60 protein-coding genes and 2 tRNA genes (1 of these 62 running past the window's edge) are annotated in these 57,306 nt (G+C 45.0%); 43 read left to right on the forward strand and 19 right to left on the reverse strand.

All coding sequences use genetic code 11. The annotated features are described in order from the left end of the window. The 19 genes from C7382_RS10045 to tssR all read left to right on the forward strand — a co-directional run. A partial coding sequence (locus C7382_RS10045) for a hypothetical protein (protein WP_165815107.1) occupies nucleotides 1-491 on the forward strand: 491 nt, incomplete at its 5' end. Next, nucleotides 478-1,362, forward strand: a complete 885-nt coding sequence (locus C7382_RS01950) for a hypothetical protein (protein WP_116678639.1) — start codon at nucleotides 478-480, stop codon at nucleotides 1,360-1,362. The genes C7382_RS10045 and C7382_RS01950, both read left to right, overlap by 14 nt. A gap of 259 nt (nucleotides 1,363-1,621) precedes the next feature. Further along, nucleotides 1,622-1,942, forward strand: coding sequence for a hypothetical protein (locus tag C7382_RS01955; RefSeq protein WP_116678640.1), 321 nt, complete (start codon nucleotides 1,622-1,624; stop codon nucleotides 1,940-1,942). A 568-nt stretch (nucleotides 1,943-2,510) separates the two neighbouring features. Then, complete coding sequence (locus C7382_RS01965; RefSeq protein WP_133241526.1) at nucleotides 2,511-3,353, forward strand: hypothetical protein; 843 nt, start codon at nucleotides 2,511-2,513, stop codon at nucleotides 3,351-3,353. A gap of 298 nt (nucleotides 3,354-3,651) precedes the next feature. Next, nucleotides 3,652-4,629 (forward strand): hypothetical protein, encoded by a 978-nt coding sequence (locus C7382_RS01970; protein ID WP_116678643.1) that lies wholly within the window; start codon nucleotides 3,652-3,654, stop codon nucleotides 4,627-4,629. A gap of 187 nt (nucleotides 4,630-4,816) precedes the next feature. Then, the gene (locus tag C7382_RS01975; RefSeq protein WP_116678771.1) at nucleotides 4,817-7,312 is read left to right on the forward strand and encodes an ATP-dependent Clp protease ATP-binding subunit; all 2,496 of its coding nucleotides are present in this window, start codon (nucleotides 4,817-4,819) and stop codon (nucleotides 7,310-7,312) included. Nucleotides 7,313-7,314: 2 nt separating this feature from the next. Next, a complete protein-coding gene (gene tssD, locus C7382_RS01980; RefSeq protein WP_116678644.1) occupies nucleotides 7,315-7,740 on the forward strand; it encodes a type VI secretion system tube protein TssD in 426 nt (141 codons plus the stop codon). A 20-nt stretch (nucleotides 7,741-7,760) separates the two neighbouring features. Then, nucleotides 7,761-8,168 carry a type VI secretion system tube protein TssD gene (gene tssD, locus C7382_RS01985; RefSeq protein ID WP_116678645.1) on the forward strand — a complete coding sequence of 136 codons (408 nt, stop codon included), beginning with the start codon at nucleotides 7,761-7,763 and terminating at the stop codon, nucleotides 8,166-8,168. 4 nt (nucleotides 8,169-8,172) lie between these two features. Then, entirely contained in the window at nucleotides 8,173-9,309 is a 1,137-nt protein-coding gene (locus C7382_RS01990; protein WP_116678646.1) for a hypothetical protein, read from the forward strand. Between the two features lie 931 nt (nucleotides 9,310-10,240). Continuing rightward, a complete protein-coding gene (locus C7382_RS02000) occupies nucleotides 10,241-10,588 on the forward strand; it encodes a hypothetical protein (protein ID WP_133241527.1) in 348 nt (115 codons plus the stop codon). Nucleotides 10,589-10,755: 167 nt separating this feature from the next. Then, nucleotides 10,756-11,199, forward strand: coding sequence for a GPW/gp25 family protein (locus tag C7382_RS02005; protein WP_116678649.1), 444 nt, complete (start codon nucleotides 10,756-10,758; stop codon nucleotides 11,197-11,199). A gap of 13 nt (nucleotides 11,200-11,212) precedes the next feature. Continuing rightward, a complete protein-coding gene (locus C7382_RS02010) occupies nucleotides 11,213-13,048 on the forward strand; it encodes a type VI secretion system baseplate subunit TssF (RefSeq protein WP_116678650.1) in 1,836 nt (611 codons plus the stop codon). A 1-nt stretch (nucleotide 13,049) separates the two neighbouring features. Further along, nucleotides 13,050-13,937, forward strand: coding sequence for a TssN family type VI secretion system protein (locus C7382_RS02015; protein ID WP_116678651.1), 888 nt, complete (start codon nucleotides 13,050-13,052; stop codon nucleotides 13,935-13,937). Further along, entirely contained in the window at nucleotides 13,927-15,060 is a 1,134-nt protein-coding gene (gene tssK / locus C7382_RS02020) for a type VI secretion system baseplate subunit TssK (protein WP_116678652.1), read from the forward strand. Before C7382_RS02015 ends, tssK begins: the two co-directional genes overlap by 11 nt. Nucleotides 15,061-15,283: 223 nt before the next feature. After that, nucleotides 15,284-16,030, forward strand: coding sequence for a type VI secretion system baseplate subunit TssG (locus C7382_RS02025; RefSeq protein ID WP_243405626.1), 747 nt, complete (start codon nucleotides 15,284-15,286; stop codon nucleotides 16,028-16,030). A 9-nt stretch (nucleotides 16,031-16,039) separates the two neighbouring features. Then, on the forward strand, nucleotides 16,040-16,546 hold the full coding sequence (locus C7382_RS02030; RefSeq protein ID WP_243405627.1) for a hypothetical protein: 507 nt from the start codon (nucleotides 16,040-16,042) through the stop codon (nucleotides 16,544-16,546). A gap of 5 nt (nucleotides 16,547-16,551) precedes the next feature. Further along, nucleotides 16,552-17,058: a type VI secretion system transmembrane protein TssO gene (locus C7382_RS02035; RefSeq protein WP_116678654.1), complete on the forward strand. Its 507-nt coding sequence runs from the start codon at nucleotides 16,552-16,554 to the stop codon at nucleotides 17,056-17,058. Nucleotides 17,059-17,060: 2 nt separating this feature from the next. Further along, the gene (locus C7382_RS02040; protein WP_116678655.1) at nucleotides 17,061-17,957 is read left to right on the forward strand and encodes a PKD domain-containing protein; all 897 of its coding nucleotides are present in this window, start codon (nucleotides 17,061-17,063) and stop codon (nucleotides 17,955-17,957) included. Further along, nucleotides 17,954-20,410: a type VI secretion system protein TssR domain-containing protein gene (gene tssR / locus C7382_RS02045; RefSeq protein WP_116678656.1), complete on the forward strand. Its 2,457-nt coding sequence runs from the start codon at nucleotides 17,954-17,956 to the stop codon at nucleotides 20,408-20,410. The genes C7382_RS02040 and tssR overlap by 4 nt, the downstream gene beginning before the upstream one ends. A 76-nt stretch (nucleotides 20,411-20,486) precedes the next feature. On the opposite strand, the gene mobC is transcribed toward tssR, so the two are convergent. The 3 genes from mobC to C7382_RS02060 are packed head-to-tail and all read right to left on the reverse strand — an operon-like array spanning nucleotide 20,487 to nucleotide 24,235. After that, entirely contained in the window at nucleotides 20,487-22,490 is a 2,004-nt protein-coding gene (gene mobC, locus C7382_RS02050; protein WP_116678657.1) for a conjugal transfer protein MobC, read from the reverse strand. A gap of 51 nt (nucleotides 22,491-22,541) precedes the next feature. Then, complete coding sequence (gene mobB / locus C7382_RS02055; RefSeq protein ID WP_116678658.1) at nucleotides 22,542-23,825, reverse strand: conjugal transfer protein MobB; 1,284 nt, start codon at nucleotides 23,823-23,825, stop codon at nucleotides 22,542-22,544. After that, nucleotides 23,822-24,235 (reverse strand): plasmid mobilization protein, encoded by a 414-nt coding sequence (locus C7382_RS02060; protein ID WP_116678659.1) that lies wholly within the window; start codon nucleotides 24,233-24,235, stop codon nucleotides 23,822-23,824. Before C7382_RS02060 ends, mobB begins: the two co-directional genes overlap by 4 nt. Nucleotides 24,236-24,774: 539 nt before the next feature. Between C7382_RS02060 and C7382_RS02065 the strand changes: the two genes are divergently transcribed. The 14 genes from C7382_RS02065 to C7382_RS02130 all read left to right on the forward strand — a co-directional run bounded on the left by C7382_RS02065 (nucleotide 24,775) and on the right by C7382_RS02130 (nucleotide 36,198). Next, nucleotides 24,775-25,578: a nucleotide-binding protein gene (locus C7382_RS02065; RefSeq protein ID WP_116678660.1), complete on the forward strand. Its 804-nt coding sequence runs from the start codon at nucleotides 24,775-24,777 to the stop codon at nucleotides 25,576-25,578. Further along, nucleotides 25,565-26,029, forward strand: a complete 465-nt coding sequence (locus tag C7382_RS02070) for a DUF3408 domain-containing protein (RefSeq protein WP_116678661.1) — start codon at nucleotides 25,565-25,567, stop codon at nucleotides 26,027-26,029. Before C7382_RS02065 ends, C7382_RS02070 begins: the two co-directional genes overlap by 14 nt. Continuing rightward, the gene (locus tag C7382_RS02075) at nucleotides 26,026-26,628 is read left to right on the forward strand and encodes a hypothetical protein (RefSeq protein ID WP_116678662.1); all 603 of its coding nucleotides are present in this window, start codon (nucleotides 26,026-26,028) and stop codon (nucleotides 26,626-26,628) included. The genes C7382_RS02070 and C7382_RS02075 overlap by 4 nt, the downstream gene beginning before the upstream one ends. Nucleotides 26,629-26,838: 210 nt before the next feature. Beyond that, complete coding sequence (locus C7382_RS02080) at nucleotides 26,839-27,141, forward strand: DUF4134 domain-containing protein (RefSeq protein ID WP_116678663.1); 303 nt, start codon at nucleotides 26,839-26,841, stop codon at nucleotides 27,139-27,141. Nucleotides 27,142-27,144: 3 nt separating this feature from the next. After that, nucleotides 27,145-27,471 carry a DUF4133 domain-containing protein gene (locus C7382_RS02085; RefSeq protein WP_116678664.1) on the forward strand — a complete coding sequence of 109 codons (327 nt, stop codon included), beginning with the start codon at nucleotides 27,145-27,147 and terminating at the stop codon, nucleotides 27,469-27,471. After that, nucleotides 27,471-29,975 (forward strand): TraG family conjugative transposon ATPase, encoded by a 2,505-nt coding sequence (locus C7382_RS02090; protein ID WP_116678773.1) that lies wholly within the window; start codon nucleotides 27,471-27,473, stop codon nucleotides 29,973-29,975. The genes C7382_RS02085 and C7382_RS02090 overlap by 1 nt, the downstream gene beginning before the upstream one ends. A gap of 163 nt (nucleotides 29,976-30,138) precedes the next feature. Beyond that, a complete protein-coding gene (locus tag C7382_RS02095; RefSeq protein ID WP_116678665.1) occupies nucleotides 30,139-30,771 on the forward strand; it encodes a DUF4141 domain-containing protein in 633 nt (210 codons plus the stop codon). A 48-nt stretch (nucleotides 30,772-30,819) separates the two neighbouring features. Beyond that, nucleotides 30,820-31,872 carry a conjugative transposon protein TraJ gene (gene traJ, locus C7382_RS02100; protein WP_116678666.1) on the forward strand — a complete coding sequence of 351 codons (1,053 nt, stop codon included), beginning with the start codon at nucleotides 30,820-30,822 and terminating at the stop codon, nucleotides 31,870-31,872. Nucleotides 31,873-31,878: 6 nt separating this feature from the next. Beyond that, nucleotides 31,879-32,502 carry a conjugative transposon protein TraK gene (traK, locus tag C7382_RS02105; RefSeq protein WP_116678667.1) on the forward strand — a complete coding sequence of 208 codons (624 nt, stop codon included), beginning with the start codon at nucleotides 31,879-31,881 and terminating at the stop codon, nucleotides 32,500-32,502. A gap of 4 nt (nucleotides 32,503-32,506) precedes the next feature. Continuing rightward, nucleotides 32,507-32,806, forward strand: a complete 300-nt coding sequence (locus C7382_RS02110; protein ID WP_116678668.1) for a hypothetical protein — start codon at nucleotides 32,507-32,509, stop codon at nucleotides 32,804-32,806. Continuing rightward, entirely contained in the window at nucleotides 32,796-34,046 is a 1,251-nt protein-coding gene (traM, locus tag C7382_RS02115; RefSeq protein WP_116678669.1) for a conjugative transposon protein TraM, read from the forward strand. Before C7382_RS02110 ends, traM begins: the two co-directional genes overlap by 11 nt. A gap of 50 nt (nucleotides 34,047-34,096) precedes the next feature. Further along, nucleotides 34,097-35,128, forward strand: coding sequence for a conjugative transposon protein TraN (traN, locus tag C7382_RS02120; protein ID WP_116678670.1), 1,032 nt, complete (start codon nucleotides 34,097-34,099; stop codon nucleotides 35,126-35,128). Beyond that, complete coding sequence (locus C7382_RS02125; protein ID WP_394342039.1) at nucleotides 35,122-35,709, forward strand: conjugal transfer protein TraO; 588 nt, start codon at nucleotides 35,122-35,124, stop codon at nucleotides 35,707-35,709. The genes traN and C7382_RS02125 overlap by 7 nt, the downstream gene beginning before the upstream one ends. Before the next feature lie 12 nt (nucleotides 35,710-35,721). Continuing rightward, nucleotides 35,722-36,198, forward strand: a complete 477-nt coding sequence (locus C7382_RS02130; protein WP_116678672.1) for a DUF3872 domain-containing protein — start codon at nucleotides 35,722-35,724, stop codon at nucleotides 36,196-36,198. 97 nt (nucleotides 36,199-36,295) lie between these two features. Here the strand turns inward: C7382_RS02130 and C7382_RS02135 are convergent, their stop codons facing one another. From C7382_RS02135 to C7382_RS02170, 7 genes are all read right to left on the reverse strand, one after another. Then, nucleotides 36,296-36,748 (reverse strand): PH domain-containing protein, encoded by a 453-nt coding sequence (locus tag C7382_RS02135; protein WP_116678673.1) that lies wholly within the window; start codon nucleotides 36,746-36,748, stop codon nucleotides 36,296-36,298. Nucleotides 36,749-36,822: 74 nt separating this feature from the next. After that, nucleotides 36,823-37,344, reverse strand: a complete 522-nt coding sequence (locus C7382_RS02140; protein ID WP_116678674.1) for an isoprenylcysteine carboxyl methyltransferase family protein — start codon at nucleotides 37,342-37,344, stop codon at nucleotides 36,823-36,825. Nucleotides 37,345-38,135: 791 nt separating this feature from the next. Continuing rightward, entirely contained in the window at nucleotides 38,136-39,410 is a 1,275-nt protein-coding gene (locus tag C7382_RS02150) for a PcfJ domain-containing protein (RefSeq protein WP_116678676.1), read from the reverse strand. 3 nt (nucleotides 39,411-39,413) lie between these two features. After that, complete coding sequence (locus C7382_RS02155; protein ID WP_116678677.1) at nucleotides 39,414-39,833, reverse strand: PcfK-like family protein; 420 nt, start codon at nucleotides 39,831-39,833, stop codon at nucleotides 39,414-39,416. A gap of 21 nt (nucleotides 39,834-39,854) precedes the next feature. Continuing rightward, on the reverse strand, nucleotides 39,855-40,154 hold the full coding sequence (locus C7382_RS02160; protein WP_116678774.1) for a hypothetical protein: 300 nt from the start codon (nucleotides 40,152-40,154) through the stop codon (nucleotides 39,855-39,857). A gap of 6 nt (nucleotides 40,155-40,160) precedes the next feature. Then, complete coding sequence (locus C7382_RS02165; RefSeq protein WP_116678678.1) at nucleotides 40,161-40,451, reverse strand: hypothetical protein; 291 nt, start codon at nucleotides 40,449-40,451, stop codon at nucleotides 40,161-40,163. A gap of 11 nt (nucleotides 40,452-40,462) precedes the next feature. After that, the gene (locus C7382_RS02170; protein ID WP_116678679.1) at nucleotides 40,463-40,681 is read right to left on the reverse strand and encodes a hypothetical protein; all 219 of its coding nucleotides are present in this window, start codon (nucleotides 40,679-40,681) and stop codon (nucleotides 40,463-40,465) included. Between the two features lie 857 nt (nucleotides 40,682-41,538). On the opposite strand from C7382_RS02170, the gene C7382_RS10050 reads away from it, so the two are divergent. Next, nucleotides 41,539-41,724 (forward strand): hypothetical protein, encoded by a 186-nt coding sequence (locus C7382_RS10050; protein ID WP_165815109.1) that lies wholly within the window; start codon nucleotides 41,539-41,541, stop codon nucleotides 41,722-41,724. A gap of 43 nt (nucleotides 41,725-41,767) precedes the next feature. Here the strand turns inward: C7382_RS10050 and C7382_RS02180 are convergent, their stop codons facing one another. The 4 genes from C7382_RS02180 to C7382_RS02195 form a co-directional block, all read right to left on the reverse strand. Continuing rightward, nucleotides 41,768-42,682, reverse strand: a complete 915-nt coding sequence (locus C7382_RS02180) for a hypothetical protein (RefSeq protein WP_116678775.1) — start codon at nucleotides 42,680-42,682, stop codon at nucleotides 41,768-41,770. A 227-nt stretch (nucleotides 42,683-42,909) separates the two neighbouring features. After that, nucleotides 42,910-43,404, reverse strand: coding sequence for a DUF1896 domain-containing protein (locus C7382_RS02185; RefSeq protein ID WP_116678681.1), 495 nt, complete (start codon nucleotides 43,402-43,404; stop codon nucleotides 42,910-42,912). A gap of 33 nt (nucleotides 43,405-43,437) precedes the next feature. Next, nucleotides 43,438-44,664: a site-specific integrase gene (locus C7382_RS02190; protein ID WP_116678682.1), complete on the reverse strand. Its 1,227-nt coding sequence runs from the start codon at nucleotides 44,662-44,664 to the stop codon at nucleotides 43,438-43,440. Nucleotides 44,665-45,021: 357 nt separating this feature from the next. Beyond that, nucleotides 45,022-45,106: transfer RNA gene (locus C7382_RS02195), tRNA-Ser, on the reverse strand. Nucleotides 45,107-45,289: 183 nt separating this feature from the next. Between C7382_RS02195 and C7382_RS02200 the strand changes: the two genes are divergently transcribed. The 3 genes from C7382_RS02200 (at nucleotide 45,290) to C7382_RS02210 (ending at nucleotide 46,367) form a co-directional block, all read left to right on the forward strand. Beyond that, nucleotides 45,290-45,373, forward strand: a tRNA-Leu gene (locus C7382_RS02200). Nucleotides 45,374-45,417: 44 nt separating this feature from the next. After that, entirely contained in the window at nucleotides 45,418-45,966 is a 549-nt protein-coding gene (locus C7382_RS02205) for an HD domain-containing protein (protein ID WP_116678776.1), read from the forward strand. 20 nt (nucleotides 45,967-45,986) lie between these two features. Further along, nucleotides 45,987-46,367, forward strand: a complete 381-nt coding sequence (locus C7382_RS02210; RefSeq protein WP_116678683.1) for a DUF3276 family protein — start codon at nucleotides 45,987-45,989, stop codon at nucleotides 46,365-46,367. 311 nt (nucleotides 46,368-46,678) lie between these two features. On the opposite strand, the gene C7382_RS02215 is transcribed toward C7382_RS02210, so the two are convergent. Continuing rightward, a complete protein-coding gene (locus tag C7382_RS02215) occupies nucleotides 46,679-47,278 on the reverse strand; it encodes an aminotransferase class IV (protein WP_116678684.1) in 600 nt (199 codons plus the stop codon). Between the two features lie 14 nt (nucleotides 47,279-47,292). Continuing rightward, on the reverse strand, nucleotides 47,293-48,267 hold the full coding sequence (locus tag C7382_RS02220; RefSeq protein WP_116678685.1) for an aminodeoxychorismate synthase component I: 975 nt from the start codon (nucleotides 48,265-48,267) through the stop codon (nucleotides 47,293-47,295). Between the two features lie 73 nt (nucleotides 48,268-48,340). Between C7382_RS02220 and C7382_RS02225 the strand changes: the two genes are divergently transcribed. The 6 genes from C7382_RS02225 (at nucleotide 48,341) to C7382_RS02250 (ending at nucleotide 55,225) form a co-directional block, all read left to right on the forward strand. Continuing rightward, nucleotides 48,341-48,955, forward strand: a complete 615-nt coding sequence (locus tag C7382_RS02225; RefSeq protein WP_116678686.1) for an anthranilate synthase component II — start codon at nucleotides 48,341-48,343, stop codon at nucleotides 48,953-48,955. Nucleotides 48,956-48,965: 10 nt separating this feature from the next. Then, the gene (locus tag C7382_RS02230) at nucleotides 48,966-49,313 is read left to right on the forward strand and encodes a PAS domain-containing protein (RefSeq protein ID WP_116678687.1); all 348 of its coding nucleotides are present in this window, start codon (nucleotides 48,966-48,968) and stop codon (nucleotides 49,311-49,313) included. Between the two features lie 569 nt (nucleotides 49,314-49,882). Further along, on the forward strand, nucleotides 49,883-53,290 hold the full coding sequence (gene ileS, locus C7382_RS02235; protein ID WP_116678688.1) for an isoleucine--tRNA ligase: 3,408 nt from the start codon (nucleotides 49,883-49,885) through the stop codon (nucleotides 53,288-53,290). A gap of 78 nt (nucleotides 53,291-53,368) precedes the next feature. Then, nucleotides 53,369-53,749 (forward strand): TraR/DksA family transcriptional regulator, encoded by a 381-nt coding sequence (locus C7382_RS02240; RefSeq protein ID WP_116678689.1) that lies wholly within the window; start codon nucleotides 53,369-53,371, stop codon nucleotides 53,747-53,749. 4 nt (nucleotides 53,750-53,753) lie between these two features. Beyond that, nucleotides 53,754-54,434 carry a lipoprotein signal peptidase gene (locus C7382_RS02245; RefSeq protein WP_116678690.1) on the forward strand — a complete coding sequence of 227 codons (681 nt, stop codon included), beginning with the start codon at nucleotides 53,754-53,756 and terminating at the stop codon, nucleotides 54,432-54,434. After that, on the forward strand, nucleotides 54,431-55,225 hold the full coding sequence (locus C7382_RS02250; RefSeq protein ID WP_116678691.1) for a DUF4296 domain-containing protein: 795 nt from the start codon (nucleotides 54,431-54,433) through the stop codon (nucleotides 55,223-55,225). The genes C7382_RS02245 and C7382_RS02250 overlap by 4 nt, the downstream gene beginning before the upstream one ends. A 29-nt stretch (nucleotides 55,226-55,254) precedes the next feature. On the opposite strand, the gene C7382_RS02255 is transcribed toward C7382_RS02250, so the two are convergent. The 3 genes in view from C7382_RS02255 to C7382_RS02265 are tightly spaced (at most 23 nt apart) and all read right to left on the reverse strand, a layout consistent with a single transcriptional unit that may run on beyond the window. Next, nucleotides 55,255-56,280, reverse strand: a complete 1,026-nt coding sequence (locus tag C7382_RS02255; protein ID WP_116678692.1) for an acyltransferase family protein — start codon at nucleotides 56,278-56,280, stop codon at nucleotides 55,255-55,257. Between the two features lie 23 nt (nucleotides 56,281-56,303). Beyond that, on the reverse strand, nucleotides 56,304-57,065 hold the full coding sequence (locus tag C7382_RS02260; protein WP_116678693.1) for a biotin--[acetyl-CoA-carboxylase] ligase: 762 nt from the start codon (nucleotides 57,063-57,065) through the stop codon (nucleotides 56,304-56,306). Continuing rightward, on the reverse strand, nucleotides 57,049-57,306 hold the 3' portion of the coding sequence (locus C7382_RS02265; protein WP_116678694.1) for an MmcQ/YjbR family DNA-binding protein. The gene runs 123 nt beyond the window's last position; the window shows 258 of its 381 coding nt (coding positions 124-381); its start codon lies off the right edge, out of view; the stop codon is at nucleotides 57,049-57,051. The genes C7382_RS02260 and C7382_RS02265 overlap by 17 nt, the downstream gene beginning before the upstream one ends.

Consider the following 57,306-nt stretch of genomic DNA (forward strand, 5'->3'; position numbering starts at 1 on the left):
GGGGTAAAAAATTACACCCCGCGGCTGAAGCAGTAATCACTGCACTGGATTTGTTGGCATATGCTGCAAATGCAGAAGTAAGATTCGACTTGATTTTTTATGGAAAGTTATCAATTGAAGGAGGAGCAACACTTAGCACACTAAAGAAAGAAGGTGCATTGAAAGCTGAAGGTCGATTTGGTTTCAAATTGGACTTAGCGGCTAGAGCAACAGGCAAAATAGAAGCTTGGTGGACAGAAGAAGTGTTAGAATATCATTTTGAGGCAAAATCGAGTGCGGAAGGCTCATTCTCGGCAGGTTTAGCTCTTGGCCTTGATGATAATAAGGGACTTTACTTTGAACCCATTGTCAAACACTCAGGGATAAAAATCACGTTAATTCTTAAAGGTAGAATTGGCTCTATAAATCGAGGGAAAAGAACAACATACGTAGTAATTAAACCGGACAAATTGAAAATTGATCATAAATATTACATAAATGAAAAAGATTGAAAAGATACTAATTCTTTTTTTGTTGATAGTTAATCAAGCATGTGTTCGAGGTGAAAATTCAAAAAAAAACGAGGAAATGGACAATAAAACATTCTATTTCATTGATTATAGTTATAATAAAAAATGTGGATTTGCCATATATATAAATGACATTCTTGTTGCGAAACAGACAGAGCCTATAAATATAGATTATGCTGTTACGCCAATAAATCCATATATTCTGAAATCAGGAATACAAAAAATAAAAATTGAATTGTTCCCTTTTGTTGTAGATCAAAAATTAGAGAGTGACATAGAGTTCAATTTAAAAGTGTTTTTTGTTAAAGATTACAATGAGGAAATTGTTGATTCTTCAGAGAATCTTGTGTTTGATTTACCTCCATTAATGATTGACGCACAGTTGTCTGAATGGAGATTTGAGAATTCATTTATTGCAGAAGTTCCATATCAGGTTACGGGCTGGAGCAATTCGCAAAACCTAAAAGAACTAAAGAATATAGAAACTCAACTCAGGAAAAAGTTTAAAGACTTAGTTTCTTTTATAGAAAACAAAGACCCGGATAAAATTTTAAAAGAGTTCGCTATAAGCATGAAAGAATCTGAGTCGTTTTACTATTTAACGAAAAATCAATTAGATAATAGTCGACAAGATTTTATCACACTGATTAGAATGCCGAATATTTTTATTGCGCCTTTAGATAACACAGTTGTAAAATATTATGCCAATGGTAAATTGGTGACATTGGAAACTTTGGATGGCAAACCTGCATTAAGGATAATACAAGAAGGAGAGGACTATAGTAATGAAGATAATTTCCCTATATTATTTCATATGCCGATTGGATCAGAAGAGCTAGAAATCATTCGTTAATTCTAAAAAAAAGAAAAGTCCATAAGTTGGCTGTGACTACGGAAATAAAGGCTAAAGCAGATCCCCTTATAGGGGCAGAAGCGACTATAGACCTGATTGCATGAGGTAAAAAATTACACCCCGCGGCTGAAGCAGTAATCACTGCACTGGATTTGTTGGCATATGCTGCAAATGCAGAAGTAAGATTCGACTTGATTTTTTATGGAAGTTATCAATTGAAGGAGGAGCAACACTTAGCACACTAAAGAAAGAAGGTGCATTGAAAGCTGAAGATCGATTTGGGTTCAAATTAGTTTTATTAGCTACAGCTACTGGGAAATTGGAGAAGTATTTCATTTCAGTTGATTTTGATTTTGAAGCAAAAGCTCAGGCTGAAGGCTATTTTTCAGCGGGTGTAAATTTAGGCATAGATAACAATAAAGGCATCTATTTTAAGCCCGTATTGAGTCATTCTGGCATAAAAGTCTCCTACACTTATTATGCTAAGGTAAATGGATATAGAAGAACGTCCAGTGACGAAGCTATAATAATAAAATCAGGGAAAGCAAATATTGACCGAAAGTATTATATAAGCAAATGAATTTTTACAAATGAATATTTGTTCATCAAGTGACTAATTTGTACATTTAATACTACTTATGGAACTTAGGATTATCATCAATAATCGCAGGAAACAGTTCACTGGCATCGGTAGAGGATGTCTCTCTGATTCCCAGGATAATATAAAGCATATGTTTCCATACCTATTCCGTAGCAGACAGTTTGAGAGCGTTACCTATGGTTTCATGGAAGAGTATTTCGAGTTAGTAAATTTGCAGTTCTCTTTCTTTTCGATCTCTATCTTTATCTGGCTCGGACATGTATTTATGCACTCCATTATTCTCATAACCGTATTAATTTCCCGGTCGCTTATTTTTATTGAAAGATGCTCTCAAATACAGATTATTTCTATACCTTTGCATGCAGCTTCTCGGTTTGCGCTTTATCGCTTAACGACTACAAAGATTATTATTTCCTGTGGTCAGAATAAATTCGAAGCTATTTTTGATTTATATTTAAACTACACAGGTGCGACATCACTTCCAAAGCTTTAGAAAATGAGTAGAGTAGCAGTCATTTTTGCATTTATATTTTTAACATATGGATGCATGAAAACGATAAAGAAAGAAACGATCAATAAAACAAGTCATATGGAACTACAAAGTCAGGCAAATGATCAAATAGACACCTTTTCCAAGCGACCTTTCTATCAACTGAAAATAAAGGCAGCCTCTGTGGGTTTTGATATAAGAATAAACGATTTTCCAGTATTGCAGTATAATAAAAAGAAAAATGTATCAACAGAAATGGAAATCCCTATTAATCCTGCCATTTTATCTTCGGGAACACAAGCGTTATCAGTTCGAGTTTTTCCTCTTTTAGACCAAACACTTATTCCCGAAAATGGAATATTTGAATTCGAGATAAACAAAAAACCAGATGCTTGGGTGTATGATGGAAAAAGAGAGACAATCTTTCAAACTGTCAAAATGAATGCCAGAAATTTGCCTTTTTGGGAATTTGAAACAGAATTCGAAGCCGAAGTTCCTTTTTCATTCACTGCATGGACGAAATCTCAAGATTTAAGCAAAATCAACAACTTAAATGAGTTGTTAGATAATGCTTATAAGAAAATTGCAAAAACCATAGAGGATAAGAATAATGAAGAATTCAGAGAGATTGTCAAGAAGACATATGAAGTCGATATTATGTTGTATGAAAAACAAAATGGGCTGAATGGCTTTCAAACAGAGCGAGAGAGAGTCTTGCCAATGAACACTTGTAATTTCGGTCTATATGGGAATAATAGATTAGTGAGATATGAAAATACAGAGTTAGAAACCTGCCTTAAAACCGAAGCTTGTTTTAATGGAAATACTAAGAAGGTGTATTCATATCCCCTTTTTTTTCATTTACCTCCAGGGGCAAATGAATTAGAGGTTATAAGATGATCGCATTCTTGAAGGAACGTGTAAACAAATGAGATTAAAGAATATGCCAATAATGCTGACAAGAAAATTGTTTTAGTGCTAATATGAGTGTTTTTATAAACGTCCACTTTAAGGCTCAACTATTGTATCAAAACTCTCAATTCTAAAAACCAACACCCTACTGTTCCGCTTCGTCCTCCACGCCCCTAAATAAAGACTATATGGTCAAATGGATCGTCGGCTCCGACGCATTTATCCATTTGCGGATAAATAAACCATGTCGTATATTTGCAAATAAACAAACCATATCATAATAAATATGAGAGCAATATTATTTATTACTTTATTCGCATTGATCACCAGTTGCGGTCATGCGCAAGTAAAGACAAAAAGCAAGAAAGAGATGGAACAGGAAAAGGCAAAAATGGAGACCCTGATCAAGGAAGATCTCACAAGAGTTAAAACCTATGCGGAAAAGCCGGCATATTACCTGCAGGTCAATAAAACGGGGTGCCGCCTGCTGATCCGGGTGAACGATATTCCGCTGGGGTATTCTTTTGTGGAGGACGAAGGAGAGTCGATGCTCTACCCAATCAATACCCGACTCTTTTCCAGCGGTCGTCATACAGTCAGTATAGAGGTTTACCCACGTACGGGCGAAGACTTGGTAGACAAGGATGCGGTGGTAAACATCAAGGTCGTCCATTACCAGGAAAAATTGGTGGGCATACCCGAAACGATCGAAGAATTAGATACCCCGGAAGACATCGGAACCTTGAAAACCCCGCTTTACCGCGACTCTCTGTGTTTCGAGGCCTCCCTTCCCTTCGATTTCAAATACATCCTGACCCAAGCCAAAGACCTCCGAAAGGTTCCTCGGCTGGAAGAGAAAGTGTTGGCACATTACAATAAGGTGCGCCAAATGATGATTGACGGACAGTATTACGAATATGAGAAGATGCGACTGCCAACCACGTGGCCCCTCACGGAGATGAGCTATTTGGGTGAGGAGGGACTACGAAAAGCTCATATAGATGAGGACTATTTGTTCCGCTTCCTTTGCAACCCGATAGACTGGATTGCCCTGCCCATAGAAAACTACGAGATGGTGATTTGTGGCAACGGAAAGTTAGTTTATCTGCGCCGGAAGATGGAGTTGGACAATGTGCTCAGAACAGAGTATTACGAAACCGAAGAAGAAAAGAAGGCATATCCTGACGAGCGAAACTATGTTTCCAGTCAATTCATTGCCCTTTATATGCCTGCCGATAGTGAAGAACTGGTAGAACTTTATTGAAAACTCTTAGGAATCTGGGCAACTGGCTACCAATAAAACCATTCCACGGTAGCCAAGAGAGGGACTGGTATTTATGAGTGGCAGGGCAAGATTTACTTCGTTTGAAATGCGCTTATGTTCAGAAATTTGTTTATCTTCGCCCCCGTAGTTGAGACTACGATTTGTATGTCACGAGATATGATAGATGATGGACTTTTTGAATCTGGATGAGTCTCTCCATACGGCGATTCGCATTTCAAAAGGAATCGCACGAGAATACGGGAATGCTGTATATACACCTTCCCATCTGTTACGTTCCCTACTTCATAAAGACGTAGGGCTTTCTGCTTTCGTGGAGTCTTTAGACAAAGATGTTGCCTTCCTTATGGAATGGGCAGATGTCCATATTGAGTCTTGTGAGAAGCTTTCCGGGGTTTCTGAAATAGAAGCGGATAAGCGAATCAGTTCCGTCTTTGAAGAAGCGGACAATGTGCGTCTGAAGTTGGGATTGTTGCAAATAAATCCGATATGTGTGCTTTGTGCATTGGCGAAGCCGGAGGTAGGATATTCTTCCGACCAGTTGAAATCTTTCCCCATTAGGGAAAAAGAGATACTGGATTTTTTCCTTTCTGGTGGGGACGTGCAGAAGCAGATACTTCAACGGATGAATGTGGAAGGTGATGCAACGGGTATGCCCCTTTCCCAAACGAACCTACTGAAATTCTGCATCGACAAAACCGCTGAAGCTCGTGAGGGCAAGTTGCATGCCATTGTTTGTCGCGATCGGGAAGTTCGCCAAATGACGGAAATTTTGGGGCGATGGACGAAACCCAATGTCATGCTCATAGGAGATTCAGGCGTTGGAAAAACAGCAATGGCAGAGGGGTTGGCATTTGGTATTGTGCGTGGAAATGTTCCCTCTTTTTTGACTGATACGACCGTATGGGAGCTGGATTGTGGAGCACTAATCGCCGGAGCTACCTACAAAGGAGAGATTGAAGACCGACTAAAGAATATCATTCAAGAATTGCGACAATCGGAACGGGTTATTTTGTTCATTGACGAGATACACGTTCTTCTTGATCCCAAACAAGGAAATTCGGGAGCTGCAAACATTTTGAAACCGGAACTTTCAAAAGGGAATTTGATTGTTATCGGGGCAACAACTATAGACGAATACCGCAAGCTTATAGAGCCTGATCATGCTTTTAGTCGTCGCTTTGAGGTGCTTAGGATTTCCGAACCGGTGACTGAGGATGCTGTACAGATGGTAACTTTTATGCTGGAAGCATATCGGGACTTTCATCAATTGGAGGTTGATGAAAAAGCATTATCGGCATCTGTACATTTAGCCAGACGCTACGTCAAAGACCGCAAACTCCCGGATTCAGCCATTGACTTATTGGATCGGACAATGTCTGCTGTAAAGATGGTGAATGAATCCTCCCAATCCGATTCTCTTTGGCTAATTGGAGAATTGGCAACTTTGGGACAAGAAAAAGAAACTTTTTCTGAAGACGCTTTGATTGAAAAACTGGTTCGTTTGCATCAATCCGTTATGAGCAGGATCAGTCCGATTATTCAAATGCAGTTGGATGGTATTTCCGAAGTAGATACCTCAATGGGAGCAGAGGAGCTTTTTGATATGTTATCCCGATTGGCAGAGCAGCTGGAAGCATTCTCTAAGGAAAAGATTCAATGCGTTACAGAGGAACATATTGCGGCGATTGTTTCCATAAAAACAGGCATTCCTATAGGGAAAATACGAGCAGAAGAAAAGGAACGCTTGCTTGGAATGGAAAATCTCTTGCGCCAAAGAGTTGTCGGACAAGACAACGCTATTCGCTCTGTTACCGATGCTATTTTGGAGTCTCGTAGTGGAATGAATAAGCCCGGACAACCAATAGGTTCGTTCTTTTTCTTGGGTCCTACCGGAACGGGGAAAACAGAATTGGCAAAGACGCTGGCAGAGGCTCTTTTCAATGACGAAAAGGCTATGATTCGTTTTGATATGTCCGAGTTTAAGGAGGAACATTCGGCAGCATTACTCTATGGTGCTCCTCCGGGATATGTCGGCTACGAAGAGGGTGGATTACTGGTTAATAAGATTCGCCAGCAACCTTATGCTGTGGTGCTCTTTGATGAGATTGAGAAGGCACATCCCTCGGTCTACGATATATTTCTTCAGATTATGGATGAGGGAAAACTTCATGACCGTTTGGGCAAGGAGGGAGACTTCTCCAATGCCATCGTCATCTTCACCTCCAATGTCGGGAGTGAGTGGATTGCGAAGGAGCTATCTGAAGGGAGACAACCGACAACCCTCCAGATGATGGAAGTGATGGGAAATCATTTTCGCCCGGAGTTTCTGGCTCGTCTTTCGGAAATTATTCCATTCGCACCCATTGGGGATTCTATCTTGTTGCAAATCTTAGAAATACAATTGCGAGGTCTTCATCAGTTACTGGACGCTCAGGATATGGTGTTGGAACTCACAGATGAAGCCAAGCACATGTTGGCATTTAAGGGTTTTACGCCTCGATATGGAGCAAGACAAGTATCGGGAGTCATCAGAAATTATCTTCGCCGCCCAATCTCTCGGATGATTCTAACCGGTGAAATAAAGAAAGGGGATACGCTGTATGGTTCTCTGGATGAAAGAGAGGAATTAATTTGGGATATACTTCCCTCTAAAACAAAGTAATAATGTTTGGATATAAAAGTTTTTTACGCATTGGCACTCTGGAAGATGCCAGTATAAAAGGACTGCTTTCAGGGGGATTAGAATTGGAGAATTGTCAGTATTCTTTCAGTCAGCCCATGGATAGCAAAGGAAAAGCTCAGGGAGAAGTAAGAGGGGGAAGTATTTGTATGACGTTCTCCAATCTCCCTCCTGACGAAATTATCGATTGGATGCTCAATCCTCGCAAGTATAAGGATGGGACAATTGTCATCTGTGGTATGAATGACGAACCATTGGAAAAGATTGTCTTCACAAAAGCTGCCTGCACAGGTCTCAATTTGAGCTATACTCGCCGAGGGAAAAGCTACGCAGGTACGAAGATAACCATTCATGCACAGAAGTTGGTTGTGGGCAGTGCTATGCTGGAAAATGAGTGGAAAAACATCTAACCTCAAGAGGAGTATACAATATGATGGCTTTGAATATATTGGATAGCGAAATGAGTGCCACATTTCATGTAATGGGGCAAACTTACGAGGTCTTTCAGTTTAACATCGGATTTGTGCAACCGACAGACGAAAAGGGCGAGCCTCAAACTGAAATCCGTGGAGGACAGCTGATGGTAACTTTGGGGCAGGCTGTGGGAGACGAAATCTACAATTGGGCGTTGAACCAGTGGATGCGACAAGATGGGGAAGTGATCTTTTCTACGGAGACGGGAAGTTCTCCTCTTAAAATATCGTTTAAGAAGGGGTATTGCGTACACTTCGAACGAGTTGTAGACAGTACCGGAGGCGGTTTGAGAACCTCTCTACTTATCTCCTCCGAAGAGGTTGCCCTGAATGGTATCACATTGAACAACGACTGGGCGGAGTAAAAATATGGCATATCTCGAATCCTATATCAGCGAAGACGATTTTACGGCACGTATGAATCGTGGAGGACTCTACGAAGGGTTCGTGGAGGGTGTGGGGTATGCCTATTTCGATACTGTAGCAGCGCCACCCCCTGTGCTCGTGGGGATGAGAAATCGATTTGACTCAACAGCATCTGTGTACGATGTGTTTCAGTGGCAAAAGGTCGATACCACAGAAGACATCTTTCGCAAAAGTCTTGGCAAAGTAGAGCCGGATATATACAATCTCTTGGTCAAGAAACTTCCCGAGGGTATGCTCCAAGTGCAAATGGGGAAAAACGACTACTTCGTCCTACCCGAGAAGCATTGTGAAATTCGTATTGATTACAAGAGGGACGATTCTGCCGTATACTTGAAAATCTATGCAAAGAATACACAGACAAACGAGTATCGAGAATCCGAGTACAACAATGTCGATCTTGGAAAGAAAATTATTACATGGACGAGTTTGGGAGTGGCCGCACGTGGTGCAAAAGCGAGTTTTGATGCTGCTCGCTGGGGTGTGGAAGTGCCTCGTGCGTGGCGTGCTGTCCCGATGGTAAGAAAAACCGAAGTTTGGACGCGTGGACTGATGAGAAATCAGCAACGCCACAAACAGGCGTATGAACTATCCAAGACGCTGAAAGCGAAAGGTGTCAAGATAAAGCCCAGTGTGGTTAGGCGAGAGTATATTCCCAAGAAGTTAGCAGCAAAGAGTCGCGGTCTAGGGATCGCATCTGGGGTGATTATTGTGGCAGATGCTTTTTATTCAAAATCATTCAAAGTATCACATGTGTACAATAGTGTTATTTTAGGTGTATCTTTTATCCCTGCTGTTGGTTGGATTGTTGGTGGTACCGCTTTCGTTGCTGATGTCCTTTCTCTGATTATATCGGGGGAAACCATCGGCGACCATTTGGATGCTTTATCTGATGAAATTTTTGAATTAGAAAATGGAGAGTTATTGGAATGGAAGAGTAAAAAACAAGAGTCTCTTGAGTTCAAACCTTCTCAAAGAATGGACTTGATGGACTTACGCACTTCTCCGTACATTATACAGCCAGACAATACTCGTGTTGTCCAACCATATATTGACCCTACGTTATTAAGGAGAAAGAAATGATAAAAATAATCGATTACATTGCATATCGGCTGTATTACATTTATTTGAGACATAAGGATCCAGATCCTCGATCTGCTGTCACGTATGTAATATCATTAGCTGTTTTTCCTGTTATTTGTTTCTTCTGTACTCTTATCTTAAGAATGTTTTTGAATGTTTCAGTCCGTAATATATGGTCAGAAAACTCTCGTTTATCTGTAACAGTTTATGTTGCTGGAATTGGAGGCTTTGTCTACTGGTGGGTAAAAAAAAAATATACCGAAAAGTATATCAAGACAACCTTGACATCAAGATATCGGAGTAGTAAGTACAACAAGCGGATAAAGGGATGGATATTAATAATTATATGCTGGCTGTGTTTTTTAGGTTTTACGATTATGACTGCAATAATTAGTTAGTAAACATACATCGACCCTACATTATTAAGGAGAAAGAAATGAGAAAAATAATTGACTATATAGTCTATCGGCTATACAATATCTATTTACATAAAGAACCTGCTCCATTGGCGAGTGTCACTGCTTTTACGACAATATTACTATCGGCTTTTTGTGTGTTTCTCGGTATCTTATTTTTGCGTGTGTGTTTTAACGTGTCTATACGTGAAATGAATTCTAATGCACCATATATTTCCGTAGGGATTTATGTTTTCAGCGTTTTCGCAATTGTTTATTGGCGAGTAAAGAGGAAGTATACAGAGGAGTACATTTCAAAAGAACTCGAACAAAAATTTAAGGGAAGTAAGTACAACAAAAGTGTACAGAGTTGGGTGTTTCTCGTCACAATTCCTATATTGTTCCTTGCTTTCATGATTATGGCGTCAATAATTGGATAGGAAAAACAATATGTACCCTTTCTATATTATATTCAAGAGGAAGAAATGAGGAAATTAATTGATTATACATTTTATAGACTATACTATGTCTATAAGATGAAAGATCCAGCTCCGTTAGCAAGTGCAAGAATGTTGGTGGTATTAGCTGTCACTGCATTAATTTATTTCACATGTACACTTGCATTAAAAGTAGTTTTTAATATATCAATCCTTGACATACACCCCAACAACCCAAAGCTACCCTTGATGACTTGTATTTTTGGAATTGGAGGTATTGTTTACTGGAGAATAACAAGAAAATATACCGAGAAATATGTATCTACAATCTTAACTCCAAAATTCCAAGGCAGTAAATACAACAAAAGGGTAAAGGGATGGATGATAATAGTAGCTTGTCTACTATGCTTTTTTGTTTTGGGGATTTCAGCCTCCGTTATAGTATGACACCCGTCTGTTTATGGGAACAATGAGTATTCAGGAAAAAGAAATGAGGAAAATAATCGATTACATCGCATATCGGCTATACAACATCTATCTCACAAAATTCTTGATCCACGAACGGAGATTCAAATGTGGATGGCAAAGAATAACCCCACCTTCGGTAATATAGTATGAGAGAAACATATTACAAAATTCCATTCGATTTTGGGACGTTGCTCGACGAAGAGCAAGGAATGCAAGAGCGATGCTCCGAAAAAGAGTCCATATATCGTCATATTGAGTTATTGATAACGACTTGCCCTGGCGAACACATTTATGATAGAGATTTTGGCTCTGAAATCTGGGATATGGACTTTGAGCGTATTGTGTCTTTAGAAACTTGGAAAACAAAATTCAAAAAGTTTCTATGTAAAGCCATCTCCGCTTATGAGAGACGGATATCGGGTTGTGACCTGAAACTCGAGGTTTCAGATGTGTTGCACGAAAATGTGTCAGATACTAATGTTAGTGTACGGAAACGAGTGGATATATACATCGAAACGACCGTTGTGTCAAGTGGAGAGCGTTTGAATCTTCACCACAGGCTCTATTTGGGGCCTCTGTCAAAACAATAAGAATGAAACCGTAATGAATAAGTATAGAGAAAGCAAAGAGGAAATTAAGGATCGGATGATCCGCACTGCCTTGGACTATTGGAACATTCGAAACATTGAGAACTTGGATCCTTTCATTCGCTTGCTGATAGAGGCAATGGCTGCTCAATTGCATCTCTTGTCTGAAGAGATCGCAGACATAGAAGTACGTACCATGCAGCGTTTGAGCGAAGTTCTTCTTCCCGAGTCTGTTTCATTGGCACGGCCATCGCATGCCATAGTCCATATTGAGACATTGCTTGAAGACATAGTAACGGATCCGTTTGAAGGTTTCTATGTCCAATCTCCTTTTGCCGGTAAAAAAGATAATATACGCTATTCGTTTTACCCTGTTTGCAAAACTCCTCTACGCATGGGTGGAGTAAAGAAGCTGATCATCGGAGGCGAAGTTTACGATGCACTTCAGGGAATGCACAAAAAGTTATTACTCCGCTCTGATCTGACTCCGGAAAATCACAATAAGGTTTTTGTGGGTTTGGACTTTGGAGATGAAGTAAAGAATCTTAGTAGTCTTTCTTTTTACATCGACTTTCCCAATATCGCTCGAAAGAACGAGTTCCTGCACTTACTTTCGTATTGTCGGTGGAGTTTCAACGAAACTCAACTGAAGATGGAAGAGGGACTTTTCTCCGCGGATAAGTATGCCTCTAACGACCTATCTTCCTTTTTCGATTCTCAAAAGCATGAAACCCGTATAGTCGAAGATGTTTTATCCCATTATAAAAAGAACTACAGAACCATTTGTGGAGATGTGCCTGTCTCCTCCGATTTGAAGAGTTCGCTTCCTCTCTCTCTGCAAAGGGGTAAAAATGTGGATAAGGAGTATTATACCGAGGTGTGCAAAGAAGATCTGTTTTGGATAGAAATAGAGTTCTCTCCGCACTTTTCTCCTGCGGTATTATCAGATATTCAGATTGGTATTAACACCATTCCCGTAATCAATAAGGAATTGCATATAGTCACAACGGATATTCGTAAAGTATTCGGAGTGATTCCGATCCCCGGTGATGAGAACGAGAGTTTTCTCGGGATCGCAGATGTCACAGACAGCAATGGCAAAACATATTTCCCCATTGGAGAATATCGCAAATCCGGAGCCGAGCACTCCTATTCGATTAGGCGAGGAGGGTGTGAAGCATTCGACGAACGAGATGCCGTAGATTACTTGCAGCGCTTGCAGGAGCTGCTGGAAGACGAAATGGGCGTTTTCTCTCCGTCTCATCTTGGTGTCAATGCTGAAAATCCCTACTTGATCAATCAGCTGATACAAAAACTGAAACAAGAATCCCATTATATCCACTCTCGGAAAGAAAAGACACATTATCTCTTTGTCGAATCATCTGAGAATCAGACGTTACTCACCATACGATATTGGACAACTTTGGGAGATTTGGCAAATGGTATAAGGATTGGACAGCCACTCAATTCTATTGAAGCCGATCGCGAGAATATGCAGCGAACCACTATGCTAACCCCATCAGCAGGGGGGCGAGGGATTCCATCCGATAGGGAGCGTACAGCTCGATTCAGACATATACTAAGCAGTCGGAACCGCATTGTTACCAATAGCGATATCAGAAGCTTTTGTTTGGCAGAGCTGACCGATAGCATTTCTGATGTACGTATAGAAAAAGGGATTATGCTGGGTAAGCACTCAAAGGAGGGATTGGTTAGGACAATCGATGTCCATTTGATTCTTCTTTCGCCTATGGATGATCACTCGAAGTTGCAAGAGATGAAGGCCAATATTTACAATCAATTGGTCGCACATTCTCCCATGACGTTTAATTACAGAATCTTTATTGATTGAGATGAATCCTATCGTTGGAAAGATATTCATAAGCTATCTACTATTCCCTATTATTGCATTTTTAATGGGTTTTGTAGTTGTATTGGTAGCGAAGAAAAACAAATTGCTACAAGACAAGAAGGCGATTTTCTATCTCCTTCTTTCCGGAATTGTCATATCCGCCTCGGGATTATTGGGCAGTTTGGAAGTCGGTTTTATGCCTTATGGCTATCTTGCTTGTCAAGTGTTGTATTTGGTTTTGGGGTTTGTCAATCTCAGATTGCTGTTTCACTTTGTCAGCGGGCTGAATAAAAAAAGGTTCGGTTTTACTTGCTTACTTTTACTGGTTCAGATTACCATAGGGTGGGCTCTCTTTTCCGTATGGTTCAATCTTACCAATGATTTTCAATATGGAATCTGGGCAGGCTCTTGTGTTTTGTCTATGTTCATTCTCCCCCTCTTTGAAGAGACCTTTAACACATATCTGAAGATCCCCGTGGAAATTTATAAGATGCGGATGTACAGTGCAAAAAACATAGAGTCCGCTCCGGCACCAATTGATACGGAAGAGTTCCTCGTTTACGAGATTGAAATCTATAAAACCCCGTATGACAGAAAACCGATCCGATTGAAAGCGAAGTCTACGATGGAAATGGTTTTTGGAGACTGGTTTGAGCTGATTATCTCAGATTACAATCAGAAAAAGTTTACAAATCCAATTGAGTATTACAACTCGGAATCCCCATATGGATGGATTTTCTACATCAAACCATCGTTTTTCAGACCGAGAAAATACATTGATCCGGATGTGTCTTTTCTGGAGAATAAGCTTCCGGAAAAACATTTGATCGTATCAAAACGAGTAAAACAGAATGTGCAACCTATAAAAGCTATCGATTATGAACAATAAAAGAGAATATTTTCCAGTGAATTGGATGCAGGGAATGAGTGTTTCCTCCTCACATTTCATTGCTACAGAAAACGCCTTGCTGGAGCATATGCTTCAGAGCGTTTCCTCTTTTCAGCAACCGTTTCAGTACGGACTTCTTCCTCAAAAAGGAGGGAATGGAATAATTGAACTAAAACTTATGGGGCATGGAGAATACACAAAAATACATCTGCTTTCTTATGCCGGGGTCACCCCCGGAGGCTATTTGATTCTTATCGATAAAAAAGAGGAAGGAGAGGGGATCAGTTGTTCTTGTCCCATGGGTGAAGAATCCTCGGAAGAAGGATGGGATATTGTTTTATCAGTGTCTCCCTATACCCGTTGTCCTTGCGGAGTTCCTGATCTTCAAGAAACACCGCCTCGATATCCATACGTTGAACCCTCTTACAAGCTGAGCCTTGTTTCTCGTAAATCGGACAATCATGAACGCGAGAACGCTTTCGGTGTGATCGTAGGACTTTTACGAAGAGAAAAAAGCGATTATTCTTTGGATAGGAATTATATTCCTCCGGCACTGACTATGTCTTCTCATCCGAATCTCTATGAATACACGAATGAGTTTACTCTGAGAGTCAGAACAATAGACGCTGCTCTGCACAAGATTATAGAAAGAGTTTTGGAACATCCCAATCGAACTTCTGTGGCCAACAGTGTACTCTTGTTTTGTAAGGAATTACTGCGAACAACATCTTCTCTGTTTTTTCATTGGAGAAACAGTTATACAGTATCTCCTTATCATATAGTGGTGTCACTTGCAAACTTTGCTTCAACGGTGCAATGCGGACTGACTTTTCTCTCCAAAAAAGATAAAGAAGAGATGCTCAAATACTTTTATGAGTGGAACGGCATAGCACCCTCGACCTTTGAACATATGTGGGAAGAGGTGACAAACAAACCATATGACCATAATAGGATTAACCAATCGATGATTTCGGTTTTCGGAGCAATTCGGACATTGGAGGAGTTATTGGTATCGTTGAGTCGTCTGGAATTCGTTGGGCAACATAAGGAGAGCATCGTTATCTCCGAAAGGCAAATTCAAGATACATCATCCAACGGACGGAATTGGATGTTGGTAGACTAAAGGAATCCCAATCATGAAGAGGTATAAATCACCCTCCGGACAGAATACACTGCCGCTTGTTAATTCGCTTTATACGAATTATAAGACCGAGGTGTATGTCTCTGGACTTATCGAGCGAGGAGTAGTTCCCATTGATCGCATCCGTATCCTGCGCAAAGGAAAATCGCACCGAGGACATGCAAAAGAGGTTGATCGAGCTTCGTGGGAACATACTCAGGATGGTTTGGAAGAACATCTGTGCATTTACGTCCACAAAAGAGATTTGTATGACTCATTACCTGAGGGGTTATTCCACAGTTTATCCATCTCGGAGCGGAAAAAAGGAAAGACCGGTATCGTCAATATGATCCGAAAGGCAAGAGAAGAAGAGTTTCATGCTCGTTTCTTTTTCAAACCCTTTGAAATGGCGATAGACAGAATGCTTGTTTCAGCACAACTCTATGAGCAATGCTTGGAAAAACGGGATATGCACAGGGAGTTTATTTGTCTGCTGGATAATGACTGGAAGATACTGCGCAATATGCCTTTGGACAAGGCGTTATTCATTCTGAACTTTCTACCCCAAAGCTACAGGGTTGTCGAAACCAGACAAATTGCTCAAATCCTGTCTGTGTTTTTGGATTGTTCCGTTTGCGTAGAGCAGGAACAGAAAATCATGACTTTTAAGGATGGAAACAGATGGCATTTGGGAGACGGACGGCTGGGGCTTTCGACTTTTATGGGTGGAACACTTACAGATAGTTTCTCTGTATTCAATGTCCGAGTAGAAGGACTTCTTCGCAGACATTGCGGACTCATCCACGAGGATAATCCGGCCCGAATCCAACTTCACAGGATTTTGGATCTGTTCCTTCCTGCAGATGCAGAGGTATGTCTGACGTTTAAGATCGCCAAGCAGGAGGGTAACTTTACTCTTTCCGATCATTCTAACGAAGTACCATTGCTTGGTTTTACAACTCTACTCTCATAGCGTAAAAAGATGAAAGCATTAAATTATAAAGATGTCGTGCGCTCCTATTGCAGATTTTCTGAATATATGGTATACTTGGTAGCTACGACATTGTTGTGTATCGGACTTTTTCTTAAGACATCATCTATTGAAATTTCTGCGATTAAGGAAAAAACTGGAGATAGCGATCGAATTTTCAATGAACAGATATCCTTTTGCGACGATTTTACGGTAATCTTTGAAACATATCGTTCGTTGGAAACAGCAATGACAACGAATCCTGAGTTCTTTATGAACAGCATTGCAACAAAGAAACTTGAAACAGGAAATAAGATTCAAACACTTCCTGATAAAGATGTTCTGACACATCAACATCTCCTCTCTCAAATGGATGGACTCCTCCGTACTCGAGATTCCATTTCCGTGATGAAGCGTACAGAGGATATAGCCAGAGCAGATTTGATTCGTTGTAATGAAGAGAACAGGAATATCACACGTAGACTGTCCTTGGGCCGTCTTAGTTATGATAAAAAATAGACTTTATGAGCAAGGCTAACCATACAAAAACGATGAACCAAAAGGAAAAGACAATCGGTTTTTTCTATGTTCTAATCCTTTTTATTGCAACTACCACATTATGTAGTTTTATTCTCTTTTTTTCTAATTCGGACTATCGTATGATAGGTGATAAAGAGACAGCCCTAAAGCAAATGGAACGCATCAAACGTTTTGAACAAGTACAACAGGATTTAATGCCTAAAGTTAAGGAGGTAGAAGAGAAGATATCAAAAATAGATCCCTCTCTTAATGCTTCTTACGAAAAGCGAGAAATTAACTATCTTTTGGGCGAAATACGCAATGTATATACTCAGAATAAGTGGGATGAACGCTACAAAGTTTTTGATCATGTAGCAACCTTCTATGAGTTTCGTCTCTCAGATAAAGAACGCTTATGGGGCGTGAAGAAAAATATAGAAAAGTTCAAGGCTGACTTGGAGCGTTGCAGAAACAATACAGAGAATAAAAAGAATAACTTAAAACAAAATTAAGTATGAATAAAATCTTTACACGGTGGATGATCATTGTAATAGCAGTTCTTATTGCCGGTGTTCTTATCGCATGGTTGTTGCGGATAAGATTTTCTGACAGGGAAATCCGTGCTTTCGTCTCTCCATCGGAAGTTGAGCTGGGAAGTGCCATTCACTTTTCGGATAGTACATACCGAGCCCAAAGGGTCTTATGGGAGTTCGGTAATGGAGATGTGTCCATGGAAAAAAGCGGGAGTTACGTTTTTCCACAGGTCGGACGTTATCAAATTCGTCTGACTGTGGATGATAAACTGGAGGCTCGTTTCATTGTGAATGTTCGAGAACCGATTAAACAGGAAGAAAGTCCCATTCGTATCATTGCCCCAACCACAGCAATTCAAAATGAACTGATAACCTTTACAGCCGAAGGTCCTTCCCAAGAATGGAGATGGGAGTTCGGAGAGAGCGGAGATGTGGACTCAAGAGAAAAAAGTCCTACTTACTCTTATCAATATCCCGGAGTTTACGAGGTTCTTTTGACCTCTGAGGATACCGAGTACCCGATTATTCACAATATCGAAATTCTCCCTGAATACACGGAAAGCGATTCTACAGACGTTCTTTCCCTCATCGCCATAGATATAAGAGAGCGGTTGCAGGATATTGTGGATGGAGGCTCCTTTAATTCCAATTATAACTATATATTGGAAAAATACCTCTGCAACAAGTCTGATGTACTTGTTCTGATCAATGGCACCAAGCAAAATGACTTCTACTCCTACTGTCACGGATTAAAGTTTATCGGTAGCCAGTCTTCCACTACTATTATCGAAGTCGTTGTGGAACCGGATAAGAAATCCGATTGTATCAAAAAGCTGTTGATTCGTCAAAGTTCACCCCAAAAGAAGGAAAACTCATGAAATCGAAGATATACCAAATCATAACCTATACGAGTATCTGTTTCTTGTTTTTGAATGCCTGTGCTCCAGTACATCGCTTGACAAGAATAAAGAAAACACCATATGAATATGTGAGGAATTATTGTTGCGGCGAAGTCGCTGTCTCTCATTCATTATACAAACGCGGCCCATGGGTCGTTTATTCAGATAGAGACAACAATACGACATACTACAATCCCGGGGGAAAAGTACCTCTCAAGAAAGCCGCTTATCTGGAACCGTTTGTCGTGATCGGGAGTAAAGGTGATTTTCTTCGCTTGGTAAAATACAGTCCGAAAGTAATCGAAAACGGTCGGATAAAGAACAGAAAGCAGGCCGAGTATTACGGCTGGATCCATCGGGACAATTTGCTCCTATCCTCTCATGCAACCACCGATATTGCCACAGGTAATAGCATTAAGATGATAACGATGATAAAGGACGGGAAAGCTCTGTCCCGTTCATCGGATTTCTTCAGCGCAGACTCTTTGATTATTTATAAGGACCCCGAGCTATTGACCCCTTGCGGAAAGATTCCATTTCAGATGCCCGTCTATCAGGTCAAGAAAAGCCGAGACAGGAGTAAAACAATGATAATGGCCTCTGAATCGATTGATCCAGATAGCACATCGACCGTGGTATCGGGCTGGGTTTCTTCCTCCTTAGTGATGCCTTTAGGTGGTCTGCTCTATATGGACTACTCATCTCTTCCAGTACATTCTTTCCTTCTTTATAATCAAAAGATGGAGGAGACTCTGATTTCCAACGATTTATTTTCCCGAATGACTCCTACCCCAGTTTCGGGCAACCCATTTTCCCTGAATCCGGTTTCCCATATCCAAATGGATGACAGTTTATCCATAATTGAAACCTCCCTCCCTATGCCGGTTATGGATAATCGGAACAACTTTATTTACAGTCTGTCCGGGAAGAAGATTTGGCAGTCGGAGTTTAAGGGTATCGAAAAGAATTTGAGGAATATGAATATTGTATTCGTATTCTCGGGACAGCGAGCTGTTTATAATCGATTCGAGCAATTGGTATCTTCTCTGCAAGGGATAAGGAGCGTATTGGAGACTCATTCGCCCTGCTATTCTTACCGTTTGGGAGCTGTCATTGGCTTTGACAAATCCAAAGGAAGTCCCAAAAAGATTGCTTTGAATGATAATATTGACAACGTCCTTGCTGAGTTGGAACATCTTTCCGACAGAAAGAATAAAATAACACCCCATAGTAGTGAGGATGCTTGGGATGCGCTCCGAACCTCTGTGGATATGTTAGCTTCTTATCGTAGGGAAAGTAATCTAATTATCCTGATCGGAGAGAATGGAAATGGACAGGAGCATATGGATGCTTCGTTAATAAATAATTTGGCGGATCTTAATTGTCGTTTTTTAGCTTACCAATTATCCTCTGATGATGGAAACAGTTACAATAACTTTGTGCTCCAAGTAGAACACCTCGTCAAACAGTCCGCGAAAAGGATTTCAGAGCACAAACGGGATATTCTTGTTCATTCGGAACAGTTGAGAGAGACCAATCAATATATTGAGCAGTCCGATAACATTTACAGACTCGATTATCCTCAAGCGAGCATGACTCAAGGCTGGATCGTATTCCCGAGAAAAAGAGAAGACCTTCCTGCCGATTTGCTGATTTCCTCTGCAGATTCTCTTATAAGGGAAATTCGAATGGATAACAAAAGCATTCTTTCTCATCTTCGGACTGCATTTTTTGAATCAGGGACTGGAAGAACACGACTTGATTCTCTGTGGTTAGATATGCAAAAGCTACCTCAGAGTTATAGTCTGTCGCATAAAAACTATAAGGCTCTCTCTTCCCTTTCCGCTCATACAAACTTTCCTCTGACACTTCGGGTTCCGATGGAGAGTCTGAACAAGGGGCATTACTTCCTCTTACTGAGTGAGTCGGAATTAAATAACTTGAGAAACTTCATGGCAGATCTTACTCGCCTGAGAGTGGATTATAAGTATGTGAGAAATAAGCGTGCAATAGAGAAGAGAGAAGGCAAGATTTGTGAAGAACTTCCCGAATACTATGCTGCCCCTGATACTATGGGAGAAAATCCTCAGTATCTCAGTACGAGAAAGGTCAGAAGTTCTCTACTTAAAACGTATTACTATTGGATACGTTTCGGAAAAATATATCCGATGAAAAAGGGCGATATAAAACGAATGAGTTTGTCCGAGGCTCAGCAAGAGATATTTACGATGCCTTCATTCAAGGAAGAACTGAGAAATATCAAGGTGGGAGACTTAGTGAAGAAAAACATCGTCACAGATGTCGAATTGGATCATTTGCTGGATTATCTATTGAAAAAACGCAAAGAATTGGAAGATGCAATTATTCCTGAAAACCAGATAAAGGTTAATGGTCAGATTTTCTACAAGATAGATGCTACAAAACTTCCATAGAATGGATGCTTAAAAAGAGCCCTGTTAAAGAGCATTGTTTCTTTAACAGGGCTTTATGACAACAAAAAACGAGTTCTCACTCTTTGATTAGGTGGGCAAGGGTCGGATCCGCCTTGATACGTTCCGTCTCTGATTCCACAAGGGATAGCACCTCTTGTTTGACACGTTTATAGTTGGCTTCGATGGTCTCTTTGAGATTGTCGGAGCCATCTTCTTTTGTAAAGTCCGCTATCACGGGTATGGGTTGGTAGGCTTTCATTTCGGCAGAGACTTTGGCACTATCCACAACAATCTCAGCATGGAATATCTTTTGCTCGATGCGTTCATCGAAGTTATCGGATACGGCACCGACAAACATTCCTTGTGTGAGGTTGCTGATCTTCGATGCAGGGATAAGGCTGTCCATCTGCGTGGAGATGGAAGTGGATTTGTCGTTGCGGTTGATAGTCATCGACTGACGCTGCTGGAGTACCTTGCCGAATCGTTCGGAGAGTGTCTTGGCAGTTTCTCCCACGACTTGACCGGAGAATACATTCCCCACTGTGTTCTGTATCACCTTACTTTCCTTGTCGCCATAATCCCTCGTTAATTGGCTAAAATCTTGAAAGCCCAAGCAGACAGCCACCTTGTTGCTTCGAGCGGTAGCGATAAGGTTGTCCAATCCACGAAAGTAGATTGTGGGCAGCTCGTCGATAATCACCGAACTTTTGAGTTGCTTCTTCTTGTTGATGAGCTTCACGATACGGCTGTTATAGAGTCCCAATGCCGCCGAATAGATGTTTTGTCGGTCGGGGTTATTGCCTACAACCAACACCTTCGGCTCATTAGGGTTATTGATGTCGAGCGAGAAATCATCGCCTGTCATCACCCAGTACAATGCCGGTGAAATCATTCGCGAAAGCGGTATCTTGGCACTGGCTATCTGCCCCTGCAATTGGTCTTGTGCGCCGCCCTCCCAAGCGTCCATAAAGGGGGATAGATAGTTGGCAAGCTCATCGTAGGAAGTGAGTATCGGAAATATCTGTGCGTAGGGTCGGTTCAAAAACTCGATGGCGTGAGGAAAGGTACAATGCTTCCCATTCTCATAGATTTTGAGGAACCATATGATGGCGGCGAGCAAGATAATTGGTGATTCTACAAAGAAATCTCCCTGCTTCTGTATCCACGTCCTATTCAGATTGAGCATAATGGTATAAGCACTCTCGTAAGCATCCGATATATCCGTCATAAAGGCAGGATTGATAGGATTGCAGCGATGGCTCTTGCGAGGGTCGTCGAAGTTAATCACAAAGAACTGCGGTTTTACCTTGTAGGCATCCAAATGATGGAGCAGATGATTGTAGGCAATCTCTGAAAGGTCGGGGAACTTGTAATCGTAGATATACATCGCAAAGCCTTTTTCTATCTGTTGCTTGATATAGTTGTTTACGATAGCATACGACTTACCTGAACCCGGTGTACCGAGCACCATTGAAGCACGAAAAGGATTGACCACATTGATCCAGCCCTTATTCCACTTCTTTTTATAGTAGAACCGTGTGGGCAGATTGACAGAATACTCATTCTGCATCAGCCTTGTTTCCTGCATAAAACTCTCGTTCTCTGTATTGAAAACATCGTCCATCAGGTTGTTTTTGAGCAATCGGCTCATCCATACGCCCCCCATCAAGAGACAGATATACCCCACGGACAATGTGAAGATATAGAGTGAAGCTGCCCCGACTTTACCAATGGGCAATGCCAGTAGCCACCAGTTGAGAAAGAAAAGCACAAAACCGGAAAAAAGCACCGTCCCAATCTTTGACCAAGTGATTTTCTCCTCCTTCATGCCTTTTGTCCCAAGGCAGGACAAAGCAAGAAACACCACACAAAAGAGTTTTGTCCAAAGAATGGAGGAGAACAAGCCCGTAGTCCGCTCAAAATTCATCAGTATTTTATTGATGATGCCCAATGTGAAATGCCATTCTTGGAATGCCTCATAACAGAACCAATAACAGTTGATAAGGAGGAATATTACGGAAATCCCTCGCATGAAATCCATTATCTTGCCGAGTGCTCTCAAATCATCTTCTTGTGCCATAGTTGTAATATCATTTGAATGGTGCTAGAATCGTGTCGTAATGCCGTTCGTTTACCGTTTTCTTCGCTTTAGTCTGATCTTGTTTTGTCTGCGGAGTTTCCGTTGCCAAGCTGCCTCCTTCCAATCATCATTACCTGTTGGAGCAAAAGGTTCGCCAACAAGTTCCTCTATGAGTTCATCGACAATATTGTCGCTTTCCTCTATGTTCGGCTGCATCGGCAAGGAAACGTTGGTTTGTTCAGAACGTAGAGAAGGATTGCCATACAGCGTTTCGTCCAAGAAGGGATTGTGATTAGGATTGGCGAAGTAGGCATTGAACGCATTGGCGACATATCCCTTACCCAACCGGGAACCATTGAGGGCAATGCCCCCTTCATCGTCAATGAAGGTAATCCCATAGAGTCGTCCATTGTCATTCCTGCGAATTACCACACGCAAGCCCTGTTCTTCCAATCTTTGTCGCAGAGCTTCCTCCGTTTGAGGGGAAGTACGCATTACGTGCAGGACTTTCTCCCTTACGGCTGGTATCAGAGGTTTGATGCTTTGCTTGGATTTCTGTATCCTGTTCTGTACGGCAATATAGCCCACACCACGGCCGATGTCCGAGGCATGGATGGGTATGCTTACCTTGTTGTTACTCTTGTCATCAGTCGGAATATAAACCAGTCCATCGTATTTCTTTCCCCGAAACTCCGTCTTCACTTCTTCAATCGCAAGATTGTATTTCCTCAGAATGGCGTTCAGTTCGCCTAAGGAACAGAAGCGATAATGCTTCAGCACCATGCGAACAACGCTTGCCACTTGCTCCTTAATGTTTCCTTTCGAGGTATCCACTTTGGGCGTTTCGGTTACCTCCTTTTCACCAACTTTTGAGCTTGGAATCAGATTGTATTTTCGCTCCAAGTCATCAGTAATCAGCTTACTTCTTTTGCCCTCGAACTTGTCATTGACTTTCTTTCCATTACCGTCAATCCGGAGCGACACGATGTGTATATGCTCACGGGCAATATCATTGTGCTTGAATACGATGTAGGGTTGTTTGCCGTAGCCAAGTGCCTCCATATACTCCTTGGCTATCTGCGAGAGTGTTTCATCGGATAACTGCTCATCAGGATGCGGATTGAGTGAGCAGTGAAAGACCGTCTTCTTTGTTCGGCACTTCTCCGGGATAAGTGCCAGCATATCGGCAAGTACCTTATCCATTCGGTAAGTGCCGTCAAAGCACTCCCGAAGTTCATTTACACATAAGACGGATGCCTCGTTGTGACGAACCTTTTTGAAGTTGTATCCCAATGCTCCTCCAAGATTCTCCGTTGCTGAAATCTTGGCAATCATTTCTTACGGTAGTCTATGGTAAGACTGATAGCTTGTTCCTGCAAGGTGATAATTTGAGCCGATAAATGCTCCAACTTTTCAAGCAATAGTTGTGCAGTTTTTACGCTATGATAGCTGTTGATGGCACGTACGATCTGATTGTAGAGCACGCCAATTTTGTGGATTTGTGCCGTGAGTTCGGACAGCTTTCGATAGTATTCCACGGCGGATTTATCCACCGTGATGACCTTGAAATGCTCCCCGAGAATGCGACCACGCACGAAGTCCGACTTAGTTTCCGCTCCTGATTTATGAAACAAATCTATCGCCTTTTGCTGGTCTTTGGGGTTGGGAAGACGTACATGCCAGTTGTCCCATCGAGGCTTATCAGAGGCTTTTCGCCCATTATTCTTTTCCGGCTGTTTATTCATCTGTTATTATCTCCTTTTAATTACGACTTTGGAGTAATTCTCTCCCCCTCGGGGCAAGGGTCTTTGTGTTACAAACGGCGGTTTGTGTTACAAAGACACACCTTGCCAATATCAAGAGTTGATGCTGATGAAGCATTCACCTTTCAGGGTGTCCGCTTCGGGGAGTTTAGCTCCATGTTTTCTATCTGCCTGCAAAGTTACTGATGAAATATAACCTGCTCATTATAAGCGACATTCCCTATTTTCCCCTCTATTTCCCGCTACTTCCTTACCACTCGTAACAGCATGGGATTATGATTTATTTTGCATCACCAGAATACCAAATATGGTATTATGGAAATATGTTTTTATGGTGATGTGGTACGTACCATTTATGGTAACATGGCAACATGTAAATGTGGTGACGTGTGAAGATAAAAATACGGGAATGAATAAGGATGGTGATGTGTCGGCATAACAGTTCACACCTATAACACCATGTGCTCATAGACTCATACTCCCATAAAAATATAACTCTACATCGCTCAATAATTATAACAATGGAAATAACAACATCAACAGCCCCCATCTTCTTGGGGTTCGCCTCTCAAAAAGGGGGCGTAGGCAAAAGCACATTGGCGGAAATCATCAGCAGTATTCTCTATTATGAGAAAGGCATCAATCTTTTGGTCGTAGATTGCGACATGACGCAGGATTCATTCTATAAACTCCGTGAACGGGAGAAAGCCACGATTGCGGACAATCCTGAACTTGTTCGGCAAATGCGTACCTACTTCAAGGCACAAGGACGCGTGGCTTATCGTGTCTTGAAATCCTCGCCCGAGAACGCCATCGCCACAGCAGAGGAGCACATCAAGGAGAACCCACAAGAGGGTATTGAGTTAGTCATTTTCGACTTTCCCGGTCACGCAGGGACGGAGGAACTGTTGGAACTTTCACAATGGATGGACTATATCCTCTCACCCATCGAGGCGGATGTGCAATCTATGGTCTCCTGTCTTGCTTATGCCAAGGTTGTTTGTGACTTGGGCGTATCAATGCAGAGCAGTCGCATCAAGGATATTATGTTGCTGTGGAATAAGGTAGACCGTCGTGTCCGCAATACCATTATCGAGTATTACAGCAACTACATTGCGGAGCAGGGCATTACACTACTTTCCTCTCGTGTCTATGCCACCCACCGCTTTACCCACGAGTTGGCCGCTTATGGAGTGAGGAACGTGTTCCGTTCCACCTACATTGCCCCTGCCAAGGCTCTGAGAGAGGGAACGGGTATTGACGAGTTGGTGGCAGAACTGATGAAGCATATTCACCTAACACCTGAGAGCCATGCCCACGATTGATGAACATCGCAGCTTGTTATCCTCCAAGCTCAAGGAAATGGCCGAAGACGGGATAAGCCCTAAGGGCGACGAGGCTGTGGCTGAGTTTGACCCTCCACTGAAGAAAAGACCATCCGAAAGTGAGTGGGAGCAACAAACAGATTCCTTTAAGCAAACAAGGGAAAAGGAGACCATTGTCAAGGAGAACCCAACTCAATCTCAGGAAAAAGGCATGACCATGGAGGAGTACCGTTCGTGCTTCTTCCAACCCTCACGCAACCGACAACACAGGTCTGTCGGACTGAGTGTCGACACGTTGGATATTCTGCGAAACATCCTGCACGACCTTGACGAGCGAACTCCCATCTCCTCCTATATCGACCGGATACTACGAGAGCATCTGAGAAAGCATCAAGACCTGCTCAACAATGCCTGCACCAAACAAAGGCGTAAAACAACCATACAACTATGATACAGACATTCCTAACCAACCTGTTGCTACTTTTCGCCATCTTATGGCTACTTCTCTACACACTCTATATCTACAAACTGATGAAGGAGCGAGAATACAAGCACCTCAAAAGAGAGGACAAGGGAGTCGAAGAGAAGGCTCTGCAGACAGAGAAAAGATTGCCCCATTCCTACGAATTGGTCGGTAAATCCAAACCGATGGAAAAGGACAGAGCTTCCCGAAATATCCCTGCTTTTCCCCTCGTTTCCTCAAATAAAAAATCAGTCGAAAAGAGCGATACCTTCGCTGTCGAAAAGTCGCATGAGGAGCGAAAAACGGAAGAGGTCATTCATCGTGAAGCAGAAACAGAACCGCTTTCCGATGCAGATAACGACAGTGAACTTCACATCGACTACACCATGGAGCAGGTGGACGAACGGGAGATGCTTCGAGAGGAATTGCTGCTCACCGATGACCCCATGCCCGAAGTAACACCTACGGCTATCCTTTACCGGGACCTCCAACGGCTGCAGCACATTGCCACGCATGATGACGAGGGAGAGGATGAGGAAGTAGCGGAGATGATCATTCTGATGCGTGGCACAGAGCTCATGGCATAGTACACTGCCTGTCTCGAAGCCACCGCAGGAGACCACCAAAAAGTCCTTGCCCTTATTCGTAAAACCGAAGAAGATACGAGAGAGGAAGAAAGAATGGCTACCAATGCTTTGGGTACTTCCAAGGAAGATGAAACAACGGCGGACGACAGACCGCTATCCTACTATTTGTAAAACAATGATGTATTAACAACTTGATAAAAAGAGAGAACAATGAATAGAAAGAAAATTTGGATGGTGCTACTCCTTGTCCTCGCCACTACCGCAGGAGCATACGCACAAGGAAACGGTATGGCGGGTATCAATGAAGCCACGAAAATGGTGACCTCCTACTTCGATCCCGGGACGAAATTGATATACGCAGTTGGTGCCGTAGTGGGCTTGATCGGAGGAATCAAGGTCTATAACAAATTTGCATCAGGCGATCCGGATACGAGTAAGACCGCAGCCTCTTGGTTTGGGGCATGTATCTTCCTCATCGTGGCAGCTACGATTCTTAGAAGCTTTTTCTTGTAAACGATGGCATCTTGGGAAATCAATAAAGGTGTAGGACGCACGGTGGAGTTCAAGGGCTTGAAAGCTCAGTACCTCTTCCTCTTTGCCGGAGGATTGCTTGCCGTCTTCATCCTCGTAGTCGTGCTCTATCTCTGCCTCATCAGCCAAATAGCTTGTCTGGTCATGGGCGTAGTGGTTGCCACCCTTGTGGTGTGGCAAACGTTCGCCATGAACCGCAAGTATGGGCAATACGGACTGATGAAGCAGGGAGCAATAAGAATGCACCCACGCTACCTTGTGAACCGCCGGACGGTCTATCACCTTATCCGGAATCTCAAAAGCAAGAAATGATGAGAAACAAGAGTAAGATAACGACCTTGGAATCGAAGTTCCCACTCCTCTCTGTTGAGCAGGGTTGCATGGTGAGCAAGGATGCCGATATTACGGTGGCTTTCCGGGTAGAGCTTCCCGAACTTTTCGCTGTCACTTCTGCCGAATACGAAGCGATACACTCGGCTTGGCACAAGGCTATAAAAGTGCTACCCAATTACAGCATCGTGCACAAGCAGGACTGGTTTATTAAGGAAGACTATCAAGGCAAGCTCGCTGATGGCAGTCTGAGTTTCCTCGCCCGTGCATCCGAACGACATTTTAACGAACGTCCGTACCTGCATCATTCGGTCTATCTGTTCCTGACAAAGACCAATAAGCAGCGCATGGCACAACAGAGCAATTTTTCCTCGCTCTGCCGTGGGCATCTGCTACCTAAGGAGATTAGCAACAAGGACGAAGTGATGAAGTTTATGGAAGCTGTCGAACAATTCGAGCGTATCATCAATGATACGGAGCAAATTCGTTTGATACGGATGACCGAGGAAGAGCTTGTCGGCACAAAAGAGAAAGGCGGCTTGCTTGACCGTTACTTTTCCCTCTCGGAAGAGGGACACGCATCACTGGAGGACATTCGTCTAGGTGCCGACCTTGTGCGTGTGGGGGACAACCATTTGTGTCTGCATACACTCAGTGACACGGACGACCTGCCGACAACAGTCAGCACGGACAGCCGATATGAGCAGCTCTCCACCGATAGGAGCGACTGCCGACTTTCCTTTGCCGCTCCTGTAGGCTTGATGCTCCCCTGCAACCATATCTATAACCAGTACCTTTTCATCGAAGATAGCGACGCCAACTTGCAACGCTTTGAAAAACAGGCAAGGAACATGCACTCGCTGGCACGCTACAGCCGTAGCAACCAGATTAACGAGGAGTGGATACAGGAGTATCTCAACATTGCTCATTCACAAGGCTTGACCTCCATCCGTGCCCATTTTAATGTGCTGGCATGGAGCAATGACAAGGAGGAACTCCGTCAAATCAAGAATGACGTGGGCAGTGCCCTTGCCCTCATGGAGTGCCGACCGCGCCACAACACCATTGATGCGGCAACGCTCTATTGGACGGGCATTCCCGGCAATGCCGCCGATTTCCCTGCCGAGGAGAGTTTCTATACCTTCATCGATCCGGCTCTCTGTTTCTTTACGGCTGAGACGAACTACCGTGATTCGTTATCTCCGTTCGGTATCAAGATGGCTGACCGCCTTTCGGGAAAGCCTATTCATTTGGATATATCCGATTTACCGATGAAGCGTGGGGTTATAACCAATCGCAACAAGTTTATCTTGGGTCCTTCAGGAAGTGGCAAGAGTTTCTTCACCAATCATATGGTACGCCAGTATTACGAGCAGGGGGCGCATGTCCTCTTGGTCGATACGGGAAACTCCTATCAGGGACTGTGCGAACTGATTCACCGCAAAACCAAGGGCGAGGACGGAGTGTATTTTACTTATACGGATGAGAGTCCGATCTCCTTTAATCCTTTCTACACGGATGATTACGTCTATGATGTGGAGAAACGGGAGAGTATCTGCACCTTGCTGCTCACGCTGTGGAAGTCTGCCGAGGAGCGCATCACCAAGACGGAAGCAGGGGAATTGGGCTCAGCCGTAAATGCTTACATCGAGTTGATTCGCTCAGACAGGAGCATCGTTCCTTGTTTCAATACCTTCTACGAGTATCTGCGAGATGTGTATCGGGAGGATATGCGAAAGCGAGAGATCGAAGTAACGCTCTCGGACTTCAATATCAATAACCTTCTCACGACACTGAAGCAGTACTATCGTGGCGGTCGCTACGACTTCCTGCTGAACTCAGACAAGAACATCGATTTATTGTCAAGACGTTTCATCGTCTTTGAGATAGACCAAGTGAAGGACAACAAAGACCTTTTCCCTGTGGTAACGATTATCATTATGGAGGCTTTCATCAACAAGATGCGCCGCTTAAAGGGTGTCCGCAAAATGATACTGATTGAGGAAGCGTGGAAAGCCATCGCTTCGGCAAACATGGCGGACTATATACGGTATCTCTACAAGACGGTGCGGAAGTACTTCGGAGAAGCCATTGTCGTAACGCAAGAGGTGGATGACATCATCTCCTCACCCGTGGTCAAGGAGAGCATCATCAACAACTCGGACTGCAAAATTCTCCTTGACCAGCGCAAGTACATGACCAAGTTCGATGGCATCCAAGCGATGCTCGGTTTGTCCGAAAAGGAGAAGAGCCAAATACTCTCCATCAATCAGAACAACGATCCGAACCGACTTTACAAGGAAGTTTGGATAGGCTTGGGTGGTATGCAGAGTGCCGTCTATGCTACAGAGGTAAGTATGGAGGAATATCTGACCTACACGACCGAAGAAACGGAGAAGTTCGAAGTGATGCGACGTGCCGCTGAACTCAGCGGTGACATCGAAATGGCTATTCGGCAGTTGGCTCAGGAGAAAAGAAATCAATGAAAGTTTAACCGCGTAATACAACAGCTCGAAAAATATGACGATATATCCCGAGAAAACAGTCGACTAATTTCAAGGAAACAGTCGACTGATTTTCAAAATTACTCGACTGTTTTTTCCGAGCAAATCAAACGGCATTGTATCTACGCAAAAATCAATTCGTAAAATGAGAAAGAAAATTTTAATGCTGATGATGAGTGCCATTCTCTTGATAAATGGCAAAGCCCACGCCCAGTGGGTTGTCGCTGACCCGACCAACTTTGCGGGCAACATCGCTAATACGGTCAAAGAGATTGCCACCGCCTCCAAGACGGTAAAGAATACCTTGGCGGGATTTAAGGAGGTGGAGAAACTCTACAACGACACCAAGAAGTATTACGATGCCCTCAAGAAGGTGAACAATTTCATTGGTGATGCCTATAAGGTCAAGGAGTGCATCCTGATGGTGGGCGACATCTCGGAGATTTATGTGACCTCCTACAAACGAATGCTCTCGGACAAGAACTTTCGTCCCTCGGAACTGGCGGCGATGGCAGCAGGTTATGCCAAACTATTAGAGCAAAGCGGTGAGAGTTTGAAGGAACTCAAGTCTGTAGCCAAGTCGGGCGTGTTTTCCATGAACGACAGTGAACGTATGCAGGCGATTGATCGTATCTACACCACGCTCCGAGAATACCGTTCGCTGGTATCCTACTATACTCGTAAGAACATCTCTGTGAGCTATGTGCGTGCCCGTGAGAAGAACGACCTCGCCTCCGTCAAGGCGCTCTACGGCAACACGGCAAGCAGGTATTGGTAATTCCATAGGCCAAACAACAGAAATAACATTTACCCAACCAATTCGCTTATGGATTTTGCCAGTTTACACGAGCTCTTACGCTCCACCTACGATGAGATGATGCCACTCTGTTCTGAGATGACGGGCATTGCCAAGGGGATAGCGGGTTTGGGAGCACTCTTCTATATTGCCCTTCGTGTATGGGCTTCCATTGCCCGTGCCGAAGCAATCGACGTGTTTCCCCTGCTCCGTCCTTTCGTGCTGGGCTTCTGCATCATGTTCTTCCCGACGATGGTGCTCGGCACTATGAACTCTATTCTCTCTCCTGTGGTACAAGGAACAGAGCAGATGGTACACAAACAAGAGAGCAACTTGTCGGAACTGATTGCCAAGCGGAACAAGCTACAGGAGGAAGCCTATTTACGTAATCCCGAAACCGCTTATCTCGTCTCGAATGAGAAGTTCGACCAAAAGATTGAAGAGATGGGCATTATCGGACCGGAGGATGCCGTAACGATTGCAGGGATGTATGCCGAGCGTGCTGCCTACCAGACCAAGCAATGGTTTATGAAACTCATCCACGACCTGATGGAGTTGCTCTTTCATGCGGCAGGGCTTATCATCGACACGCTCCGCACCTTTTTCTTGATCGTCCTCTCCATTCTCGGTCCCGTGGTCTTTGGTATTGCCGTATGGGATGGTCTGTCAGGTTCTCTCACGGCTTGGTTCTCACGCTATATATCGGTTTATCTCTGGCTGCCCGTCAGCAGCATTCTTACGGCACTACTCACCAAGATACAGGTCTTGATGGTGCAGAAGGACATCGAGGCTCTCAGCGATCCGAACTATCTGCCCGATTCGGGGTCTTGGTACTACATCGTCTTCTTCCTTATCGGCATCGTGGGCTACTTCTGCGTACCCACCGTAGCAGGATGGATTATCGAAGCGGGTGGCGGTATCGGCTCGTATGGTCGCAATGTCAATCAGATGGCACAACGTGGAGCACGTGGAGCCTACACGGGAGGTAAGGCTGTGGCAGGAGGAGTAGGTGCCGTTGCGGGTAACGTCGGAGGACGACTCAAAGGGATGCTTATCAAAGCAAAAGAACGATTAAAACGATAAAGAACCATGGAATTCAAGTCACTTACCAATATCGAAACTTCATTTAGGCAGATCAGGCTTTACGCCATTGTTTTTGCCGTGGTCTGTGTGACCGTCAGCGGTTACGCACTCTACGCCTCGTATAGTTTTGCGAGCAAACAGCGAGAGAAAATCTATGTGCTTGATCAGGGCAAGTCGCTGATGCTTGCCCTGAGTCAGGATGCTGCGAACAATCGTCCCGTGGAAGCCCGAGAACATGTCCGTCGCTTTCACGAGCTGTTTTTTACCATTGCGCCCGATAAGGATGCCATCGAAAAGAACATGGAACGTGCCTTCCTCTTGTGCGACAAGTCGGCGTTCGATTACTATAAGGACTTAGCGGAGAAAGGATACTACAACCGAACCATTTCGGGGAATGTCAATCAGCGTGTGGAGATAGACTCCATCCGCTGCAACTTTAACCGTTATCCCTACGAGGTGACGACCTATGCCCGGATGTATATCCTGCGTCAGAGCAACGTCACAGAACGAAGTCTTATCACAACTTGTCGATTGCAGAACTCCGTCCGCTCGGACAATAACCCGCAGGGTTTTCTCATGGAGCATTTTCTTGTGCATGAGAACAGGGATATTCAAACCTATAAGCGATAAGGCTATGGCACGAAGAAGAGGATTTTCACCGGCACGGAACTATCTGAAGCTGCACCTTTGGCTACGCCATCGATGCAACAGGCTCACGATAAGACAGCGTAAGGTCATCGTTTATGGTTTGAGCCTCGTCTACTTGGTCTGCTCCATCTGGATGATTGCACAGTTCTTCCTACCCCAAAGAGAGGAAGTGCTGCCCTTTCCCACGAGCCAGATCGTGGACAGTCCCATACAACGAATGGACAGCCTATATGCTCGCCCCTCTAATTATATTCATCATTTAGCATACAACAGCAATGAAAAATAAACAGAAAGAACAACTCAAAAAGGGCTTGGTATTTGGAGGACTTGGTCTCCTCTGTGCCCTCTCGATGTGGTTTATCTTTGCCCCATCGGGTAAGGACAAGAGTGCTGCACAGCAAGGACTCAACGACAGCATTCCACAGGCGACAACCGAGCAACTGACGGAGAACAAGCTCAAAGCCTACGAACTGGGAGACAAGGTAGAGCAAGAGGAACAAGCCCGTGAGGAGATGGGCAGGCTATCGGACTACTTCTCAGAGAGCACAGAGCCTTCTGATGCGGAATGTGCCGAAACAGCCGCTTCCACGGCGAAGATAGAAACCTCGATGCACCGTTACGAGGAGAACAATCGCTTGCTCAATTCCTTTTATGCACCCGATCCGCACGAAGAGGAGCGTGAAGCCTTACGGGCAGAAATTGAAGACCTTAGACGTGAACTTCGCGAGAAGGACAGCGATGAAGAAGACGAAGAGGAAAAACAGCTTGCCCTAATGGAGAAGAGCTACCAAATGGCAGCGAAATACCTGCCCCAAACTTCTGCCACACCTTCCCCTTTAAGCAATGCTTTTGCAGAAGCCAAAGAACGTTCGATTGTCGAACCGCAAACGATAAACAAGACGGCAGAGCCGGTAATGGAGGTCTTGACCGAACGTAAACAAATCGTCTCCTCCCTCGAACAGCCGATGACGGACTCCGCCTTTATACAAGAGTATGGAACGAAAGCACGCAATATGGGCTTTCATTCGCTCACAGGAACAGAAGTCTCCACGATGCGTAACACGCTTAAAGTGGTGGTAGACAGAACAACCACGCTCCAAGAGGGAGACTATGTAGCCTTGCGACTATTGGAAACGGCTCGTATCAAGGATATACGAATCCCCAAGCAAAGCAGACTCATTGCCCAAGCTAAGATAGAGGGCAATCGGATGCAACTGCACATCAAGAGTATTGAGATAGATGGGCAGATTATGCCCGTAAAACTTTCGGCATACGACACGGACGGACAGGAGGGCGTCTACATCCCCGGCTCCGAAAATGTCTCTGCTCTCAAAGAGATGGGAGCGAATATCGGTGGCTCGATGGGGACTTCGTTCACGTTCGCTTCCTCCGCCAAGGATCAGATTATTTCCGAAGCGGCCCGTGGTGTGATGCAAGGAGCAAGTCAGCTTCTGCAGAAGAAACTACGAGCTATCAAGGTAACACTCAAAGGCGGCTATCGTCTCTTCTTGGTGCAGACCCAATAAAGCAATTGACAATGACGAGTAAAACTATAACATCAAAATTAACAGTAACAATGAAAAAATGGATTTTATCTGTACTGCTCCTTACATCAGTAACCGGAGCTGCTTTTGCTCAGGAAACGGACAGCAATGTTTCGCTTAACCCCAATCGTCCGCTCTCTTCGGGCGACCTCTTTCAAGGAATGAGCCGTGCCATACCTAATGGACGTGTCGTTCTGCCTTATGGCTTGGAGGTCACTTTTGAGAAGACCGTACACCTTATCTTTCCTTCGCCCATACGCTATGTGGACTTGGGTTCTCAGAATATTATTGCAGGGAAAGCGGAGGATGCCGAGAACGTGTTGCGTGTAAAGGCTGCCGTGCGTGACTTTGAGACGGAGACCAACATGAGCGTTATCTGTGAGGACGGCTCCTTCTATGCCTTCAGTGTAAAATATGCCGAAGAGCCGGAGAAGCTCAGCATTGAGATGAAAGACTTCTTGTGCCAACGAGGGCAGAGCGGAACTCGTTCAAGCTCTGCCGAGTACAGCCAAGATTGGTGCGAAGCACAATTTTTGTCGCCAACAGATGGACGATTGCCAAGCAATCGTGCCGACATCTATTTTAAGGAGTTGGGTAATGAGTCTCCCATATTGGTGAAGTTGATAATGCAGACCATTTACCGGAATGATAAACGTACCATCAAGCACATCGGTACGCAACAGTTTGGCATGAAGTTCCTGCTCCGTGGCTTGTATGCCCACAACGGCTTGCTCTATTTTCATACCCGTATCGATAATGACACGAACATGCCCTATTCGGTGGACTTTATTGCTTTTAAAGTTGTAGATAAGAAAGTGGCAAAGCGTACTGCCATCCAGGAGCAGGTACTTCAGCCCTTGCGTGCCTACCATCAGGTAATGTATATCAAGGGAAATCGTGAAGAGCGAACCATCTTTGCTTTGGAACAGTTCTCGCTATCTGAAGACAAGCAACTGGAAGTAACGCTCTACGAGCGTAACGGAGGTCGCACGCTGACCTTTTACGTTGAGCAGGAAGACCTGCTACTCGCCAAGAAAATTGATAACCTCAAACTCAAATGGTAATGAAGAAGTTTCTGTTATTTACAATATGCGTAGTGATGGCCATGGCTTTTGCCGCGCCATCGCACGCACAGCGTCTTATTCCCAGACAACATGGGATTGAAGTCGTAGGAAGTCTCCCTATCATCAAAGGCGAAAAACTTTTTGCCAAAGAGAACTTCGGGATAGGAGTATCGCTTACCCGTTATCTGGAGCGTGCAAATTATGTCTTTGTAGGAATTGAATATGAGCAGCAAAACCTGACGTATCGCAGTTACAATATACCGATGCGAGATGTTCTCTTACAAATGGGCTATATGCACCCCATTCTCTCGGATAGAGGCAAGAACGTGTTTCTCTATGGTGGCATATCTGCCTTGGGTGGCTATGAGGAACTGAATGAGGATAAGAAGTTACTGCCCGATGGAGCAACGCTGCTTGACCGCTCCCGTTTCGTCTATGGCGGTGCCGTGCATGGCTCGATGGAGGTGTTCCTCACGGACTGGCTTTTGTTTCTTGTCAAGGCACAAGGGCGGTTGCTCTTTGGCTCGGATGTGCATCGTTTTCGTCCGGCACTATCGGCAGGATTTAGGTTTAATCTCTAAACATGAATAACAATGAAAAGGAAGATGTTGAATACAATTTGGGTAATGGGGGTGCTCTCCCTTGCCGTGTTTTGCTTATCTGCTTGTACTCGGGAGTTGGATGTCGAGCAGGCTTATCCGTTTACTGTCGAGACGATGCCCGTCCCCAAGGAAGTACAGAGTGGAAAAATGGTAGAGATTCGATGTAAACTCACTGCCCGAGGGGATTTCAAGGATACTCGTTATACACTTCGCTGTTTTCAATACGATGGTGTGGGGGTACTCCGCATCGGGGCTAAAGGATCGCCCCTTATCCCCAATGACCGCTATCCGATCCCTAAAGGCGAGTTTCGGCTTTACTATACCTCCCGAAGCAAGGAACGTCAATCATTGGAGCTGGTCTTTGAAGATAATCACGGGCAAAACCAAACCATGACACTGGAATTCAATCATAAGGAAAAGAGGTCGGGAGCCGATACGCAACACCGAAACATAGAGATACATACTTGATTGCTTGATTTTGAACGTGAATAAGTTTGAATGTGAAAAGGTCATCTGTCCGGGAGGATAGATGACCTTGTTTTCTATGGGTGGAGATGTTAGCGATTTATTTGTTCTTGTCCACCTCTTCACTGATGGCTTTTCTGAAAGCCAACGGGTTCTTGACATACTTGTAGGCATTGGTTGCACCTCCTGTTGTCACGATGATGGTGCCGAAGCCGAAAATACGTCCCCAGAAGGTTTCTTGAAACGCGATCGCTTCTGCCTTGTTCAGTTGCAGTTCTACAACATCGCGACGGATAAATCCATGTTTGAAGACAATCCGCTTATTTGTTAAGACAAACTCGGCAAAACGCTGTTCTATATAGCGATTGATCAGTCCGAATATACCCAATCCGATTAAGAGGTATCCGAGAATACTGAAGAAAGAGGATGAAAAACCGCTCAAAATAAGTCCGGGAATGAGGAATGTCAGTGGACCCATAAAGGTCCACCAATGAACTACCGCCCGGTACTGAACGGTTTCATTCGTCAAAAGGGTTTGGTCTATGTAGCTCATACTCTAATCGTGAAGAATTAATCCTTAATAACACGCTAAAGCCGTAAGGCTCAGTGCAAATATACTATTAATATCTATGCTTGCATATCCCAAAGTCCTTTCATCGCCGCTTCCTCTTGTCTGATGCGGATAATTAGCAGGCACAGATACAATGGGAAGCCGATACAGAGGGTTGTCCATGCGTTGCAAAGGAGTGCCACGCCAATTAGTTCCGGCATAATGTTCAAATAGTAGTTGGGGTGGCGAATTGAACGAAAAAGGAAACTTCGCTCGATACGTTGATTAGGGACAATGTACAATTTCACGGTCCAGACATCTCTCAGTTTATAAATCACGTAGAACAGCATTCCATAGGCAAAGGTCATAATCCCTATGCCGAAAAGTGATATACCATTGAATTCAACACCCTTGCTGTATGCTTCGTAAAGTGCTCCGAAATAGTAGGTAATATGTGCCAATGTCAATAGGAGAGAATTGAACTTACCGTATTGTTTTGCTCCTTTCTTCATCAGGAGTTTTTCGTTACGGATGGAAAACGAGAGGGAACCCAATCGTAAAGCAAAGAAAAAGATGAAGGTAATGATAATGTATTGCATATTTAATTGTCAATGAGTAAGAAACTTGTGACCCTGTTTTCGGTCGCAAAAGTACGATGTTTAACACAGTTACGCAATCCCTTAAAGTAGTTATTTTTCAGAATATCTTCAGTTTCCTATTGATTTTTACCCTAATTCAAAGGAGTTTTGTTTAGGATAGATGCAAGACGTGGAGTATGCCAATGAACTGAAATCGACTTTTTCAGAGGGCATAGAAATAGGGTATTTCTCTTTGCGACTTTCTTTTGCTTCTTTTCTTTGGGTCGCCTACTCGTTCAAAGACAAAGAAAAGAAGCCACGAGAGATATTCTCATCTCCGTGGCTGTTCCGTTATCTAATATACTTAAAACGACTATGTAAAAGAGCCGTGAACAAGTGGCAAAGGTTGTGAGCTTCTTCTCGAACAAGGAAGTAATTCCCACATTTATACAAACTGATACTGGGAGAGTCCTCTTTGTCCGGGTCTGTCCATTCAAAAGTTCTGACACAGCGAGGTATATTCGTGTCGATATAGTAGAACAAACCTTTGCCTTCAGCTCTGTTTGAAAGTCCTCTTTTTAGTAGGATAGAACGAAAGATAGATGCATAGAATTCGGCTTCCTCCTTATTTGAAAAATAGTTTCCACTACCATTTCGTAATTCATCAAGAGTGCGAAAAGGTAGTTTACTCAATCCTCTATCCCACTCTCGTACCACTTGCATATCGGGAGCTATATACCAATAACCTTCGTCAAATTCAGCTCTCCATCGCTGAACAAAGTCTAATATCAAACTGCTCATAATACTCTCTTTTATGCTGTCGCTCTCATTCTCTGTCTTATCAATTTGCGGTTGGCATTGACAAGGCTCACAATTTGGTCGTGGTATTCTGTGTTTTGATTACACACTCCACGGCTTTGCACCACCTGTAAGGTATCAAGAGAAACCTCAATCGTTTCTATTCGTTTGTTCCCGATGGTTGCCGAAAGGATAAGCGAGTTTTCTTTGAGATAGTAGGCATTGTCGAATACGCAATGGTGCATTGCCATTCCCTCCTCCAAATGTTCCTGCACACTCTCCAATACGTGGATTTGGATTGTGCCGTCTGAAAAGGCAAGACCGAAGAACTTTGATTTGAGTTCGTGGAAATGCTTCTCGTTCTCCATTGCCTTTTTGCGTCTCTTCTCCTTTTCTTCCTTTTCCCATTGTCTGCGGAGTTCGCTTTGTCTTAGGTCGTGTTCCCTATGCAGGTCGGAGGGGCAAACATACTTCGGGCTGTGTATGTCTTTGCCCAATCTTCGGAGCATATCCACGTAGTCGCACCAAATTGAAATATCCTCTATGTCATAACCGTTGCGAACTGCTACCTTATAGGACTGCCAACAAGCGTCAAATGTCCTCGAATTATTGAGAAAGTATTTCAGATGCTCGGTTCTGCCTGCTTTCAGCAAGGTTTCTGCTCGGCTGTCGGACAATAGGGCAGAAATGAATGTTGTTGGTGCAATGTCGTGAAAATTGTCCCTAAAACCATTCCTGCGGAGAGTGTCCGTAACCTTAAACTTTGGATATATCTGTGAGTACGATATATGGCGGTAGGCTTCGTTGTCGTTTCTGACTGCCATAGGCGAGCAAAAGGAAAAGGTGTCAATATATCTTCCCAATGTTCGTTGAACGGCAATAATCGTCTTTCTTCCTTGTGCGTTCCACCAATATTGACCGATTTCAATAACGCAGGACGTTGCTTTGCATCCTTTCTCCATTTCTACGGAGAGAAGGAACATTCTTAGTACTTGATATTCTCCACAAGCGGTTAGAATGGTAAAATACTGCTTCTGCCTTATCTTGCGTTCAAAGGTTTCCCTGACCTGCAACCTTGCCCTGCAATGAGGGCAGGTGCAAGTGTCCTTCGGCTTCTTCATTGTCCAACTATGCCCACAATCCATACACGTTGTGCGACCTTTGGGCAGTCGATATGCGAAATGGTCTATACACTTACGAAAAGCCCATTTGCTCTGTGTCTTGGTTATCGGGCGTAGGTTCTTGCTCTCTGCAAATACTGCTTTCTCAAACTTGTTTCTCGGTTTCATAGACTATAAATCAAATAGTGAGGGTTGCTGTTGAGAGGCTTGGGGATGTGCTTTCTTGGGGCGTTCGTTACGGCTCTGTATCTTGGCAAGTTCCTCACGCTGATATTGCTTGATGGCTTCCTTGCGTGCTTCGGCTTTCTCTTCCTCTGTGAGTTCCACCACGTGATTGACAGCTACTTGGCAGTTGATAGGCTTACCTACTGCGATGTCGTCTTCATCGTAATAGTGAACTGCCATCGAGTAGATTTCTTCATCGTCAAATCCGTTGCACCCGCTTTTCTGCACCTCGTTCAGAATGTAAGTGATACACTCCTCGATATTCTTGTTCGGCTTTTGGAGGTTAGGAGCAAACAAGGGGTCTGTCGCTGCACGCTGGTTCAAATACTCGGCTATCGTTCGGGTAAAGTGTTCTGTTCCTTTCATTGTCTTATCGGTTTTATGGGGTTAAACTCCAATTGCCCATTGTCCATTGCGGTAAACGGATAGGCAAGCGTATTCGTTACATAGTTCGTGTGATAGACAACGCATATAGAGGGTATCATCGTGTCGTAGGCTGTTACCCAATTCCTCGAATAGGCTCTGTGGAAAATCCCAACGGCTCTCCAATTCGCCCTCAATCTGATATTCATCGTCTTGCTCGTACCAATCATTCGGGAAGTTTTCCTCTATGAATGCTCGGATGGTATCTATCGTCTCTGTATTCTCGCTTGATGCGTAGAATAGGTTGGTGCATATATTTGCCATAGTCATTTATTGTTTTGTAGGGTTAGCGTTATCTGCGATACATTTTCCACTCATCTCAAATACTTCAATGGTGGCTCGCCCGTTGTTTTCTTTCGGAGATAGAGGTTCACTTGTTTCATGGAGGGTAATGCAGTTCACTATAATGACTTTCTTTTCATCCTCCCATTCCATCATATCTTCACCCTGCCACGATTGTACAATAGCGAGGGCTTCCTCATAAGTTTCGGCTGTTACGTCAAAATGGGTGCGTTCCCAACAGGTAATTTTGCGGTCTTGATAAAATCTGAATGCTTCCATTGTTCCTATGTTTAGATTGTTGCTAAAATGATTTCTTGGATATGAATAGGGGCAACCTCAGAAAAGAGATAGGTGATAAATTCCCTTCTGTCTTTCCGATTGAGTTCTTTGTATAGTTCTCCAAAGGCGGATATATTTCCGTTGAGGTAAACCGATACCATATACTCGAAGATGTTGTCCACCTCGTAGTATCTACATTGTTGTGCAATAGTTTTGCTTCTTCTTTTCATCTGATAAGTGTACTAATAAAGGGTTATCAATGCCACCAACTCACGTTCTCCAACCACAGATTTAATGCGGTAATGAGAGGAGGAGCTATATCCTTTTTGCTTCATTGAAGATGTTGTATGTACTTTCTGCTTATCCATAGCGACATTTTTTTTATGCGTCCAAAGATCGGAGTATGCTGATTCCTTTTTGTAGCAAAATCAGGGTAGCGGGGCAAGGCTTACACAAGGTTTTGTCGGAAAATACAACCCGAAGCATTGTGTAGGTGTGGAGATTTTCCGGACAAACCTTTAGGCCCCGACCTTGGGAAAGCCGACAAGCCCCGTACTACCTTTGCTTACAAAAAGGAACAGCATCCGTCTTGACCTGCATCGCATAATGTGGAGCTGTGGGCGAGAAGCAGAAGTGCCACGCCTTAAAGCAGAAAAAGAGCGGCTATCGACTTTTTTCGATAACCACCCGGAGAAGGAGTTTTCAGAAAATAATATTTATCAGTATATATTATGAAGCGAAACAACTATAGCCAAACGAATGATGCAACAGAATAAAGGATATCTGTCTGACGATAAGGATGAAAACATGTAACAAAGAGACTCTTTGAGTCGCTATTTTCAACGACTTATCTCAAGAAAATTGGCTACCGATAGTCCGTGTATTTATATCTGTATCGAACTGAGTTTTCTCGTAGATAATTCACAATAAACCGATAGTCTTTCCTCTTAATCCAGCTTTTCGACAGTGTAATTTTTCGCTGCTGATGGGCTTTAAGCTCGATCATCTCATCGTAGGTAGAGTACAAATCGACCGACTTCAGTGTGTTGAGAGGAAACATTTGCACGGTATTATCCAATGATACGAAGTGGATTTGATCTTGTCCGATAATAATCCTCTGAATGCCGGTTCGCCTGAAGTAAAGCAGCAAGAAGATTATCGCCATCGCCAACGTAGCAACACAAAGAATCCCGAGGATTATCGATACGATGAGCCTTCCTCCGCTTATCCCCAAAAACATAAATATGCTGCAGGGGATGGCTCCAATGCCTAACAGCAGATATTTTACCGGAGATTTGTAATCTATGCTTTTACTGTTAATAGAGCCCATCGTACATTTCGATTGTTCCGATATTTTCATCAATTATATCACTCAAGCTTATTGCCTCTCCATTGATCAGATAGTTCACACCCATAGTCCCAAAGTCGAGGATAAACCAAGCTCCCGCGACGATAGTGCCGACTCCGGTGGTGGAGGCTCCTAACATAACAGCATTTATCGCATGAGAAGGCTTTAGTTCTCCTGACAAGGCAATATCTGCAACGAGTAAGGCTCCTCCTGCCTTCGTCAATTTCCCTGCTGTTCTTCGAGCTGTTCTGACCGTATTTGTTTGGACTTTTCGCCAGTGAGCAGCACCCGGGTTTTTCCATTCTTTCTGAAACCGGTATCTCAAACCTCGTGTTTTTGTCATATGCCAGGCCTCATTCCACTTGTAGTATCCACCTTTATAAACCATATAGGTGGATGCGACACCCAGTCCAGCATTGACGAAGTCTTTTCCTGTCCCTATTATACTTCTACCGGGTTCTTTTGAAGAGTAAACGATAATTTCAGGTAATTGCTCCAGTATTCTGTTCCCTGATCTGTCATAACAAACCCATCCGCCGGACATAGTACCGATATAGACATATCGACCGTCTTTTGCGTAAAATCGCTCTCCTAAAAATCTACTGTCTCTCTCAGGTACCTCTTGAGGTGTATCAGCGGTCTTATTACACTTTAGGCTATTAGCGATCAAGTCGGGAGAGACCTCTATCAACTGTTGCTTGAAAGGCAATACATAGCCTTGGGTTTGGCGGAACGGATTTGTCGGGTGATTGGCGTGAGGATTGACAAATCCACGATGAACAAATGCGTACCCAAGTCCTTCTACAAATCCTTCATATGGCCGTTGGATTTGACAAAAGAAATCGAATTGCTCTTTATCGATATATATTTGATTTCTACTCATCTGTACATACTCCTTATCCATCAAGAATGCCACTTTTCTGTTGGGATATGAAATAGAGGTCGTATCAGGGCACGCTCTTTTCATCAATCCTATTGATGCTTAATAAAGAAACGCCGACTTCCTCCAATCCCCAGATCCAGAACTCTTTGCCAAAGATACAAAAACGACCACTATTACCCAACAAAATATTTTTTCTTCGCGAAGAAAATTTTCATCCGTTGAAGACGCTATTTGGGACACATTGTTCCGTCATTATTCTTTGTCGTCCCACCTATCATGGGCAAATTATTCGCCTCTATCAAGAGAACAATCGTGCCGGTCAGTTCGGTGTAGAGTTTCTCATATTCAGGACTTGCACCGAAATCGTCCGTAAGGTCATATTCCGAAAATACATCCTGAATAGCCTTGTTCCGAAGGAGTATTGGAGAAAGTCTTTCGGGAAGAGGTGAAGGCAGTTCCTTTTCAAACTCATTCTCCAAAACAGACACAAGGGTATCGTACTTCGAGAAGTGCAAGCCTTGGAACAAGACCTCGCTTGCCATGCTTTCGGCTTCGAGGTGAGAGAAGCCCTGTGCCACGGCATCGCAGTAAGCAGTGAGGGCTTCATCTGCCCGTGCCGTGATAAACGATGTATCTCCCATCATTTCGGGGAAGTGGTCACTGAGGTAAGTTTCCAACTTCAAACGGAAGTAGGAAAATTCTTTCTTTGCTGTAGATTTCATAATACTGTCTGATTTTATAGTTATATGATTCGGTTAAACGCCCAATGCCGTATTGAACTTTTCAAGTTTATCCGCAAGCTGCTCCATATCATGCTCAATCTTCTTGTTTGTGATGCGGGCGTAAATCTGTGTCGTTTTGATGTTGGTGTGCCCCAGCATCTTCGATACGCTTTCCATCGGGACGCCCTTACTGAGCGACATCGTCGCAAAGGTGTGCCTTAAGCAATGGAAGGTCAAGTTCTTCTTGATACCGCAAAGGTCGGCTATCTCCTTGAGATAAGAGTTGGTCTTCTGATTGCTCAGAATGGGGAAGAGTTTGCCATCACGATAGGTCTTGTGGTTGTATTTGGCAATGATACTTTTGGGAATATCCAGAAGCAGGACATTCGTCTCCACATTCGTCTTCTGCCGTTTGGTCATAATCCACTGCTTGTCATCCAGCGTAACGATATGTTCGGGGGTAAGATTGGCTACGTCTATGTATGCCAAACCCGTAAAGCAGGAGAAGATGAACATATCCCGCACCAGTTCCAACCGTTGAATACCCAACTCTTTATTGGCAATCTTCAGTATTTCCTCATCTGTGAGAAATCCTCGGGTCACCGGCTCCAAGTGAAAGCGGTGATTCAAGAATGGGTCATGCAGCAACACGCCCAATTTCTGCCCGAAAATCGTAATGGTCTTGAACGTCTTCAGCATCTTTGTGACCGTATTGCCGTTTTGCCCGGCAACGGTACGCAAGTAGAATTCAAAATCGTGGATAGTCATGTAAGTCAGTTCGGACAATTTAATATCCGAGCGACAGTACTTCCCTTTCAGGAAAGCTGCGAAATGCTTCTTGCATACATTGTATTTTTGGAGAGTGGCCGAACTGACGACACCAAGCTCGACTTTCTGCCTGATCTCTTCGTTATGTTTCTCGAAAAGAGGTATCAGGCTGTCCATTTCTTTTTCCTTGCTGAGATACTCTGACTTGATTCGTTCCAAGGACAGGTAATCTGTCATCTCCAACCGCCTGAAAATCGCCTGTAATCCGCTTCGGATATTATCCAACTGTAGATTGATGTCAAGCGTTTCGGTAGTACGCCCCCGCAGGCGTTCCTTTTCGTTGTCCCATAGCGACTGTGAAACGGATATTCCCGTAGATCCCACGGATAGCCGTTCGCTGTTGAGATAGATCCGTAACATGACCGGCGTCTTGCCCTCCTTGTTCACATAGTTGCTTCTTAAATAGAAGACTGCTCTGAAAATTGACTTCATACATCATCTGTTTTTAATTGTAGCCGTGACCGAAAGATTTGTAACCGAAAAAGAGTGATTTTCGGTAGAAATACCTTCGATGGTCATGCTGCAAAGTTCTACATAATTATTTGTATGACAGCAATATACGAGTAATCCAAACGAACTCTCTACGGACTCTTGGCTACAATTTTATTTTTACTCGAAAAAGTGTAGCCATATTGTAGCCATAGGAGAGTATTTTGAGCCTTTCGGCGAACTCTGAGCATACTCTGAAATGTAAGGTTGGTATAAAAGAAAAGTATCATAACTTGTTGAAGTTATGATACTTGCAATTTTCTTAAAGTTTCTCTGATTGATTTTTCAGAGTGCTTAAAGCGGAGAGAGAGGGATTCGAACCCCCGGTACCTCTCGGTACGGCGGTTTTCAAGACCGCTGTAATCGACCACTCTACCATCTCTCCCAATCAAGAGCATTGCTCTCAATTGCGGTGCAAATATAAGTCCTTTTTTCAAACCTGCAACGATTTTGCCTGTTTTCTTCGCCTGAAAGTTTGTTAGGGGTCAAATTGAGCGATGTTTTGGTCTGAGTGCTTTGTGCATTGGATTATTTGTTTACCTTTGTCGCCGTATTGAGAAAGACAATTGCCCGGATGGCGGAATTGGTAGACGCGTTGGTCTCAAACACCAATGAATGCAAATTCGTGCCGGTTCGATCCCGGCTCCGGGCACCCCTCGTCTGAACAATCTTTCTTCCTCCCTTTTCTCTCTCCCTATGATGAATCCGATTAGTATCATCAAGAAGTACTACACTGAGGGAACCAATCAGTATTATATCCTTGTAGAGCATAGTCGCGATGTAGCGGCCATGGCTTTGCGCATTGTAGATAGTCATCCCGAGTGGGATGTGGATCGTGCTTTCGTGGAAGAGGCGGCTATGCTGCATGATATAGGAATATTTCTGACGGACGCCGATGGCATTGGTTGCTTCGGACAGGAGCCCTACATTTTGCACGGCTATCTCGGTGCTAACATCATGCGGGCGGAGGGTTATCCTCGTCATGCACTCGTGTGTGAACGCCATACGGGATCGGGCCTCACGGCAGAGGATATAGCCGAGAGGGGTATCGCACTGCCGCCCGGGATCTATCTCCCCCAAAGCTTAGAAGAGAAAATAGTGTGCTATGCCGATAAATTCTTCTCCAAAACGAAGCTGCATCGTGAGAAAAAGCTCGAAGCCGTAAGACGGGGTATGCTGGCTTATGGCGAGGATAGCCTGCGTCGTTTCGATGAGATGCATGTACTGTTTGGCGATTCGTTCTAAAGGATTATCAAGATAGAAGGATGAAAGACAAATCGAATTTTGCCCTTTATTCGCGTTGCGTCAAAGCCGGTAAGCGCTTCTATTATATAGATGCCAAGCGCGATTCCAAGGGGAATGATTACATGGTTATCACCGAGAGCAATAATGCGGTGGAAGACGGTGGGGCGATGGTGCGCCATAAGGTTTTTCTCTATCGTGAAGACTTTGCCAAGTTCACAGAGGCTTTTCTGGATGTGCTGAAGTCTCTTGAACAAGAAGGCTGTCCTTCGGAGGAGCAGGCTATCAACATCTCTGACATGGAACGCAAACTGACCGACATTGAGGCCGAGATGGTCAATCGGGTCGGCGACGATGTCGAAGCGGAGTCAGACGGTCCACTCAAGATCGACTTCGAGTTTTGAGTTCCGCCCAGTCGGGTTACACCTAATTATATATAGACAAAGAAAAAGCACCTCTCCTCCCGGAGAAGTGCTTCCCTTCGGTATTTCCTATGAAGTCCTACCGACTGCGATCGATTTATCACTTTAATAACGGTTACATCATCATGCCCCAAATGGCTTTTTGGCAAAACAAATGTTGTCACTATTACATGGGCAAAGGTATCGGCGGCTGTACGTTCCCACAATACCGAGTAATAAGTAAAATAGCCCCGCTTGCTACCTAACCGTATGGCAAACGAGACAAATTCCCCTTCTTTTTCCTCTTTTTCCTGTCAGCGGATAGCGCGTGACGGCTGTATGCGGATGGCTCTCTCGAGGGGGAGCATGGCATTGATCAGGAGTATTTCGTCCGATCTCTGCAGATCTTCCATGCGCAGATCCGCTTGATGAACGATGCCGGCTTGGAGAAGGTGTTGGCGTTGAACGCCCTCCAAGAGGGGGCGACGAGGCGTGAGAAGTTGCTCGCCGAAGCGTAAGATGAGGTTGGTGTACGAAGTATCTGTGAGGAGCCCGTCGCGGATGATCAGTACGTCGTCGGCCTCACCTCGTTGGTCGAGGAGCCTTTGGAGAGCCGAACGATCGGCATACTTCAGATGATAATCCAGTTCGGATGGCGCTTCAATGATCCGCAGGGAGTTAATCTCGCGGGGAATGTATGGCGTAAAATCAATCTCCGCTATTCCCTCGACATTGTAGAGGAGGCGACATTTGGTCGTGCCGCTTGTCAGTGCTGACGGACAAAGGTGCGCCAAGTCCGGCAGGGGGGGGAGGGCAAAGCCTTTCTCTCGGGCGGTGCGTTGCATTCGCTGGATGTGCAGCGGGAGAAGAAGAGGATGGCCGTCGCAGATGCAGATGGTTTCGATGTAGCGCATAAATTCGTGTGGGGTCAGAAGGGGAGATATACTTTCTGTTGCGTTTCGTTGTACTCGTCGGCGCATTGACTGTTGATGGTGATGCCGCCACCGCTTCGGAAGAGGTAGCTACCATCGGGGAGCAACTCGATGTAGCGTATGATCACGGCCGAGTCGAAGCTCTCTCCGTCGAAATATCCGAATACGCCGGTGTAGAATCCGCGCTTCTGCCCCTCGGCCTCTCGTATGGCTTCGAGAGTGGCCTCCTTGGGGGCGCCACTGATGGAGCCAGCAGGCAGGAGTTCGCGTAGGATGGAGCCGAAGTCCTGCCGTTTGTCGTTCGGGAGCGTGCCGGTGATCTCCGAACTCATCTGCAGGAGATCGCCCCTGTTGGTGCTCAGCTGGTCCAGATAGCGGAAGCGGGCGACGCGCACGTGTCGGGCAACGCGGCTCAGGTCGTTGCGCAGGAGATCCACGATGGTGTGGTGCTCGGCCGTCTCCTTGTAGTCGGAGAGGAGATACTCAGCCGCATCGGGTAGGGAGGCATCGATGGTACCCTTCATGGGATTGGTGGAGATGAGTCCCTCCTTGTTGATGTGGACGAATCGCTCGGGGCTGAAGCAGACGAATCGGCCGGGCAGTAAGATTTTGTAAGGGGCGTGGCTGCGACGGAATACTTCGTCCGGCCCGATGTTCATCTCGATGGGAGTGGCGATGGTGAGATTGGCCAGAAAGCTGTCGCCACGCATCAGCGCCTGACGGATGCGTTCGAAGCGTCGGGTATAGACCGTGAGCGATTCGGGGGCGGAGGAGAAGGTGACGGGCACAGCCTTTTTGGCCGCGGGTGCAGGGGCGTTGCCGATGCCTCGTACCTCGAATAAGATGTCGTCTTGTGTCAGTGGATCGGGGACGAAGAAGCCTTCGTCCATCTCGAAGTCTATGCCGAAGAGGAACGGTCGGCCGGATCGGCCTGCCTCGTCCATCAGTCTGAAGGTTTCGTTAGCTTGCATATGGCCCAGTGTGTTGCTTCTCGCGGAGGGCAATCGACGCCTCCACAGGCAAATGTAATACCTTTGCCCCACAATGTTACGGATATTAGTACTGGACAATCGCGATTCTTTCGTTTATAACCTCGTGCAGCTCCTGCGCGAGGCTCCTAATTGCCTCCCCGATGTCGTCCGAGGCGATGCCATCCCGTGGGGGCGACTGTCCGATTATCAGGGCATCCTCCTCAGCCCGGGTCCCGGCCTTCCCGAGGAGGCTTGCGGGCTGATGCGGCTCATCGGCGAAGTGGCCGATACGCATCCCCTCTTGGGCGTCTGTCTCGGCCATCAGGCGTTGGCGCAGTATTACGGAGCTCGTATCGGGAGCATGGCGCGCCCTCTTCACGGTCATGCCTCGGGACTGCGGTTGGCCGAATCCGACGAAGCCTTTTGGAGCGGTGTCTCGCCCGACGCCAAGGTAGGGCGTTACCACAGTTGGGTGGTACAGGAGACCGATTGGCCCGAGGTGCTCGTCCCCACTGCTTGGAGCGCGGACGACGGTGTGCTCATGGCCCTGCGCCACAGAGAGCTGCCGCACTACGGTGTCCAGTTCCATCCCGAGAGCATCATCACGGACTGTGGCGAGCAGCTCACACGCAATTGGCTGAACATCGTGGCACGCTGCCGCGAAAGCAACGATCACATCACACATTAATAATATAGGTATGAAATACTTCCAAGAGGCAGATATTGCCGTGACCGTCTGCGACAAGACGGGCAAGATTATCGACATGAACGAGCAGTCCCGCGAGGTGAACCTCCGCCCCGGCCAGGAACTGATAGGCTCCAATGTGCTGGACTGTCATCCGGAGCCGGCGCGTGCTATGCTGGAGGACATGATGCTCAACGAGCGCAAGCACGTCTATACGATCGAAAAGAACGGACGCAAGAAGCTCATCTATCAAATCCCTTGGTACGAAGGGGGCGAGTATATGGGCTTTTTGGAGCTGTCGATGGTAATCCCCTTCGAGATGGAGCACAAGATTCGCACGCCGAAGCCGACGCAAGACTGACCCGGTATTTCTTCGTTTATCGGAGAAAAGACGTGATCAATACAGAAAGACCTCTTAGACACTTGCTCTAAGGGGTCTTTCTGTATATGGTAGATGATGTTCCAAAAGAGAGCAAGGCGGAATTCTTTTCGCTCCGGAAACCAAGAACCTATGGCGCCAAATCCAAACACAAAGTCGCACCAAATATTTTTCGATTTGGCGCATAATTTCCAAAGAAATCACGCCAAAACGAAAAGAAAATCGTGCAAGATTTCGCTTGATTTTGAGGCGTATTCTTGCCGATTTTTGGTGCGTTTCGGAGATAATCTCTCTGATTGATCTCTTCCTGATGTTCCTGAAATACTTTTCCGGTAGCAGTTATCCGTGCTCAAAACTCCGTTAGGTGATAATGTCGTATCATCATTTTTCCGATTTTCTGTAGGGCATGCACTTTTTTATTAGTCTCATCTCTGTAGTGTTTCTGGGGGTTATTCCATTCGCCTATGGTGCGACATCCGTTTTTTTCGGCGGAAAGACTATCTTTGTTGTCATTCTTTGCCGATACACTAAGTTTGCAAGTCGAAAAATATATGAGTCACAGATTTGTCGAATACGAAAGTTTAGATCTGTCCCGTATCAACGAGGAGGTGCTGGCCGATTGGATGCAGCGCCACCTTTTTGAAGAGAGTCTGAAAAGTCGCGAGGGGGCTCCCTCGTTCGTTTTTTATGAGGGCCCGCCCTCGGCCAACGGGATGCCTGGCATTCACCACGTGATGGCGCGTGCCATCAAAGACACCATTTGTCGTTACAAGACGATGAAGGGCTATCGCGTGGACAGAAAGGCCGGATGGGACACCCACGGCTTGCCCGTCGAGTTGGGCGTGGAGAAAAGTCTGGGCATTACCAAGGAAGACATCGGCAAGTCGATCTCCGTGGAGGACTACAACGCAGCTTGTCGCCGCGATGTGATGAAGTTCACCAAGGAGTGGGTAGACCTCACGCACAAGATGGGCTATTGGGTGGATATGGATCGTCCCTACATCACCTACGACAATCACTATATCGAGACGATTTGGTGGTTGCTGGGCGAACTCTACAAGAAAAATCTCCTTTATAAAGGTTATACCATTCAGCCCTATTCGCCGGCTGCCGGTACGGGTTTGAGCACACATGAGCTCAATCAGCCCGGCTGTTACCGCGACGTGAAGGATACGACCTGTGTGGCGCAGTTCAAGATTCTCGACCCGAAACCCGAAATGCAGCAGCATGGCGAGCCTTTTTTCCTGGCTTGGACCACCACTCCGTGGACACTTCCTTCCAATACGGCTCTCTGCGTAGGCCCCGAGATCGCGTATTTGGCAGTCGAGACATTCAATCCCTATAACGGCATTCCCATCACTGCAGTGCTGGCCAAGCCGCTCCTCCACACGCTCTTCAATCCGAAGGGAGAGTGCGAGCAGTTGCCCGCAACATACGATCTTGCGGAGAAGATGCTGCCCTACAGAATCGTAGGGGAGTGGAAAGGCAAGGAACTGGAAGGTATTCGTTACGAACAGTTGATCCCGTGGGTCAATCCGGGCGAAGGAGCTTTCCGCGTAATTTTGGGCGACTTTGTGACAACGGAGGACGGTACCGGTATCGTACACATTGCCCCCACGTTCGGGGCCGATGACGACCGCGTGGCCAAGAAGAACGGTGTGCCGCCACTGATGCTCCGCGACAAGGAAGGCAATATGCGTCCGATGGTGGACCTCACGGGTAAGTATTTCCTGACGACGGATCTGGATCCTGATTTCGTGGAGAAGTGTATGGATCTGCCTCTGTACGATGTATATGCCGGCCGATACGTGAAGAATGCTTACGACGCACAGAAGGCGGAGAAGGACGAAACCCTCGACGTCGAACTCTGTGTCATGTTGAAGATGCAGAACCGCGTCTTCCGCATTGAGAAGATGACGCACAACTATCCTCACTGCTGGCGCACGGACAAGCCCGTGCTCTACTATCCGCTCGATAGCTGGTTTATCCGCACGACGGCTTGCAAGGAGGAAATGATAGCCAATAATCAGAAGATATATTGGAAGCCTGAGAGCACCGGCACCGGCCGATTCGGCAAGTGGCTGGAGAATCTGCAGGACTGGAACCTTTCGCGTAGCCGTTATTGGGGCACACCGCTACCTATTTGGCGCACGGAAGATGGTGCAGAAGAAATATGCATCAGCTCTGTGGAGCAACTATATAACGAGATCGAAAAGGCCGTGAAGGCCGGCATGATGGAACGCAATCCTTGGGCTGGCTTCAAGCCCGGACTATATACGGATGAGAACTATGCCAAGATAGATCTGCATCGTCCTTTTGTGGACGACATCACGCTGTGTTCTCCTTCCGGCATGCCTATGCGTCGTGAGATAGACCTCATAGACGTGTGGTTCGACTCAGGTGCCATGCCCTATGCGCAGATGCACTATCCGTTCGAGAACAAGGAACTCGTGGAGAATGGATCGGTCTTCCCCGCGGACTTTATTGCAGAGGGTGTGGATCAGACGCGTGGTTGGTTCTTCACCCTCCATGCCATTGCCACGATGATTTCCGGTACGAGCTCGTTCAAAGCTGTTGTGTCCAACGGTTTGGTGCTCGACAAGAAGGGCAATAAGATGAGCAAGCGCCTTGGCAATGCCGTTGACCCCTTCGAGACGATCAAGAAGTACGGTTCGGATCCGTTGCGCTGGTATATGATAACCAACTCATCGCCTTGGGATAACCTCAAGTTCGATACCGATGGTGTGGAAGAGGTGCGTCGCAAGTTCTTCGGCACCTTATATAATACGTATCAGTTCTTCGCCCTTTATGCCAATTTGGATGGCTTTACCGGCGAAGAGGTGAGCGTTCCTTTCGAGAAGAGACCCGAGATAGACCGTTGGATCCTATCTGAACTCAATACGCTTATCCGCGAGGTGGACGAGCAGTTGGCCGACTATGAGCCTACGCGTGCGGGACGTGCTGTGAGCGATTTTGTCTCAGAGAACTTGAGTAACTGGTATGTGCGTCTCTGCCGTCGTCGTTTCTGGGCGGGAGAGATGACTGAGGATAAACTCTCGGCCTATCAGACGCTCTACACTTGTCTCCTTACTGTCGCCAAGCTGATGGCCCCCATCAGTCCGTTCTATGCAGATCGGCTGTATCGCGACCTCACGGGCAAGAACGAAAGTGTGCACTTGGCACTCTTCCCCGAGCCTGTGGTAAGTCAGGTGGATAGCGCTCTGGAGCAAAGCATGCAGATGGCGCAACGTATCTCTTCAATGGTACTTGCCCTGCGTCGTAAGGTGAACCTGAAGGTGCGTCAGCCTTTGGCTACTCTGATGATTCCTGCAGTGGATGAAGAGCAGCGTAACTGTATCGAATCTGTGCAGCCGCTGATCCTCAGCGAGGTTAATGTGAAAGAGCTTCGCTTCGTGGATGACAGCATGGGTATTTTGGTCAAGAGGATCAAGCCTGACTTCAAACGCCTTGGCCCGCGCTACGGTAAGGTGATGAAAGCACTTGCCGATGCTGTGACTGCGATGTCGCAAGAAGATATTCGCTCTTTGGAGAAGACAGGATCCTTCCAAATGGAAGTTTCCGGAACCCCCGTTCTACTCGAATTGGCCGATGTGGAAATCATCTCGGAAGATATCCCGGGTTGGTTGGTTGCCAACGAAGGTAACCTCACGGTGGCTCTCGATATTACCGTGACCGATACGCTCCGCAGCGAAGGTTTGGCACGTGAGTTGGTCAACCGCGTTCAGAATATCCGTAAGCAGAGCGGCTTTGAAGTCTCTGACAAGGTCGATGTTCTCTTGCTCTCTAACGATATTATGGACAAGGTTGTGGCTGAGCATCACGACTACATCGCCCAGCAGGTGCAAGCCGAATCGTTGGAGGTGAGTGATGCCATCAGCGACGGAGTGGAATTAGATTTCGATGATTTTGTTCTAAGCATACAAGTAGTTAAACATTAGGAATCAGTACTCCGAGAGAAGGAACGTTTGTCCGATTTTTCTCGGAGTCTATTCCGCTCATGATTCTTTAGATACACAATGGTAGAAAAAACACGCTACTCCGATGAGGAGTTGGAAGAATTCAAACAGATAATTCTGTCCAAACTGGATCAGGCTCGCAAGGACTACGAGCAATTGCGTGCCGGTGTAAGCAATTCCGAAGGCAATGATGTGTCGGACACTTCTCCGACCTTCAAGGTGCTTGAGGAAGGTGCTGCCACCCTGTCGAAAGAAGAGACGGGACGTCTGGCTCAGCGCTTGATGAAGTTCATCCAAAATTTGCAGGCCGCTCTGATTCGTATCGAGAATAAGACATACGGCGTGTGCCGCGAGACGGGTAAGCTCATTCCCAAAGAACGACTCCGTGCCGTTCCTCATGCTACGCTGAGCATCGAGGCCAAAATGAACGAGAAGAAATAGTCCGATGACTTCTTTTTTCTCCCGTCTGTCGCAGGGGAAAGTAGTTGTTGCACTCATTGTCTTGTTATTGGTTATTGACCAAGTCATCAAGATATGGGTGAAGACGACTATGGTATTGGGGCAGTCGCATACGATTACTTCGTGGTTCCAGATATATTTTATTGAGAATCCGGGTATGGCTTTTGGTATTGAATTGGGGAGCAAGCTCTTCCTGAGTCTTTTCCGTATCGTGGTCATGGGATTCTGTATCTATCTGCTCATGCGGTTAGTCCGCAGAAAGGAGCACACTCTCGGCTTCCTTGTATGCCTCTCCATGATTATTGCAGGAGGCCTGGGTAATATCCTCGATTCGATATTCTACGGCGTTATATTTTCTGACAGTCATGGACAGATCGCACAGCTTTTCCCTGCGGGAGGAGGCTATGAGACTTGGTTTCATGGTTGGGTCGTCGATATGTTTTATTTCCCGTTGATTCGTGGAACTTTCCCCTCTTGGCTTCCCTTCTGGGGTGGAGAATCATTTGTCTTTTTTGAACCCATCTTCAACTTTGCCGATGCTTGTGTCTCGGTAGGGCTTGTCCTCTTGCTGAGTTGTTATCCGCGTACGGTGAGTATCCTTCTTGACGGCAAGAAGAAACCGACCGATGAAACTTTGGATCAGTCGGCATCTACAGAAAACGAATGAGACGTTTCTGTGTCATATTATTAGTCGTGAGCTTCGCTTCTCTCCTCTTTTTGGCGAGTTGCGGGCGACGCGATTACAAGCTGATCCCCAAGGACAAGTTTCAGAGCCTGATGGTGGAGCTGTATGTCGCAGATGGGTATTTCGCCAATATTTATGATCCGATCTTGACGGATAGTGTACGCGAGGCTGTATACAACAATTTGTTTGCCAAACATGGTACTACTCGTCGTGATTATGATAGTACGTTGGCATGGTACGGGCGGAACAATCTGGAGGAATATATTACAATCTGTCAAGCAGTTCGTGACGAATTGGAAAGACAGCGAGTGGAATTAGATGGGCAGCTTGTTGCAGAGCACCATCAGCAGCATACAGCAGACATTCCCGACGATTCTTTCTATCAGCTCGACTCCATCAATCTGTTGGTCAGAGATAGCGCACGTTTTTATCACCCCGATCTCTCTTTTCTCAATCGACCTTTCGTAATCAAACCCGCTGAGCCATATGCCGTAGGAAGCCGTTTTGAGTTTGTCACCAGAGTCAGAGGGTTGCAACTCCGTCCCGAGGCTAAGATGGAGATGGCCATTCAGCTTGTTTGTGTGGATAACACATCTGTAATTGAAAGGCGACAGGTGGATAAAGGGCTGAATGTACTCTCGGTCTCAGCTCCTGATTCTTTGGCCGTAGCGTACATATACGGTTATCTGCGTGGCCTTCCGGACTCTACCGGTATGATGACTACAAAGCCGTTTCTAGTCGATAGTTTCTCTTTCCGCAAGTTTGGACGATAGTATTTCTGTATTGTAGCTCTCTTTATTTTTTATAATCCAACTAATGGTCTCAGTGCCCTTGGGAGCTTTTGGTCCAAATATTTAGCCAATAGAAGTGGCAACAACAGCCCTGCAATGAAACTGAGAAGGATAGCTCCGTTCATCATGATCTGTGATAGTTCAAAGCGGTCGTAAAGGACTACACGTAAACCAACTAATACAAACCATGAAAAAATAAAGATGGGATAGCTATATAGTCCTACGTCATAAGCAAGTGAGAGGCGCATCAGCTTCTTACCGGCTTTTGTCGATAATCCATAAATCACGATGATGAATAGCGTGTAAAAAGCCCAGTTCAGAAGATCTAAGACTATTCCTTGAACAGGAAAGAGTAGTCGATAGAATAGTACCAGGTGAAATACAATCAAGATCCATATTGAGATTCGTCGCATAGCTAAGTAATGCGAATAGCGGTAAGCAAGCATCCCTAATATGAAGAAGTGAAGATTGTTGAGTGCCGTGATGATGCATAGTGGGTCCTGTTCGAATTTGACAGGAAGGCATTCCGTGATAAGGAAGAGTAGAATAGCAATACCATAGGAAAGTGTCAGTGTTTGTTTGTTCATCCCGTGCCGGAGGAATAGAAGTGCTATTATGAAAAGAACAAATAGGCATGGTAAGAACCACAAGAATCGGACAGAATTGGTTGCGGGGTAGAGAAAAGAGGATAGAAATCCTAAAATGGATGGTTTTACAGGATTGTATGTATAAGAGTTGAGAATTGCTTTGGGAAGGAAAACAATTGTTCCCAAGAACAAATATGGAAATAAGATTCGTTTGATCTTTTTCTTTAGAATAATTGTTGTTTTTTCGTTCAGATATTTCTTTTCACCAGCTATCCATAGGTAGCCTGCCACAAAAAAAAACAGAGGAACCCCTATGTAGAATTTAGCTACGTAAAAGTCGAACCATTGAGGCAGATTCTCAAATTGATGAGGAGCTGCATGCCATAGGACCAATGATGTGACTGCAAAAAATTGCAGGAAGAGGATGTCGTGACGGTCGGCTTTTCGCATATTATTATAGTGGTATTGGATATCTATTGGGGATCTAAGACGTATTCAACTTCTTTGAACGCGTATCGACGTACTCTGCCATCGGCATGCATTAATAATAATTCTCCTGTCGGTAGTACTTCTTCGATTTTGCCTTCAAATATTCCCTCAGCGTCACGATAGGGGTGATATCCATTTCGTCGATAGAGCCGTTGCATATAGTTGGAGTGCAAGAGAGGGAACGAGCGATTGGCAATATGGCAATAGAGTCGTTGCATCTCATCAATGAGTATATTTCGCACCTCCATGCAGCTTACCTCATGGCCGAGGATGACCCTAAGCGAAATGGGGTTGGGGAGAAAGTCGGGATATTCAGTTTCGTTTATATTCAGTCCGATACCCAATATCGTATTGTCAATGTGCGTACTCGTCAGGTTGTGCTCTATGAGGATGCCGGCTATCTTCTTGTCTTTATAATAGATGTCATTCGGCCATTTGATGCTGAGAAGATCTGCGTCAGATATGTACTGTGACAATGCGTTCAAGACAGAGAGAGCGCACAGTTCTGATAATTCGAACTGTCTGTTGGCCGGCACCATCGCTGGGCGAAGTAAGATTGAAAGGGCGAGATTCAGATGAGCAGTGGCATACCAACTATTACCCCGTTGTCCGCGTCCGGCTGTTTGATGATCAGCACTTACTATCGTCCAGGACGGCAATTGAGGCTCTTGTTTCAGCAGTTCGCTCAAAAAGGTATTGGTACTGGGCGTTTCGGATAGATGGATGAGATTAATACAAGATTTCATCTTTTATTCCATTGAATGGTGGCTGCGTACGTATGTATTTTGGGAGTTTGGACACGATGAGATAGTAGGAATGTCGGATTAGTCGTGCGATCAATTCGACGGGCACATCCGATCCCAAGGAAATGCTATTCCAATGCAGTTTGTTCATATGAAAAGCACCTGTTATTCCTTTGTAGTGCATCCGCAGATAGTCCGATCTGTCAGGATCGCATTTCAGTGCAATGGTTTTCTCTTCCGAGTC

The sequence above is a fragment of the Porphyromonas loveana genome, assembly GCF_003096695.1.
GTDB lineage: Bacteria > Bacteroidota > Bacteroidia > Bacteroidales > Porphyromonadaceae > Porphyromonas > Porphyromonas loveana.

Bases quoted from the DNA above. Each gene is read 5' to 3' on its own strand.
- C7382_RS01950 (WP_116678639.1), top strand. From the start codon at position 478: ATGAAAAAGATTGAAAAGATACTAATTCTTTTTTTGTTGATAGTTAAT.
- C7382_RS01965 (WP_133241526.1), top strand. From the start codon at position 2,511: ATGAAAACGATAAAGAAAGAAACGATCAATAAAACAAGTCATATGGAA.
- C7382_RS01970 (WP_116678643.1), top strand. From the start codon at position 3,652: ATGAGAGCAATATTATTTATTACTTTATTCGCATTGATCACCAGTTGC.
- C7382_RS01975 (WP_116678771.1), top strand. From the start codon at position 4,817: ATGGACTTTTTGAATCTGGATGAGTCTCTCCATACGGCGATTCGCATT.
- tssD (WP_116678644.1), top strand. From the start codon at position 7,315: ATGTTTGGATATAAAAGTTTTTTACGCATTGGCACTCTGGAAGATGCC.
- tssD (WP_116678645.1), top strand. From the start codon at position 7,761: ATGATGGCTTTGAATATATTGGATAGCGAAATGAGTGCCACATTTCAT.
- C7382_RS01990 (WP_116678646.1), top strand. From the start codon at position 8,173: ATGGCATATCTCGAATCCTATATCAGCGAAGACGATTTTACGGCACGT.
- C7382_RS02000 (WP_133241527.1), top strand. From the start codon at position 10,241: ATGAAAGATCCAGCTCCGTTAGCAAGTGCAAGAATGTTGGTGGTATTA.
- C7382_RS02005 (WP_116678649.1), top strand. From the start codon at position 10,756: ATGAGAGAAACATATTACAAAATTCCATTCGATTTTGGGACGTTGCTC.
- C7382_RS02010 (WP_116678650.1), top strand. From the start codon at position 11,213: ATGAATAAGTATAGAGAAAGCAAAGAGGAAATTAAGGATCGGATGATC.
- C7382_RS02015 (WP_116678651.1), top strand. From the start codon at position 13,050: ATGAATCCTATCGTTGGAAAGATATTCATAAGCTATCTACTATTCCCT.
- tssK (WP_116678652.1), top strand. From the start codon at position 13,927: ATGAACAATAAAAGAGAATATTTTCCAGTGAATTGGATGCAGGGAATG.
- C7382_RS02030 (WP_243405627.1), top strand. From the start codon at position 16,040: ATGAAAGCATTAAATTATAAAGATGTCGTGCGCTCCTATTGCAGATTT.
- C7382_RS02035 (WP_116678654.1), top strand. From the start codon at position 16,552: ATGAGCAAGGCTAACCATACAAAAACGATGAACCAAAAGGAAAAGACA.
- C7382_RS02040 (WP_116678655.1), top strand. From the start codon at position 17,061: ATGAATAAAATCTTTACACGGTGGATGATCATTGTAATAGCAGTTCTT.
- tssR (WP_116678656.1), top strand. From the start codon at position 17,954: ATGAAATCGAAGATATACCAAATCATAACCTATACGAGTATCTGTTTC.
- mobC (WP_116678657.1), bottom strand. From the start codon at position 22,490: ATGGCACAAGAAGATGATTTGAGAGCACTCGGCAAGATAATGGATTTC.
- mobB (WP_116678658.1), bottom strand. From the start codon at position 23,825: ATGATTGCCAAGATTTCAGCAACGGAGAATCTTGGAGGAGCATTGGGA.
- C7382_RS02060 (WP_116678659.1), bottom strand. From the start codon at position 24,235: ATGAATAAACAGCCGGAAAAGAATAATGGGCGAAAAGCCTCTGATAAG.
- C7382_RS02065 (WP_116678660.1), top strand. From the start codon at position 24,775: ATGGAAATAACAACATCAACAGCCCCCATCTTCTTGGGGTTCGCCTCT.
- C7382_RS02070 (WP_116678661.1), top strand. From the start codon at position 25,565: ATGCCCACGATTGATGAACATCGCAGCTTGTTATCCTCCAAGCTCAAG.
- C7382_RS02075 (WP_116678662.1), top strand. From the start codon at position 26,026: ATGATACAGACATTCCTAACCAACCTGTTGCTACTTTTCGCCATCTTA.
- C7382_RS02080 (WP_116678663.1), top strand. From the start codon at position 26,839: ATGAATAGAAAGAAAATTTGGATGGTGCTACTCCTTGTCCTCGCCACT.
- C7382_RS02085 (WP_116678664.1), top strand. From the start codon at position 27,145: ATGGCATCTTGGGAAATCAATAAAGGTGTAGGACGCACGGTGGAGTTC.
- C7382_RS02090 (WP_116678773.1), top strand. From the start codon at position 27,471: ATGAGAAACAAGAGTAAGATAACGACCTTGGAATCGAAGTTCCCACTC.
- C7382_RS02095 (WP_116678665.1), top strand. From the start codon at position 30,139: ATGAGAAAGAAAATTTTAATGCTGATGATGAGTGCCATTCTCTTGATA.
- traJ (WP_116678666.1), top strand. From the start codon at position 30,820: ATGGATTTTGCCAGTTTACACGAGCTCTTACGCTCCACCTACGATGAG.
- traK (WP_116678667.1), top strand. From the start codon at position 31,879: ATGGAATTCAAGTCACTTACCAATATCGAAACTTCATTTAGGCAGATC.
- C7382_RS02110 (WP_116678668.1), top strand. From the start codon at position 32,507: ATGGCACGAAGAAGAGGATTTTCACCGGCACGGAACTATCTGAAGCTG.
- traM (WP_116678669.1), top strand. From the start codon at position 32,796: ATGAAAAATAAACAGAAAGAACAACTCAAAAAGGGCTTGGTATTTGGA.
- traN (WP_116678670.1), top strand. From the start codon at position 34,097: ATGAAAAAATGGATTTTATCTGTACTGCTCCTTACATCAGTAACCGGA.
- C7382_RS02125 (WP_394342039.1), top strand. From the start codon at position 35,122: ATGGTAATGAAGAAGTTTCTGTTATTTACAATATGCGTAGTGATGGCC.
- C7382_RS02130 (WP_116678672.1), top strand. From the start codon at position 35,722: ATGAAAAGGAAGATGTTGAATACAATTTGGGTAATGGGGGTGCTCTCC.
- C7382_RS02135 (WP_116678673.1), bottom strand. From the start codon at position 36,748: ATGAGCTACATAGACCAAACCCTTTTGACGAATGAAACCGTTCAGTAC.
- C7382_RS02140 (WP_116678674.1), bottom strand. From the start codon at position 37,344: ATGCAATACATTATCATTACCTTCATCTTTTTCTTTGCTTTACGATTG.
- C7382_RS02150 (WP_116678676.1), bottom strand. From the start codon at position 39,410: ATGAAACCGAGAAACAAGTTTGAGAAAGCAGTATTTGCAGAGAGCAAG.
- C7382_RS02155 (WP_116678677.1), bottom strand. From the start codon at position 39,833: ATGAAAGGAACAGAACACTTTACCCGAACGATAGCCGAGTATTTGAAC.
- C7382_RS02160 (WP_116678774.1), bottom strand. From the start codon at position 40,154: ATGGCAAATATATGCACCAACCTATTCTACGCATCAAGCGAGAATACA.
- C7382_RS02165 (WP_116678678.1), bottom strand. From the start codon at position 40,451: ATGGAAGCATTCAGATTTTATCAAGACCGCAAAATTACCTGTTGGGAA.
- C7382_RS02170 (WP_116678679.1), bottom strand. From the start codon at position 40,681: ATGAAAAGAAGAAGCAAAACTATTGCACAACAATGTAGATACTACGAG.
- C7382_RS02180 (WP_116678775.1), bottom strand. From the start codon at position 42,682: ATGAGTAGAAATCAAATATATATCGATAAAGAGCAATTCGATTTCTTT.
- C7382_RS02185 (WP_116678681.1), bottom strand. From the start codon at position 43,404: ATGAAATCTACAGCAAAGAAAGAATTTTCCTACTTCCGTTTGAAGTTG.
- C7382_RS02190 (WP_116678682.1), bottom strand. From the start codon at position 44,664: ATGAAGTCAATTTTCAGAGCAGTCTTCTATTTAAGAAGCAACTATGTG.
- C7382_RS02205 (WP_116678776.1), top strand. From the start codon at position 45,418: ATGATGAATCCGATTAGTATCATCAAGAAGTACTACACTGAGGGAACC.
- C7382_RS02210 (WP_116678683.1), top strand. From the start codon at position 45,987: ATGAAAGACAAATCGAATTTTGCCCTTTATTCGCGTTGCGTCAAAGCC.
- C7382_RS02215 (WP_116678684.1), bottom strand. From the start codon at position 47,278: ATGCGCTACATCGAAACCATCTGCATCTGCGACGGCCATCCTCTTCTT.
- C7382_RS02220 (WP_116678685.1), bottom strand. From the start codon at position 48,267: ATGCAAGCTAACGAAACCTTCAGACTGATGGACGAGGCAGGCCGATCC.
- C7382_RS02225 (WP_116678686.1), top strand. From the start codon at position 48,341: ATGTTACGGATATTAGTACTGGACAATCGCGATTCTTTCGTTTATAAC.
- C7382_RS02230 (WP_116678687.1), top strand. From the start codon at position 48,966: ATGAAATACTTCCAAGAGGCAGATATTGCCGTGACCGTCTGCGACAAG.
- ileS (WP_116678688.1), top strand. From the start codon at position 49,883: ATGAGTCACAGATTTGTCGAATACGAAAGTTTAGATCTGTCCCGTATC.
- C7382_RS02240 (WP_116678689.1), top strand. From the start codon at position 53,369: ATGGTAGAAAAAACACGCTACTCCGATGAGGAGTTGGAAGAATTCAAA.
- C7382_RS02245 (WP_116678690.1), top strand. From the start codon at position 53,754: ATGACTTCTTTTTTCTCCCGTCTGTCGCAGGGGAAAGTAGTTGTTGCA.
- C7382_RS02250 (WP_116678691.1), top strand. From the start codon at position 54,431: ATGAGACGTTTCTGTGTCATATTATTAGTCGTGAGCTTCGCTTCTCTC.
- C7382_RS02255 (WP_116678692.1), bottom strand. From the start codon at position 56,280: ATGCGAAAAGCCGACCGTCACGACATCCTCTTCCTGCAATTTTTTGCA.
- C7382_RS02260 (WP_116678693.1), bottom strand. From the start codon at position 57,065: ATGAAATCTTGTATTAATCTCATCCATCTATCCGAAACGCCCAGTACC.